Source organism: Rugamonas rubra, from assembly GCF_900114705.1.
Lineage (GTDB): Bacteria > Pseudomonadota > Gammaproteobacteria > Burkholderiales > Burkholderiaceae_D > Rugamonas > Rugamonas rubra.
This window is the reverse complement of the sequence record NZ_FOTW01000015.1, coordinates 114,825-172,495: the sequence shown is the minus strand read 5'-3', so window position 1 is coordinate 172,495 and position 57,671 is coordinate 114,825. Positions and strand designations below refer to the sequence as shown.

General features: G+C 68.0%; 48 protein-coding genes (2 of these 48 cut by a window edge). 26 read left to right on the top strand and 22 right to left on the bottom strand.

Annotated elements, in window-relative coordinates; genetic code table 11:
* The 8 genes from glpK to glpD form a co-directional block, all read right to left on the bottom strand.
* Positions 1-828, bottom strand: the 5' portion of a protein-coding gene (glpK, locus tag BM252_RS16790) for a glycerol kinase GlpK (RefSeq protein ID WP_093388816.1). Its footprint begins 678 nt before the window's first position; only the first 828 of its 1,506 coding nucleotides appear in the window; the start codon lies at positions 826-828; the stop codon falls past the left edge of the window.
* 221 nt (positions 829-1,049) lie between these two features.
* Positions 1,050-2,777 (bottom strand): ABC transporter substrate-binding protein, encoded by a 1,728-nt coding sequence (locus BM252_RS16785; protein WP_093388815.1) that lies wholly within the window; start codon positions 2,775-2,777, stop codon positions 1,050-1,052.
* 108 nt (positions 2,778-2,885) lie between these two features.
* On the bottom strand, positions 2,886-3,161 hold the full coding sequence (locus tag BM252_RS16780) for a DUF2160 domain-containing protein (RefSeq protein ID WP_217429923.1): 276 nt from the start codon (positions 3,159-3,161) through the stop codon (positions 2,886-2,888).
* Between the two features lie 36 nt (positions 3,162-3,197).
* Positions 3,198-4,004, bottom strand: coding sequence for a carbohydrate ABC transporter permease (locus BM252_RS16775; protein ID WP_093388813.1), 807 nt, complete (start codon positions 4,002-4,004; stop codon positions 3,198-3,200).
* A complete protein-coding gene (locus BM252_RS16770; RefSeq protein WP_093388812.1) occupies positions 4,001-4,870 on the bottom strand; it encodes a carbohydrate ABC transporter permease in 870 nt (289 codons plus the stop codon). The genes BM252_RS16775 and BM252_RS16770 overlap by 4 nt, the downstream gene beginning before the upstream one ends.
* Positions 4,870-5,955, bottom strand: a complete 1,086-nt coding sequence (locus BM252_RS16765; RefSeq protein WP_093388811.1) for an ABC transporter ATP-binding protein — start codon at positions 5,953-5,955, stop codon at positions 4,870-4,872. Before BM252_RS16765 ends, BM252_RS16770 begins: the two co-directional genes overlap by 1 nt.
* A gap of 2 nt (positions 5,956-5,957) precedes the next feature.
* Positions 5,958-7,058 (bottom strand): ABC transporter ATP-binding protein, encoded by a 1,101-nt coding sequence (locus BM252_RS16760; protein WP_093388810.1) that lies wholly within the window; start codon positions 7,056-7,058, stop codon positions 5,958-5,960.
* 99 nt (positions 7,059-7,157) lie between these two features.
* Positions 7,158-8,705 (bottom strand): glycerol-3-phosphate dehydrogenase, encoded by a 1,548-nt coding sequence (gene glpD, locus BM252_RS16755; RefSeq protein WP_093388809.1) that lies wholly within the window; start codon positions 8,703-8,705, stop codon positions 7,158-7,160.
* 184 nt (positions 8,706-8,889) lie between these two features.
* On the opposite strand from glpD, the gene BM252_RS16750 reads away from it, so the two are divergent.
* Both BM252_RS16750 and BM252_RS16745 read left to right on the top strand, forming a co-directional pair.
* Complete coding sequence (locus tag BM252_RS16750) at positions 8,890-9,654, top strand: DeoR/GlpR family DNA-binding transcription regulator (RefSeq protein WP_174900560.1); 765 nt, start codon at positions 8,890-8,892, stop codon at positions 9,652-9,654.
* Positions 9,655-9,717: 63 nt separating this feature from the next.
* Entirely contained in the window at positions 9,718-12,021 is a 2,304-nt protein-coding gene (locus tag BM252_RS16745; RefSeq protein WP_093388808.1) for a penicillin-binding protein 1A, read from the top strand.
* Positions 12,022-12,187: 166 nt separating this feature from the next.
* Here BM252_RS16745 and BM252_RS16740 read toward each other — a convergent pair whose 3' ends face one another.
* From BM252_RS16740 to BM252_RS16730, 3 genes are all read right to left on the bottom strand, one after another.
* Positions 12,188-12,562, bottom strand: a complete 375-nt coding sequence (locus BM252_RS16740; RefSeq protein WP_093388807.1) for a DUF5615 family PIN-like protein — start codon at positions 12,560-12,562, stop codon at positions 12,188-12,190.
* Positions 12,559-12,789: a DUF433 domain-containing protein gene (locus BM252_RS16735; RefSeq protein WP_093388841.1), complete on the bottom strand. Its 231-nt coding sequence runs from the start codon at positions 12,787-12,789 to the stop codon at positions 12,559-12,561. The genes BM252_RS16740 and BM252_RS16735 overlap by 4 nt, the downstream gene beginning before the upstream one ends.
* Positions 12,790-12,915: 126 nt before the next feature.
* Positions 12,916-13,605, bottom strand: a complete 690-nt coding sequence (locus BM252_RS16730) for a TetR/AcrR family transcriptional regulator (protein WP_245774301.1) — start codon at positions 13,603-13,605, stop codon at positions 12,916-12,918.
* A gap of 246 nt (positions 13,606-13,851) precedes the next feature.
* On the opposite strand from BM252_RS16730, the gene BM252_RS16725 reads away from it, so the two are divergent.
* A complete protein-coding gene (locus tag BM252_RS16725; RefSeq protein ID WP_093388806.1) occupies positions 13,852-14,766 on the top strand; it encodes a lipase family alpha/beta hydrolase in 915 nt (304 codons plus the stop codon).
* A 10-nt stretch (positions 14,767-14,776) separates the two neighbouring features.
* A complete protein-coding gene (locus BM252_RS16720) occupies positions 14,777-15,721 on the top strand; it encodes a lipase secretion chaperone (RefSeq protein ID WP_093388805.1) in 945 nt (314 codons plus the stop codon).
* A gap of 26 nt (positions 15,722-15,747) precedes the next feature.
* Here BM252_RS16720 and BM252_RS16715 read toward each other — a convergent pair whose 3' ends face one another.
* The 6 genes from BM252_RS16715 to BM252_RS16690 form a co-directional block, all read right to left on the bottom strand.
* Positions 15,748-16,158, bottom strand: a complete 411-nt coding sequence (locus BM252_RS16715) for a hypothetical protein (RefSeq protein ID WP_093388804.1) — start codon at positions 16,156-16,158, stop codon at positions 15,748-15,750.
* A 41-nt stretch (positions 16,159-16,199) separates the two neighbouring features.
* Positions 16,200-16,484: a hypothetical protein gene (locus BM252_RS31075; protein ID WP_093388803.1), complete on the bottom strand. Its 285-nt coding sequence runs from the start codon at positions 16,482-16,484 to the stop codon at positions 16,200-16,202.
* 90 nt (positions 16,485-16,574) lie between these two features.
* Positions 16,575-18,311, bottom strand: coding sequence for a methyl-accepting chemotaxis protein (locus tag BM252_RS16705; RefSeq protein WP_093388802.1), 1,737 nt, complete (start codon positions 18,309-18,311; stop codon positions 16,575-16,577).
* A gap of 186 nt (positions 18,312-18,497) precedes the next feature.
* The gene (locus tag BM252_RS16700) at positions 18,498-18,887 is read right to left on the bottom strand and encodes a DUF4280 domain-containing protein (protein ID WP_093388801.1); all 390 of its coding nucleotides are present in this window, start codon (positions 18,885-18,887) and stop codon (positions 18,498-18,500) included.
* 90 nt (positions 18,888-18,977) lie between these two features.
* A complete protein-coding gene (locus tag BM252_RS16695) occupies positions 18,978-20,111 on the bottom strand; it encodes a GGDEF domain-containing protein (RefSeq protein WP_245774300.1) in 1,134 nt (377 codons plus the stop codon).
* Between the two features lie 146 nt (positions 20,112-20,257).
* Positions 20,258-21,160 carry a choice-of-anchor A family protein gene (locus BM252_RS16690; protein ID WP_245774299.1) on the bottom strand — a complete coding sequence of 301 codons (903 nt, stop codon included), beginning with the start codon at positions 21,158-21,160 and terminating at the stop codon, positions 20,258-20,260.
* Positions 21,161-21,575: 415 nt separating this feature from the next.
* Here BM252_RS16690 and BM252_RS16685 point away from each other — a divergent pair, with 415 nt between their 5' ends.
* A complete protein-coding gene (locus tag BM252_RS16685; RefSeq protein WP_093388798.1) occupies positions 21,576-22,565 on the top strand; it encodes a 5'-nucleotidase in 990 nt (329 codons plus the stop codon).
* 29 nt (positions 22,566-22,594) lie between these two features.
* On the opposite strand, the gene BM252_RS16680 is transcribed toward BM252_RS16685, so the two are convergent.
* Positions 22,595-23,689: a branched-chain amino acid aminotransferase gene (locus tag BM252_RS16680; RefSeq protein ID WP_093388797.1), complete on the bottom strand. Its 1,095-nt coding sequence runs from the start codon at positions 23,687-23,689 to the stop codon at positions 22,595-22,597.
* Between the two features lie 169 nt (positions 23,690-23,858).
* On the opposite strand from BM252_RS16680, the gene mfd reads away from it, so the two are divergent.
* The 9 genes from mfd (at position 23,859) to BM252_RS16635 (ending at position 34,607) form a co-directional block, all read left to right on the top strand.
* Entirely contained in the window at positions 23,859-27,302 is a 3,444-nt protein-coding gene (gene mfd / locus BM252_RS16675) for a transcription-repair coupling factor (protein WP_093388796.1), read from the top strand.
* A 42-nt stretch (positions 27,303-27,344) separates the two neighbouring features.
* A complete protein-coding gene (gene serB / locus BM252_RS16670; RefSeq protein WP_093388839.1) occupies positions 27,345-28,187 on the top strand; it encodes a phosphoserine phosphatase SerB in 843 nt (280 codons plus the stop codon).
* Positions 28,188-28,270: 83 nt separating this feature from the next.
* Positions 28,271-28,633: a DUF4870 family protein gene (locus BM252_RS16665; RefSeq protein ID WP_093388795.1), complete on the top strand. Its 363-nt coding sequence runs from the start codon at positions 28,271-28,273 to the stop codon at positions 28,631-28,633.
* A 78-nt stretch (positions 28,634-28,711) separates the two neighbouring features.
* Positions 28,712-29,767, top strand: coding sequence for a serine hydrolase domain-containing protein (locus BM252_RS16660; protein ID WP_093388794.1), 1,056 nt, complete (start codon positions 28,712-28,714; stop codon positions 29,765-29,767).
* A gap of 200 nt (positions 29,768-29,967) precedes the next feature.
* Entirely contained in the window at positions 29,968-30,519 is a 552-nt protein-coding gene (locus BM252_RS16655) for a cysteine hydrolase family protein (RefSeq protein WP_093388793.1), read from the top strand.
* Between the two features lie 92 nt (positions 30,520-30,611).
* On the top strand, positions 30,612-31,532 hold the full coding sequence (locus BM252_RS16650) for a pyridoxal-phosphate dependent enzyme (protein WP_093388792.1): 921 nt from the start codon (positions 30,612-30,614) through the stop codon (positions 31,530-31,532).
* 157 nt (positions 31,533-31,689) lie between these two features.
* Positions 31,690-33,939: a hypothetical protein gene (locus BM252_RS16645; protein ID WP_139236545.1), complete on the top strand. Its 2,250-nt coding sequence runs from the start codon at positions 31,690-31,692 to the stop codon at positions 33,937-33,939.
* A 4-nt stretch (positions 33,940-33,943) separates the two neighbouring features.
* Entirely contained in the window at positions 33,944-34,327 is a 384-nt protein-coding gene (locus BM252_RS16640) for a DUF1360 domain-containing protein (protein WP_093388790.1), read from the top strand.
* 34 nt (positions 34,328-34,361) lie between these two features.
* Positions 34,362-34,607, top strand: a complete 246-nt coding sequence (locus BM252_RS16635) for a hypothetical protein (RefSeq protein ID WP_093388789.1) — start codon at positions 34,362-34,364, stop codon at positions 34,605-34,607.
* 72 nt (positions 34,608-34,679) lie between these two features.
* Here BM252_RS16635 and BM252_RS16630 read toward each other — a convergent pair whose 3' ends face one another.
* Positions 34,680-35,147, bottom strand: a complete 468-nt coding sequence (locus BM252_RS16630; RefSeq protein ID WP_093388788.1) for a cache domain-containing protein — start codon at positions 35,145-35,147, stop codon at positions 34,680-34,682.
* A gap of 268 nt (positions 35,148-35,415) precedes the next feature.
* Here BM252_RS16630 and BM252_RS16625 point away from each other — a divergent pair, with 268 nt between their 5' ends.
* Complete coding sequence (locus BM252_RS16625) at positions 35,416-37,392, top strand: hypothetical protein (RefSeq protein WP_139236543.1); 1,977 nt, start codon at positions 35,416-35,418, stop codon at positions 37,390-37,392.
* 19 nt (positions 37,393-37,411) lie between these two features.
* On the opposite strand, the gene BM252_RS16620 is transcribed toward BM252_RS16625, so the two are convergent.
* The 3 genes from BM252_RS16620 to BM252_RS16610 all read right to left on the bottom strand — a co-directional run bounded on the left by BM252_RS16620 (position 37,412) and on the right by BM252_RS16610 (position 43,260).
* On the bottom strand, positions 37,412-41,050 hold the full coding sequence (locus tag BM252_RS16620; protein ID WP_093388786.1) for a hydantoinase B/oxoprolinase family protein: 3,639 nt from the start codon (positions 41,048-41,050) through the stop codon (positions 37,412-37,414).
* Between the two features lie 85 nt (positions 41,051-41,135).
* Positions 41,136-42,422, bottom strand: coding sequence for an MFS transporter (locus BM252_RS16615; protein WP_093388785.1), 1,287 nt, complete (start codon positions 42,420-42,422; stop codon positions 41,136-41,138).
* 64 nt (positions 42,423-42,486) lie between these two features.
* Positions 42,487-43,260, bottom strand: coding sequence for a putative hydro-lyase (locus tag BM252_RS16610; RefSeq protein WP_093388784.1), 774 nt, complete (start codon positions 43,258-43,260; stop codon positions 42,487-42,489).
* A gap of 179 nt (positions 43,261-43,439) precedes the next feature.
* Here BM252_RS16610 and BM252_RS16605 point away from each other — a divergent pair, with 179 nt between their 5' ends.
* From BM252_RS16605 to BM252_RS16555, 11 genes are all read left to right on the top strand, one after another.
* A complete protein-coding gene (locus tag BM252_RS16605) occupies positions 43,440-44,375 on the top strand; it encodes a LysR family transcriptional regulator (RefSeq protein WP_093388783.1) in 936 nt (311 codons plus the stop codon).
* 449 nt (positions 44,376-44,824) lie between these two features.
* A complete protein-coding gene (locus BM252_RS16600; RefSeq protein WP_174900559.1) occupies positions 44,825-46,342 on the top strand; it encodes a TolC family protein in 1,518 nt (505 codons plus the stop codon).
* 19 nt (positions 46,343-46,361) lie between these two features.
* Positions 46,362-47,627 carry an NHLP bacteriocin system secretion protein gene (locus tag BM252_RS16595; RefSeq protein WP_093388781.1) on the top strand — a complete coding sequence of 422 codons (1,266 nt, stop codon included), beginning with the start codon at positions 46,362-46,364 and terminating at the stop codon, positions 47,625-47,627.
* 1 nt (position 47,628) lies between these two features.
* The gene (locus BM252_RS16590; RefSeq protein ID WP_093388780.1) at positions 47,629-49,803 is read left to right on the top strand and encodes an NHLP family bacteriocin export ABC transporter peptidase/permease/ATPase subunit; all 2,175 of its coding nucleotides are present in this window, start codon (positions 47,629-47,631) and stop codon (positions 49,801-49,803) included.
* Between the two features lie 10 nt (positions 49,804-49,813).
* Positions 49,814-52,504 carry an NHLP bacteriocin export ABC transporter permease/ATPase subunit gene (locus BM252_RS16585; protein WP_093388779.1) on the top strand — a complete coding sequence of 897 codons (2,691 nt, stop codon included), beginning with the start codon at positions 49,814-49,816 and terminating at the stop codon, positions 52,502-52,504.
* A 19-nt stretch (positions 52,505-52,523) separates the two neighbouring features.
* Positions 52,524-53,681, top strand: coding sequence for an ABC transporter substrate-binding protein (locus BM252_RS16580; protein ID WP_174900558.1), 1,158 nt, complete (start codon positions 52,524-52,526; stop codon positions 53,679-53,681).
* The gene (locus tag BM252_RS16575; protein ID WP_093388777.1) at positions 53,678-54,247 is read left to right on the top strand and encodes an RNA polymerase sigma factor; all 570 of its coding nucleotides are present in this window, start codon (positions 53,678-53,680) and stop codon (positions 54,245-54,247) included. The genes BM252_RS16580 and BM252_RS16575 overlap by 4 nt, the downstream gene beginning before the upstream one ends.
* Positions 54,248-54,299: 52 nt before the next feature.
* A complete protein-coding gene (locus BM252_RS16570) occupies positions 54,300-54,512 on the top strand; it encodes a hypothetical protein (RefSeq protein WP_093388776.1) in 213 nt (70 codons plus the stop codon).
* Positions 54,513-54,577: 65 nt separating this feature from the next.
* Positions 54,578-54,973, top strand: a complete 396-nt coding sequence (locus tag BM252_RS16565; protein ID WP_093388775.1) for a Nif11 family protein — start codon at positions 54,578-54,580, stop codon at positions 54,971-54,973.
* Between the two features lie 113 nt (positions 54,974-55,086).
* Entirely contained in the window at positions 55,087-55,428 is a 342-nt protein-coding gene (locus BM252_RS16560) for a hypothetical protein (RefSeq protein WP_093388774.1), read from the top strand.
* A 105-nt stretch (positions 55,429-55,533) separates the two neighbouring features.
* Positions 55,534-57,671: the start of a type I polyketide synthase gene (locus BM252_RS16555; protein WP_093388773.1), read on the top strand. The gene runs 4,141 nt beyond the window's last position; the window shows 2,138 of its 6,279 coding nt (coding positions 1-2,138); it begins with the start codon at positions 55,534-55,536; its stop codon lies beyond the right edge, outside the window.

The window sequence follows — 57,671 nt, the reverse complement described above, 5'->3', positions numbered from 1 at the left end:
GACCGGCTTGCGGCCGACGTTCATCAGCATGAAGCAACCGGTGCCGTAGGTGTTCTTGGCCATGCCGGGGCGCAGGCAGGCCTGGCCGAAGGTGGCGGCCTGCTGGTCGCCGGCGATGCCGGCGATGGGCAGCGGCGCGCCCAGCAGCTCGGCGTGGGTGTGCGCCGCCACGCCGCTGCTCGGCACGACGCGCGGCAGCAGCGAGGCGGGAATGCCGAGCAGCTCGAGCAGTTCCTCGTCCCACGCCAGCGTGTGGATGTTGAACAGCATGGTGCGGGCGGCGTTGCTGGTGTCGGTGATGTGGGCGCCGCTCATCTTGTAGATCAACCAGCTGTCGATGGTGCCGAAGGCCAGTTCGCCGCGCAGCGCCTTGTCGCGCGCGCCGGGCACATGGTCGAGCAGCCATGTCAGCTTGGTGGCGGAGAAGTAGGCGTCCAGCACCAGCCCGGTCTTCTGCTGGAATAGCGCGGCCTTGCCCTGCTCGCGCAGGCGGTCGCACAACGCGGCGTTGCGCCGGTCCTGCCAGACGATGGCGTTGGCGACCGGCTCGCCGCTGGCGCGGTCCCACAGCACGGTGGTCTCGCGCTGGTTGGTCACGCCGATGGCGGCGATGTCGGCCGCCGTCACATTATTCTCGCGCATCAGCTTGCGCATCACCTCCAGTTGCGACTGCCAGATCTCGTTGGCGTCGTGCTCGACCCAGCCCGGCTGCGGGAAGATCTGCGTGAACTCCTGCTGCTCGATCGCGTGCGGATGGCCCGCGTGGTCGAACAGAATGGCGCGCGAACTGGTCGTGCCCTGGTCGAGGGCGAGTATGTATTTGCTCATGGGCTCAGCTAAAAAATTGGTACTGCACGGTGTGGCGGGATGCCGGGGAAACCCAAGGGCAAAAATCGAGGGTCAGACCCTAGGGTCTGACCCTGGCTCCACACCGGTGGGTTTGCCGGCATCCCCGGCGCCTTGAAGTCCCGCCAAAAAAAATGCGGCATGCGCGCTGGCGCATGCCGCAGCAAGCTGGGAGCTCGGTACGGCTGCGGGCTAAGTTGGGCTTAGCGCACGCGGCCTTCCTTCCAGGCTTGCAGCAGCTTGTCGTAAGGGATAGTCTCGCCCTTCGGCTTCTCGTTGCCCAGCTTCTTCCACGGCGCGGCGCTGTCCGACAGGTACTTGTTCGGATCGCCCTTCGGATTCAGCTTGGGCGGGCAGTTCTTCATGCCGGCGCGCTCGAGACGCGACATCACGGTGTCCATTTCCTCGGCCAGCGTGTCCATCGCCACTTGCGGGGTCTTCTCGCCGGTGACGGCGGTGGCCACGTTCTTCCACCACAGCTGCGCCATCTTCGGATAGTCGGGCACGTTGTTGCCGGTCGGCGTCCACGCCACCCGGGCCGGGCTGCGGTAGAACTCGATCAGGCCGCCGTACTGGTCGGCGTGCTTGGTGAAGTAGTCGTGCTTGATGTCCGATTCGCGGATGAAGGTCAGGCCGGTGATCGATTTTTTCAGCGACACGGTCTTCGACGTCACGAACTGGGCGTACAGCCAGGCGGCGGCCTTGCGGTCGTCCGGGGTCGACTTGAAGAAGGTCCAGGAACCGACGTCCTGGTAGCCGTTCTGCATGCCGGGCTTCCAGTACGGGCCGTGCGGCGACGGCGCCATGCGCCACTTCGGTTTGCCGTCCTTGTCCACCACCGGCAGGCCCGGCTTGATCATGCCGGCGGTGAAGGCGGTGTACCAGAAGATCTGCTGCGCCACCTCGCCCTGGGCAGGCACCGGGCCGGCTTCGGAGAAGGTCATGCCGTTGGCGGCGGGCGGAGCGTACTTCTTCATCCAGTCGACGTACTTGGTCAGCGCGTAGACGGCGGCCGGCGAGTTGGTGGCGCCACCGCGCGCAACCGATGCGCCCACCGGCGTGCACTTGTCGGCGGCGACGCGGATGCCCCACTCGTCGACCGGTAGGCCGTTCGGGATGCCCTTGTCGGCGGCGCCGGCCATCGACAGCCAGGCGTCGGTGAAGCGCCAGCCCAGCGATGGATCTTTTTTGCCGTAGTCCATGTGGCCGAACACCTTCTTGCCGTCGATGTCCTTGATGTCGTTGGTGAAGAACTCGGCGATGTCCTCGTAGGCCGACCAGTTTTGTGGCACACCCAGGTCGTAGCCGTACTTGGCCTTGAATTTGGTTTGCAGGTCCTTGCGGGCGAACCAGTCGGCGCGGAACCAGTACAGGTTGGCGAACTGCTGGTCGGGCAGCTGGTACAGCTTGCCGTCCGGCGCGGTGGTGAAGCTGGTGCCGATGAAGTCCTTCAGGTCCAGGCCCGGATTGGTGTAGTCCTTGCCGTTGCCCTTCATGTAGTCGGACAGCGGCTCGATGGCGCCGTAGCGGAAGTGGGTGCCGATCAAATCGGAGTCGGAGATCCAGCCGTCGTAGATGCTTTTACCGGACTGCATGGAGGTTTGCAGCTTCTCGACGACGTCGCCTTCCTGGATGATGTCGTGCTTGACTTTGATGCCGGTGATTTCCTCGAAGGCCTTGGCCAGCGTTTTCGACTCGTAGACGTGGGTGTCGATGGTCTCGGAGACGACGCTGATTTCCTTGATGCCCTTCTTCTTCAGCTTCTCGGCGGCGTCGATGAACCACTTCATCTCTTCAAGCTGCTGCTTTTTGCTCAGGCTCGAAGGCTGGAACTCCTTGTCGACCCACGTCTCGGCCGATTTCATATCAGCCCAGGAAGCATTCGATACCAACATTGCCGCAGCCGCCAGGGCCGTCAATCTTAATTTCATCACTTATCTCCTTTTTATGACCTTCCGGGACCTGCTCGCCGGATAGAGGAAGGTTCCATCCCAGCTAAAACAACAACCTTAATTCATTTTTAATTTAGCGCTACCATATCATCCCCAGCGCATCACGATCAACAGCACAATGAAGCTGATGCCGGCGCCTATCATCTGCGTCACGTCGGTCAAGCCGGCCCAGGCCAGGTTGACGTAGGCGGCGCTCAGCAGGCCGATGAACAGGCGGTCGCCGCGCGTGGTCGGCATCGGCAAAAAGCCGCGCCGCTCAATGCTCGGCGAGCGCACCTGCCACAGCGACATGCCGACCAACATCAGCAGGATCGCCACGAAGAAGATCGCCACTTCCGGGGTCCACGCCATCCAGGCGAACAGGCTTTCGGTATTCGATTCCATAGTCTTTTCCCTTGTTTAAACGCGGCCCATGGCGAAGCCCTTGGCGATGTAGTGGCGCACGAACCAGATCACCAGCGCGCCCGGCACGATGGTCAGCACGCCGGCGGCGGCCAGCACGCCCCAGTCCATGCCGGCGGCCGAGACGGTGCGCGTCATGGTGGCGGCGATCGGCTTGGCGTTCACCGAGGTCAGGGTGCGCGCCAGCAGCAGCTCGACCCAGCTGAACATGAAGCAGAAGAAGGCCGTCACGCCGATGCCCGACTTGATCATCGGCAGGAAGATCCGCACGAAGAAGCGCGGGAAGCTGTAGCCGTCGATGTAGGCCGTCTCGTCGATCTCCTTCGGAATGCCGGACATGAAGCCCTCCAGAATCCACACCGCCAGCGGTACGTTGAACACCATGTGCGCCAACGCCACGGCCAGGTGGGTGTCCATCAGGCCGACGGTCGAGTAGAGCTGGAAGAACGGCAGCAGGAACACGGCCGGCGGCGTCATGCGGTTGGTCAGCAACCAGAAGAACAGGTGCTTGTCGCCCAAAAAATGGTAGCGCGAGAAGGCGTAGGCCGCCGGCAGCGCCACCGAGACCGAGAACACCATGTTCATGGCGACGTAGATCATCGAGTTGATGTAGCCGCTGTACCAGGCCGGGTCGGTGAAGATGACCTTGAAGTTGGCGAAGGTCAGGTTCTGCGGCCACAGGCCGAACACCCCGACGATCTCCTCGTTGGTCTTGAGCGACATGTTGAGCATCCAGTAGATCGGCAGCATCGACAGCAGCAGGAACAACACCAGCACCGGCGTTGTGATTCGTTTGTCCATCATTTGGCATCTCCCGTGCCGACACGCTGCATCCAGGTGTAGAGCACAAAACAGAACAGCAGGATGATCAGGAAGTAGATCAGCGAGAACGCCGAGGCCGGGCCGAGGTCGAAGGCGCCGACGGCTTTCTGCGTCAGGTACTGCGACAGGAAGGTGGTGGCGTTACCCGGTCCGCCGCCGGTCAGCACGAAGGGCTCGGTGTAGATCATGAAGCTGTCCATGAAGCGCAGCAGCACGGCGATCATCAACACGTTGCGCATCTTCGGCAGCTGGATGTAGCGGAACACGGCGAAGCGCGAGGCGCCGTCGATGCGGGCGGCCTGGTAGTAGGCGTCGGGAATGGCGCGCAGGCCGGCGTAGCAGAGCAGCACCACAAGCGGCGTCCAGTGCCAGATGTCCATCACCATCACGGTGAGCCAGGCGTCGGTCGAGTTGCCGTTGTAGTTGTAGTTGATGCCCAGGCTGTTGAGGGTGTAGCCCATCAAGCCGATGTCGCCCCGGCCGAAGATCTGCCAGATGGTGCCGACCACGTTGAACGGGATCAGCAGCGGCAGCGCGATCAGCACCAGCGCCAGCGAGGCGCGCCAGCCGTCGGCCGGCATGCACAGCGCGATCAAGATGCCGAGCGGGATCTGCACCGCCAGCACGGACAGCGAGAACACCAGTTGGCGCAGCAGCGCGCCGTGCAGGTCGGAGTCGCGCATCACGGTGCGGAACCATTCGGTGCCGACGAAGACCTTCTGCGTCGGGCTGAGGATGTCCTGCACCGAGTAGTTCACCACCGTCATCAGGGGCAGGATCGCCGAGAAGGCGACGCACAGGAGCACCGGCAGGATCAGCCACCAGGCGCGGTTGTTATACGATTTCATTAAGCCACCCGTTTATCGTTGACGTAGTAGAGAGTGCGCTCCTGCGGGAAGCGCAGCCAGGCTTGGGCGCCGACCACCGCGTCGCAGACGCGCAGCTTGGCGGCGACGCTGTTGGCGCCAACCCGGAACTCGGCCAGGTAGTGGGTGCCCATATTGCGCACCGCGACCACCGTGGCGGCCACCGTGTCCGGCTGCTGACCGGCGGCCAGCTCGACGAACTCGGGACGGATGCCCAGTGTGATCTTTCCAGTTACACCGGCCAGCGCGGCCTTGGCGGCGGCCGACAGCGGCACGTCGTTGGCGTCGATGCGGGCCAGGCCGTCGTGCACCGTGCAGTCGAGCAGGTTCATGCCGGGGTTGCCGATGAAGTAGCCGACGAAGGTGTGCTCGGGTTCCTCGAACAGCGCCTGCGCGCTGCCGGTTTGCACCACCTCGCCCTGGGTCATCACCACCACCTGGTCGGCGAAGGTCAGCGCCTCCACCTGGTCGTGGGTGACGTAGATCAGCGACAGCTTGAGCTCGTGGTGAATCTCTTTCAGTTTGCGGCGCAGCAGCCACTTCAGGTGCGGGTCGATGACGGTCAGCGGCTCGTCGAACAGCACGGCGGCGACGTCGGGACGCACCAGGCCACGGCCCAGCGAAATCTTCTGCTTGGCGTCGACCGACAGGCCGGAGGCGCGCATCTTCAAGTCGTGCGACAGCTCCAGCATCTCGGCCACCTGCTCGACGCGCTTGCGCGTCTCCTGCTCCTTCCAGCCACGGTTACGCAGCGGGAAAGCCAGGTTGTCGTACACCGTCATGGTGTCGTAGATGACCGGGAACTGGAACACCTGGGCGATGTTGCGCGCCTCGGTGGGAAGTTGCGTGACGTCGCGGCCGTCGAACAGCACGCGACCGTGCGAGGGCTTGACCAGGCCGGAGATGATGTTGAGCAGCGTGGTCTTGCCGCAGCCGGACGGGCCCAGCAGCGCGTAGGCGCCGCCGTCGTCCCAGGTCTTGGTCATAGGCCGCAGCGCGTAGTCGGTCGGTGCCGACGGATTCGGTTTGTAGGCATGCGCCAGATCGATCAGTTCAATGCGGGCCATGCTTATGCTCCGAAGGATGGTTGCGTCGGCGCGAACAGCAAGGCGCCGGCGGCACTAAAGACAAACAGCGACTCGGGCTGGCAATACATATTGCAGACCATGCCCAGTTCCAGGTTGTGCACGCCGGTCAGCTGGGCCACCAGGTTGATGGTGCCGCGACGGGCGTGGACATAGGTTTCCGAACCGCTGATCTCGGCCAGGTCGACCTGCGCCTCGATGGCGAAGTCGGCCGCCGAGTGGGCGTGCATAAACAGGCTGTGGGCGCGCAAGCCCAGCACCACCTCGCCGTGGCCGGCGGCCGCTTGCAGCTGGGCGGCGCTGAGCGGAATGGTCAGGCCGGCGCCCAGCTGGGCGCGGCCTTCGGCGTCTATGCGCGCCGGCATCAGGTTGATCGGCGGGTCGCTGAAGGTGCGCGCGGTCTGGATCGAGTTGGGCGCGTTGAACACGTCCAGCGTCGGGCCTTGTTGCAGCAGGCGTCCCTCGTGCAGCACCACGGTGTGGCCGCCCAGTTGCAGCGCCTCGAGCGGCTCGGTGGTGGCGTACACCACCGTCGTGCGGCCGTCCGAGAACAGCTCGGTCAGTTCGCGGCGCAGTTCCTCGCGCAGCTTGTAGTCCAGGTTGACCAACGGCTCGTCGAGCAGCAGCAGGTCGGCCTGCTTGATCAGCGCGCGGGCCAGCGCGGTGCGCTGTTGCTGGCCGCCGGAAAGCTCGGCCGGGGTGCGCTGCAAATACGGCGTGATGTGCAGGCGCTCGGCCAGGTCGAGCACGCGGACGCGGATCTCGGCCTCCGGCACCTTGCGCAGGCGCAGCGGCGAGGCGATGTTGTCGAACACCGTGAAGGCCGGGTAGTTGATGAACTGCTGATACACCATCGCTAGGTTGCGCTTGCTGACCGACACGCCGGTCACGTCGCGCCCATCCACCAGCACATGGCCGGAAGTCGGTTTGTCCAGTCCGGCCATGACCCGCATCAGCGAGGTCTTGCCGGCCTTGGTGGTCCCGAGCAGCACGTTGATGGTGCCGGGCACCAGCTCCAGCGACATCGGGTATAGGTGGTCTTCAGCGCCATACTTCTTGCTGATCTTATCCAGTACAAGTTGCACTCTTGTCTCCTCAATTTACTACTGTTTTTTGCTGCTGTTTTATTTACCGCGTGCGCCCGCGCCGCCATGTGCCAGCATGGCCGCGCGGACGTTTGAAAATTAGTTCGGGTGCGCCGCCAGCCACTCGCCCAGGCGCTGTTCCGCGCCGGCGCCCAGATGCAGGCCCAGTTTCGAGCGCCGCCACAGGATGTCCTTGGCGCCGCGCGCCCATTCGTGCTTGCGCAGGTAGTCCACCTCGGCCTGGTACAGATTGTCGAGGATCTGCTCGCCCATGTCGGACAGCATATTGCGCCCGTCCAGCAGCGTGTGGATGCGGGTGCCGTAGGCGCGCGCGTAGCGCCTCACCAGTTTCGGCGGCAGCCAGTGGTAGCGCGTTTGCAGGCCGTTCACCCAGCCGTCAAACTCCAGCACGGCGCGGTTCTGCGGCTCGGCGCCGAACAAATCGCCGCCGGGCAGGCAGGCTTGCTCAGTCCAGGCGCCGCTTTTCGTGTTCAAGTCCTTGGCGATCAGGTCGACGGCCTCCTCGGCCAGCTTGCGGAAGGTGGTGATCTTGCCGCCGAAGACACTGAGCAGCGGCGCGCCGCCCTGGTCCACCTCGAAGCGGTAGTCGCGCGTGACGGCCTTGGCGTCGGCCGCCTCGTCCTCCACCAACGGCCGCACGCCGGAATAGGTCCACACCACGTCGGCCGGCTTGATTGGATTGGTGAAGTAGTAGCTGGCCAGCTCGCACAGGTAGTCGATCTCCGTCTGGTCGATGGCCACCTTGTTGGTGTCGCCCTTGTAGTCAAGGTCGGTGGTGCCGATCAGCGTGAAGTCCTGCTCGTAGGGGATGGCGAAGACGATGCGGCCGTCCGGATTTTGGAAGATGTAGGCGTTGTCGTGCTCGAAGATGCGCTTGACGACGATGTGGCTGCCCTTGATCAGGCGCAGCTGCTTGCCGCCGCCCTGCGGCAGCGCACCGTTCAGGAAGTCGGCCGTCCACGGGCCGGCGGCGTTGACCAGATAGCGCGCGTTGACCTGGATCTGCTGGCCGTCCGGCGCGCCGGCGGATGGCGCCTGGCGCAGCGTGGCCTGCCAACTATCCGCCAGGCGGTTGACCGAGGTGCAGGCGGTCTGGGTCAGGATGGTGGCGCCCTTCTCGGCCGCGTCCATCGCGTTGAGCACCACCAGGCGGGCGTCGTCGACCCAGCCGTCGGAGTAGATGAAGCCGCGCGTGAAGCCGTGCTTGAGCGGCTTGCCGGCGACGTGGCTGCGCATGTCGATGCTCGACGAGCCGGGCAGGATCTCGCGCTTGGCCAGGAAGTCGTAGAGGAACAGGCCGGCGCGGATCAGCAGCGCCGGGCGCTGGCCCTTATCGTGCGGCATGATGAAGCGCAGCGGCCACATGATGTGCGGCGCCGAGCGCAGCAGCACCTCGCGCTCGATCAGCGCCTTGCGCACCAGGTTGAATTCGTAGTATTCCAGATAGCGCAGGCCGCCGTGGATCAGCTTGGTCGAAGCCGACGAGGTGTGCGCCGCCAGATCGTCCTTCTCGCACAGCACCACGGACAGGCCGCGTCCCGCCGCGTCGCGCGCGATGCCGGCGCCGTTGATGCCGCCACCCACCACCAAGACATCGCAGTCGATTTTTTGTTGCGCCTGTGCCATCGCTTCTCCGCTTCAAGCCGTGAAATTTGCCCAGCGCGTGCATAGGGGCTATGCATGGCGCGCTACTCTGGTTAAGATACAGACAATAAGATACGACAAAATACGAATCTGTAGCAACAAATTTCTATAACAATTTGTTCGTTTGTTTTCGTTTCACGGCACTTCCAACAAAATCGATCAGAAAATGATACTCAATCCACGTCAGCGAAGATTACTCGAAGCAGTCAGGCAGAAGGTCACCATGTCGGTGGAAGAGCTGGCCCAGCAGTTGGGCGTGACCCCGCAGACGGTGCGCCGCGACGTCAAGCACATGGAGGAGGAGAAGCTGTTGGCGCGCTACCACGGCGGCGTCGGCCTGCCCTCCTCGGTCGAGAACATCGACTACAGCCAGCGCCAGACCCTCAACAGCGACGCCAAGCGCGCCATCGCCAAGGCGGTGGCCGAGCATGTGCCGCACGGCTGCTCGCTGCTCATCAACATCGGCACCACCACCGAGGAAGTGGCGCGCGCGCTGGCCTACCACAAGGGCCTGCACGTGGTGACCAACAACCTGAACGTGGCCGCCATCCTGGCCGACAACAACGAGTGCGAGGTGATCGTCGCCGGCGGCGTGGTGCGCGGACGCGACCGCGGCATCGTCGGCGAGGCCACCATCGACTTCATCCGCCAGTTCAAGGTGGACATCGGCATCATCGGCATCTCCAGCATCGACGAGGACGGCAGCCTGCGCGACTTCGACGCGCGCGAGGTCAAGGTGGCGCAGACCATCATCGAGCAGTCGCGCGAGGTATGGCTGGTGGCCGACCAGGACAAGTTCTTCCGCAAGGCGCTGGTGCGCCTGGCCCACCTGTCGCAGATCGACATCCTGTTCACCGACGCGCCGCCGCCGGCCGCGCTGGCCAGCCTGCTGCGCGAGGCCAAAGTCAAGGTGGTAGTGGGCAAGCTCTAGACGGGCGGCACGGTTTTTTGCTTGGTCTATAATTCGCCCACCTAGCCACCGTGAGAGTTCTCTTTGACCGCTTCCTCCAACTTGTTCAGCCGCCGCAATGTCGTGCGCGGCGTGATTGTGGCCGCCGCCGGCGCGGCGATCGTCGGTGCCGGCCTGCTCGGCTACCTGCTGTTGTATGTGGCGCCCAAGCTGCCCGCGCTCGACGCCGTCACCGACTACCGCCCCAAGATCCCGCTGCGCATCTACACCGCCGACAAGGTCTTGATCGGCGAATTCGGCGAGGAGCACCGCGACTTCGTGCCCATCAAGGACATGCCGGACATGATGAAGAAGGCCCTGCTGGCCATCGAGGACACGCGCTTCTACGAGCACGGCGGCATCGACTGGATCCGCGCCATGGGCGCCGCCAAGTCCAACCTGGCCGGCGGCTTCCGCCAGGGCGGCTCGACCATCACCATGCAGGTGGCGCGCAACTTCTTCCTGACCCGCGAGAAGGTCATCGGCCGCAAGCTCAACGAGGTCATGCTGGCCTATAAGATCGAGGCGGCGCTGAGCAAGGACCAGATCCTCGAGCTGTACATGAACCAGATCTACCTGGGCCAGCGCTCGTTCGGCTTCGGCAGCGCGGCGCAGACCTACTTCGGCAAGTCGATCAAGGACTTGAGCATCGCCGAAACGGCCATGCTGGCCGGCCTGCCGCAGAACCCGGCGCGGCACAACCCGGCGGTCAACCCGAAGCGGGCGCGCGAGCGCCAGCACACGGTGCTCAAGCGCCTGCATGAGCTCAACTACATCAGCGACGCCCAGTACGAACAGGCGCTGCACGAGCCGCTGCGCGTCAACAACCGTGGCCAGGAGTTCGACACCCACGCCGAATACGTCGCCGAGCTGGCGCGCCAGGTGGTGTTCGCCCAGTTCAAGGAGGACAGCTACACCAAGGGCATCAGCGTCTACACCACCATCCTCAAGGCCGACCAGGACGCCGCCTACGAGTCGGTGCGGCGCAACGTGCTGGCCTACGACCAGCGCCACGGCTATCGCGGCCCCGAGGCCTTCATCACCCTGCCGGCCGACGCCGCGCTGCGCGACGACGCCATCGAGGAGGCGCTGCAGAAGCGTCCCGGCAGCGACCGTTTGATTCCGGCCGTGGTGCTGGAGGCCGGCACGCGCGCCGTGCGCGTCGAAACACTGGCCGGCGAGGAGATCGAGATCAGCGGCGAGGGCCTGCGCCTGGCCGCGCCGGCGCTGTCGGCCAACGCCAAGGACGCCATCCGCCTGCGTCCCGGCGCGATCATCCGCGTCACGCGCGGCGAGAAGAGTATGTGGGCCATCAGCCAGGTGCCGCAGGTGGCGGCCGCCTTCGTCTCGATCGACGCCAACACCGGCGCCTACCACGCGCTGGTCGGCGGCTTCGACTACAACCAGCAAAAATTCAACCACGTGACCCAGGCCTGGCGCCAACCGGGTTCCTCGATGAAACCGTTCATCTACTCGTCGGCGCTGGAGAAGGGCTTCTCGCCCGGCACCCTGATCAACGACGTGCCGCTCGAACTGACCGGCGCCGACACCGGCAACGAAGCCTGGAAGCCGCAGAACGATGACGGCGTGTACGACGGCCCGATCAGCATGCGCACGGCGCTGGCCAAGTCGAAGAACGTCGCCTCGGTGCGCATCCTGCGTTCGGTCGGCGTGCCGTTCGCCCACAACTACCTGGGCAAGTTCGGCTTCGACCCGGCCAAGCAGCCGAAGAACCTGACGCTGACCCTGGGCACCGGCGCGGTGACGCCGCTGCAATTGGCCGGCGCCTACGCGGTGTTCGCCAACGGCGGCTACCAGGTCGAGCCCTACCTGATCGCCCGCATCGTCGACGGCAACGGCGCCGTCATCTCCGAGGCCAAGCCGGCGGCGGCGCTGGCCGAGAGCGCCCGCGTCATCGACCCGCGCAACGCCTTCGTCACCGACAGCATGCTGCGCGAGGTGGTCCGCAGCGGCACCGGCGCGGCGGCGTCCAAGCTGGGCCGCAGCGACCTCGCCGGCAAGACCGGCACCACCAACGACGCCGTCGACGGCTGGTTCTCCGGCTACGGCGGCGGCATCGTCGCCGTGTCGTGGATGGGCTACGACGATCCGAAGTCGCTCGGCGGGCGCGAGTTCGGCGCCACCGTGGCCATGCCGATCTGGATCGACTACATGCGCGTGGCGCTGCAGAAGCGTCCGGCGCAGGAACGGCCGGTGCCGGACGGCCTGGTGCAGGTCAACGGCGAGTGGCTGTACGAGGAGTTCACCGGCGACGCGGCGGTGCATTCGCTCGACATGGGCGACGCGGCGCCGCTGCCGCCCGCAGCCGCCGAGCCGGTGACCAACTAGGCCGGCGTTATAGCCACCCTACCCCGCAATGCGGCCGAGAGGGGTCAGACCCCGCATGGGGTCTGACCCCAGCGTCCTGGCTTGGGGGTAACACTCAATCAGGCCCGCACGCCGTGCTGCTGTTAGCCGCGCACGAAGCGCACCGTGCTGTCGGTGAAATCGCCGATCATTTCGACCATTGCAAAGGCAGCAGCCGCAACCTGGTGCGTTTGACATCCACGGTGAGCAACGCGCCCTCTTCCAGTTCTTCCGCCATCTGCCGCAAGGCAGCTATGACCTGTACGCCAATCAGGTTCGGGCTGACATCGTCAGCGCGAATTTGCACTACGCTTGGCTTCTTACCCTGTGTGGCGGCCAGAATCGTGCCGAAGTCCAGATCGTGAGTGAGAACCACGTAATTGTTTGTGTTGGCGTAAGCCATGATTTCCGAGTCTGGCGAGTTGCTAGCACCCAGCGATGACCAATGTGCGGCCACAATTCCCGCATCGTTCAACACGCCGATCCAGCGTGGAGACAGATTCATATCGACCAGCAGTTTCATGCAATGGTCGGCATGACCTCACGTTCTTCGGCTCGCCATGCGGCGTAGCGAAGCGCCTGCATGATGTCCTCGCGCTCCAGATAAGGATAGTCGGCAAGAACTTCGTCGATGCTACGGCCGGCACCGATCTGGCCGACTACCATACCGACCGTCACGCGCATCCCACGGATGCACGCTTTGCCGCCCATCACTTCGGCCTGCTGGGTGATGCGATCCAGTTGTTCCATGTCGGACCCCTTATCGAAACTCACTTCAACAGTAGTGGATTGAGAATGGAATTTCAAGAACCATTTGTGAAAACGCACGAGCCATGAATTGACGTGTCCCACTTGCGCGAGGACGACGGAGCCAGCTCAGGCGGCGGAGTGGCCCAGATAGCCGCGCACGAAGCGCACCGTGCTGTCGGCAAAGTCGTCGGGGCTGATTTTGGCGGCGCGGTACTTCCAGCGCTTGACGTACCAGTCCTGGAACAGGGCCAGGCAATGCGCCGCCAGCAGCGTGGCGTCGCCGGCCGGGCGCGGCGCGATCTGTTCGATGGTGGCGGCGACCACCGTTTGCACGTACAGCTCGGACTCCTTGGCCACCTGGCGCTGCTCGGCCGCCAGCACGCGAGAATCCATGTAGACGAAGTAGAACCACGGCTGCAGGATCTCCGACAGGTAGATCGAGGCCCGTATCATCCCCTCCAGCCGGTCCAGCGCGCTGTCGACCCCGGCGAACATGCGCGGGATTTCGGTGGTGGCGTGGCGCACCACCTGCTCGATCATCTCGGCCAGCTGGTCCTTGCCGTCGATATAGCCATACAAGCCACCCATCGAGATGCCCGTCTCGCGGCTCAGGTCGCGCAGCGTCATGGCGCGGAAACCGACGTCGTTGGCCAGGCGGAAGGTGGCGTTGAAGATTTTCTCGAGGTTTTCCAGCGCCGGCTTGCGGCGCTTGACGCCGATGCGCTCGGCATAGCGGTCGAGTAGATAGGCCCAGATGTTGGCGCCGTCGAGCGGCGTCATCTGTTGGAAGCGTTGGAAGTCGAATTGGGCCGGCAAGGTCATCCCGAAGATTGAATTTCGGAACAATTATATCTCAGGAAAACAACTGATTCGGGCCGAATGCAAATTCCGCCCGCGCTTTGCCACGTGCGCCATGTGCGGCGGGAAAAGCGGTGCTACATTTCGAAAACCGAGCAGTTGCTCGTTTTACTTCCGGCACAGACCGGGAGGAAACAGGCGTTGCCGGCACGGACTATTCGTCCATTTTCAGCTATCTCATTTCAATACCCATTGGAGACAAAAATGAAGAAACGCTTCTGGAAACTGCTGTCCCTGCTATTGATCGCCGCCTGCGCCCTGCCCGCGCCGTCCTGGGCCGCCGGCTACACGCAAACCAAGTATCCGATCGTGCTGGTGCATGGCCTGTTCGGCTTCGACAACATCGGCCCCGTCGACTACTTCTACGGCATCGCCTCCGGCCTGCGCGACGGCGGCGCCAAGGTCTATGTCACCCAGGTGTCGGCCGCCAACAGCACCGAGGTGCGCGGCGAGCAACTGCTGACCCAGGTCAAGCAGATCCTGGCCGCAACCGGCGCCGCCAAAGTCAACCTGGTCGGCCACAGCCACGGCGGCCCGACCGCCCGCTACGTCGCCTCGGTGCGGCCCGACCTGGTGGCCTCGGTCAGCAGCGTGGGCGGCGTCAACAAGGGCTCCAAGGTGGCCGACGTGCTGATCGGCGCCGTGCCGGGCGCCAGCTACAGCCTGGTCAACGCCGTCTCCGGCTTCATCAGCTTCCTGTCGGGCAGCCCGACGCTGCCGCAGAACTCGCGCGCCGCCGCCGTCTCGCTGAGCACGGCCGGCACCGCCGCCTTCAACGCCGCCCACCCCGAGGGCCTGCCAACCACCGCCTGCGGCGAGGGCGCCCACCAGGCGCGCGGCGTGTACTACTTCTCCTGGAGCGGCGCCAAGCCCTACACCAACGTGCTCGACGTCAGCGACCCGGTGCTGGCCCTGACCGCCATCGCCTTCAACGGCGCCAAGAACGACGGCCTGGTGGCCAGCTGCTCGAGCCACCTGGGCCGGGTGATCCGCGACGACTACGCGCTCAACCACCTCGACGAGGTCAACCAGCTGGTCGGCATCACCAACCTGTTCGAGACCAATCCGGTGACCATCTTCCGCCAGCAGGCCAACCGCCTGCAGGGCCTGGGACTGTAAGGAGAGGCGCATGAACACGAACGCGACACTGCTGCGGCTGGGCGCGCTGGCGATACTGCTGGCGGCGCTGTACTTCGCCTTCTTCAAACCGGAGGCGGCGGCGCCGGTCAAAGAGCGCGCCGATCCCAACTATTTCGCGTTCGTGCGCTCGATGGAGGGCACCCGGCCCGACGGCGAGCTGCGCCAGGACGGCGCCGACCAGCTGGTGGTCGACGCCGAACTGGGCCGTCTGTTCGACTACTATCTGGCCGGCTTGGGCGAGAAGGACCTGAACGCCATCAAGGCCGAGATCGAGCGCGAGCTGGAGCGCCGCCTCAAGCCGGCCGCTGCGGCGACGGCCAAGCGCCTGCTCGACAACTACCTCAAATACAAGGGCGCGCTGGCGGTGCTGGAGCGCGGCCTGCCGGCCACCAACGATCTGGCCAAGGGCGCGCGGCAGCGCCTGGCCGCCATGCAGCAGTTGCGCCACAGTTATTTCAGCGCGCAGGAGATCGACGGCCTGTTCGGCGCCAGCGACGCCTACGACAACGACGCCATCGCCCGCCTGGAAATCAACAGCGACGCCACGCTGACGGCCGAGCAACGCAAGGCCAGGCTGGACGCGCTGGACGCGCGCATGCCGGCGGCGCTGCGCGCCGAGCGCGACGCGCCCAGCCAGGTGCTGCGCTTGGAGGACTCGGTGCGCCAATTGCGCGCCCAGGGCGGTGGCGACAACGAGGTGTACCGCCTACGCGCGGCGGCTTTCTCGCCAGAGGCGGCGGCGCGCCTGGCCGAGGTCGACCGCGAGGAGGCAGACTGGCAGCGCCGCATCGGCGCCTACCAGGCGCAGCGCAAGGACGTGCTGGGCGGGGGCGGCACCGGCGCACCGAACGAGCGGACCGAGGCGCAATTGCAGCAGCTGCGCGACGCCAACTTCAGTGCCGAGGAGCAGCGCCGGCTGGGCGCCTATGAGTGAACACGACTGGCTCGTCGTTATGCGGGCTAGGATGAATGACGCGCAATAAAGAACATCGCGCCGACCAAGGAGCCGGTCATCACCATCATCATGCCCATGATGCGCAAGGTGAGCTTCATCATCGCTTCCTGCAGATCTGCCTTGGTAGCGTAGTTGTCACGGATGTAGGCGATGTCGTGCCTGAGCATTTCCATATCGGCCTGCGTTTTGATATCGCTGAGTTCAAGCCTGCGCGTGGTTTCCTGTAGCACATGTACATCCCTCTGCAGCCTATCGAAACCTGCATTCATGTCGGAGCGCAACGTGCTCAAGTTCGCCTCGAAGAGATTGAGCCTGGATTCCATGTATTTATAATAGGCCCGCTTATCCAGGTCCGCAATCGGTGGTTCGTCGTCGGGTTGGCTGCTGGGGACTGGATTTTCGATACTGCTCGGCATACCGTACTCCGGCGCTTGGCTGGCGCGGCTGCTGTGAGCCGCTAGTGGACGTAGCGGGCGATGAAGTAGACGGCGCCGGTTACGGCAACAATAACGCCCGTCATGAATTGAATGATTTTCCACGTCTGTTCATTGATCGCCTTGTGGAACTCCGTCCTGAGTTCCGCAAGGTTTTCTTTGGTCGCGTAGTTTGAACGAATGACGGCCACGTCCGCTTCAATGGCAGTGAGCCGTCCTTCCAATCTGTCGAGGCGAGCTTCCATCTTTCCAGCATAGTCGGCGCGCGTCTGGTTCGCAATGCTCGATTCACCATTGTCCGTCAGCATGATCGCTCCTTGGCTTCCGCCTGGAGAATCAGGTTAACACGCCGGCGCGCGCACTGTTTGACGACGCCCAAACGCCACCGTCGAAACAGTTTAGAACGTTTCCCACTCCGCCGTGGCGGCCGCCGCCTTCGACGTGGCGGCCAGACGCAAGGTCGGCTTGATCGACTTGGCGGGCTTGGCGGGCGAGCCCAGCGGCCGGCGCGCGGCGGCGACGATCGGTGCCGCCGGCCGTGCCGCCGCCGCGCTGTCGATGCGGAACACGCTGACCACCTCGGCCAGTCCGCCGGCCTGCTCCTGCAGCGAGGCCGCAGCGGCGGCGGCCTGCTCGACCAGCGCGGCGTTCTGCTGCGTCACGTTGTCCATCTGGCTGACCGCCGTGTTGATCTGGTCGATGCCGGCGCTCTGCTCCTGGGTCGCCATGCTGATGTCGCCCATGATGTCGGTGACGCGCTTGACGCTGGCGACGATCTCGTCCATCGTCGCGCCGGCCTCGGCCACCAGCTTGCTGCCGGCGTCGACCTGGCCGACCGAGTCGCCGATCAACACCTTGATCTCCTTGGCCGCCGTGGCCGAGCGCTGTGCCAGGTTGCGCACCTCGCTGGCGACGACGGCGAAACCGCGCCCCTGCTCGCCGGCGCGCGCCGCCTCGACGGCCGCGTTGAGCGCCAGGATGTTCGTCTGGAAGGCGATGCCGTCAATCACGCTGATGATGTCGACGATCTTGTTGGACGACTGGTTGATCGCCTCCATCGTGGCGACCACGCGGCCGACCATCTGGCCGCCGCGCAGCGCCACGCCGGAGGCGGAGGCGGCCAGCGCGCTGGCCTGGCGCACGTTGTCGGCGTTGGCGCGCACGGTCGAGGTCAGCTCCTCCATCGACGAGGCGGTCTCCTCCAGCGAACTGGCCTGTTCCTCGGTGCGCGAGGACAGGTCGAGGTTGCCGCTGGCGATCTGGGTCGACGCCGTGGCGATGGTGTCGGTGCCCGAGCGCACCTGGCCGACGATGCGCACCAGGCTGTCGTTCATCTCCTTCAAGGCGCCGAGCAGCTGGCCGGTCTCCTCGGTGGTGTGCACTTCGATGCGGCTGCTCAGGTCGCCCGAGGCCACCGTGCGCGCCACCTTGACCGCTTCGTTGAGCGGCCGCGTGATGGTGCCGGTGATGTAGACGGCGCAGCCGATGGCCACCAGCATGGCCAACAACGCCGAGCCGACCATCATGCGCTTGGCCTGCACCAGCGCGTCGCCGCCCTCCTGCACGCTGGCCTTGGCGATGGCGTCGTTCAAATCCTGGATCTTCATCAACGTTGTCTCGGCCTTCAGGAACAGCGGCCGCGACAGTTCGTAATGGCGGTAGAACTCGACGAACATGTCCTTCTGTTTCTGCTCGTCCTGGTTACCCGCCAGCGTGTTCATCAAGCCGACGATCTTGCCGTCGACCGCCTTCCAAGCCTCGAACTCGGCAACGAACTGCTTCCACAGCACGGCCTCCTCCTCGGTCTGCGGCAAGGGCTCGTACTTCTTCCAGCCGGCGTCGATGTGCTTCCAGGCCTGCTGGTGCAGCTTGATCGCCGCGGCGAACTTGTCCTGCGAATGGTAGTCGTTTTCGTAGATCGCCGTGGTCAGCGTGGCCGCCGCCACCGCCGTCTGGCCCTCGCTCATGATCAGCAGGCCCTGGATCGAGGGCAGGCGCACCACGCCGATCTCGTTGACGGCGCCGCCGACGGTGGCGATGCCCTTGTAACCGCTGCCGCCGATGACGGCCAGCGCCAGCATCATGATGGCGACCAGGCTGGCGAGTTTCCATTTGATCAATAAATTATTAAACATCGCTCACTCCCGCTATGCCGCTGCCCGAGGACCGGTCGCCTGGCTAGGCCGCCGGATAGAATTGGAGAGAATCTCCCGCAACTCGAATATGGGCGCTCCCTTGGCCTAGGTCAACAGTTGTCCGCCGGACTGTAGTTTATTTCCAACGGGCAAATAAGCGGCGGGCGGCGGGCCGTCGGACGGGCGCTACGGAATCATCGTGGTGGTGGTGGCAGGGCTGTTGACGGCGACCACGCCGCCCCAGTTGCACATGCACTTGCAGTTGTTGTCGAGCGCTGGGAAACTGGCGATCAGCACGGTCGGCGCGCCCGGCACCCAGGGCGCGGCTGTGGCGGGGATGCAGGGCATCGGCGTGAGCACGCCGAGGGCGGCGGCGGTGGCGGCGATCACCATCGGATTGGCAGGCGAGTTGCACATGCCGAAGGGCATGATGTTGAGCATCGGAACGTGGTCCATGATGGTCGCGGCCGGCGGCCCGTCGGCCAGCACGCAGTTGGTCGGCAGTACCACCAGCGACGACGGCGCCGCGCCGAAACTGCAACTGAGCATCGCGCCCATGGCAACCTGGTTGGCCATCGCATCTCTCCTGTTGGTGGTCGACGAATTCGCGGCAGCCCCATTATGGCCGACAACGGGGCCGCCGCGCCAGCGCCGTCGCGCCGCCGTTCACAGGCAGACCACGCGGTTGCGGCCGGCCCGCTTGGCGGCGTACATGGCGGCGTCGCCGACGGCGATCAGGCGCAGCAGGTCGTAGCCGTGCTCGTCCGAGCAGGCCGCGCCGACGCTGACGGTGTAGTGCACGGCCTGGCCGTCGACCGCCACCGGCGCCCGCTCGACCTTGTCGCGCAGGCGCTCGGCGACGCCGGCCGCGCCGGCCAGGTCGATGCCGTCGAGCACCAGCACGAACTCCTCGCCGCCGTAGCGGGCCAGCAGGTCGAGCGGGCGCAACTCCTGGCGCAGCAGGCGGGTCAGATGGCGCAGCACCTCGTCGCCGACCGGATGGCCGTGGCTGTCGTTGACCTGCTTGAAATGGTCGGCGTCGAGCATCAGCACCGACAGGCTGCGCCCGCCGTGCAGGGTGCGCTGGGCGACGCGGCCGCCCTGCTGCTCGAGCGCGGCGCGGTTCAGCGCGCCGGTCAGCGGGTCGAGCGTGGACAGCCGGCGCAGCTGCTCGGCGTAGCGCCGCGTCACCATCATCACCATGCCGAAGGCGACGCAGACCTGGGCCAGCGCCGTCGCCAGCAGGCTGAGGTCCAACGGCAGCGCGCCGCGGCCGGCCGGCGGCAGCGGATACAGGACCAGGTAGACGCCGCGCGCGCCCAGCGCCAGCCCCAGCGCGGTGAAGCCGAGCACGCTGATGGCGACGCTGCGCCAGTCGGCGTGGCGCAGCAGGGTGGCGGCGCACAGCCAACACAGGGCGCCGAAATAGAAGCCGCTCAGGCTGAGCCGTACGCGCAGGCTGGGCTCGACCACGCTGAAATAGCCGGCCAGCGCCAGCGGCACCGCGACGATCAGGGCCACCCGGCTCCACGCCAACGGCTCCGCGCAGAACAGGCACACGCCGCGCAGGATCAGGCCCATGCCGAGCGCCATGACGCCGTAGCTGAGCACGCCGTGGACCAGCTGCGGCAGGCCGTCCATCGCCGAGACGGCCAGGCCGGCGCAGGCCGTCACATTGCCCAGCGCCCACAGGCGCTGCTCTTCTACGGAATCGGTGTAGAAGGCGGCGGCCAGCAAGAGCGCCGTGGTCAGCAGCGTGATGCACACTTCGACCAGCAAGAGGGTCTCTGGATTGAGCACGGCGTTTCCCTGGGGCGCGATGCCCCAATGTAGCGCAGCGGCGGCGGCAAGGCAATCGCCGCCGGCGTGGTGTTGCCAAACAGCAAAAAGGGCTCCCACGGGAGCCCTTCCTTAGCCGGCGGTAGCCGGCGGCGACACGCTGTGTCTTAGGCGGCCTTGCGGCGGCGCGCCATGAAGCCCACCAGACCCAGGCCAGCCAGCAGCATGGCGTAGGTTTCCGGCTCAGGCACCGGCGAAGTTGGCAGGTAAGGCTTGTACGGCTCGAAACCGATCTCGACCTTGGTGGTCATCGCCTTGGCGATGATGTTGCCTTCCAGGTGGCCGGAGCCGGCACTCAGCACGGCGTTGTTGGCCAACACGGTGCCGTAGGCGTAGGTCGACATGCTGATGTCGGTGGCGTTGACCAGGTTGTAGATCAGGCGATCGCGCATCGATACCATCTGGCCGGTTTGACCGCCGGTGAAGCTGACCATGCCGCCGCCAGTGACGTTAATAACGACGTTGGCGGTGGACTTGACGTTCTCCAACACCAGGTTGCCCAGCTCGCTGGAATTGACGTTGAACACCTGCAGGTCGGAGCTGTTGTCGCCGGTCAGGTAGATGCCGCCCCATTTCAGTTCGACGGTGCCGTTGGCGGCCGTGTTGTTCAGATCGGCCGACAGCTTGGTCAGCTGGGTCTTGGCGGCGGCGAAGTCGATCACGCCGGTTTGCTGGCGCAGGTCGTGGTAGTCGCTGGAGCCGACCTTGGTGCCGCCGTACACGCCGTAGCCGGTTTCCTTCTTGTATTCGGTGATCGGGCCTTCGCTGGCGTTGGTGTTCACCTTGGTGGCCGGGCCGGTGAAGATGTCGCCGCTGGTCAGGTGCACATTGCCGCCTACCACCAAGCTAGGACCGGTGACGCCGTATGGCGTGCGGTAGCCGACCGACAGGCCGCTGGTGTACAGGTCGCCGCCGACGGCCAGGCGGCCCTCGACATCGACCACGGTGGTGACGTTGTTATAGAAAAAACCGCTGTAACCGGCGGCCGCGCCCAGATCGATGGAGGACACGGCGGCTTGGGCGGAACACAGGACGGAGGTGCCCAGCAGTACGGGCAGGAGACGGGCAACGAATGTGGTTGGAGTCATGGTATCTAATTGGTACTGTTGCTGGTTTTTGGGAAGAAACACGCTGAACACGCTGCTTGCTGCGTTTGACAGGACGAATTATAGCTCAAAGACAATATGTATTTTCACAAAAACAAGAAATATTTTTAGAGGACAATACCAATACAGTACCGAATATTGCCATTTCCCCTATGAAAACAAGCTGTATAGTCGAGTGACAGAAACACAACCATCATACCACTGCGGCAATACATTCGCCGATTCCGCGATGGTCGGCCCGGCACCACGAGCAGCTGAGGGCCGCGACGCGGCCGAAGTTCTGCCGTACACTTACTCTTTAGCAAAGATTGAGCGCCCCATGGCCTACCCGATAGAAAACAAGCTGGTCATCGGCATCGCCTCGAGCGCGCTGTTCGATTTGACCGAGTCGCACCGCGTCTACCTCGAGCAAGGCGCCGAGGCCTACCGCAAATACCAGGAGCAGCACCACGACAGCGTGCTGGGCAAGGGCGTCGCCTTCCCCTTCATCCGCCGCTTCCTCGGCATCAACCAGCATTTCGCCCGCCAGGCGCCGGTCGAGGTGGTGCTGCTGTCGCGCAATTCGCCCGAGACTGGACTGCGGGTGATGCGCTCGATCGCCCATTATGGGCTGGACATCTCGCGCGCCTGCTTCGTCACCGGCCAGTCGCCCTACACCTACCTGCCCGCCTTCAACGCCGCGCTGTTCCTCAGCGCCAACGAGGAAGACGTGCGCATGGCGCTGGAGGCGGGCCTGCCGGCCGGCCTGGTGCTGCCCTCGCGCACCGCCGACGAGGAGCCGGACGGCGGCGACGGCGCCGAGCTGCGCGTCGCCTTCGACTTCGACGGTGTGATCGCCGACGACGAGTCGGAGACCGTCTTCAAGCGCAACAACGACGTCGCCGAGTTCCACGCCCACGAGCGGACCCATGTCGCCGTGCCGCACCAGCCGGGGCCGCTGGCCGATCTGTTCCAGAAGCTGGCGCGCATGCAGCGCCTGGAGGAGCGGGCGCTGCGGCGCGATCCGGCCTACCGCAAAATTTTGCGCATCGCCATCATCACGGCGCGCAACGCCCCCTCGCACGAGCGCGTCGTGACGACCTTGAAAAGTTGGGGGGTGTCGGCCAACGAGACCTTCTTCCTGGGCGGCATGGACAAGGCGCGCGTGCTGCGCATCTTCAAGCCGCACATCTTCTTCGACGACCAGCTCAGCCACCTGAAATCGGCCGGCGGCACGATCCCGATGGTGCACGTGCCGTTCGGCGTGGCCAACCGGCGGGCGCCGGCCAAACCCAAAGGCGCAGAACCAGGGTCAGACCCTAGGGTCTGACCCTAAATAATCGCCGCCGGGGATGACGCTCAGACCTGGTGCATCCAGTGGTGGCGGTCCTCGACGGTGCCGTGCTGGATCGCCAGCAGGGCCTCGCGCAGGGCCATCGTCACCGGGCCGTTCTGGCCGTTGTTGATGCTCAGCTCGAAGCCGTTGGCCTTGGCCTTGCCGACCGGCGTGATGACGGCGGCCGTGCCGCAGGCGAACACCTCGGTCAGGCGGCCGGCGGCGACGTCGTCGCGCCACTGCTGCACGGTGAGCTTGCGCTCGCTCGACTCGTAGCCCAGGTCGCGCGCCAGCTCCAGCAGGCTGCGCCGGGTGATGCCGGGCAGCAGGGTGCCGGTCAGCTCGGGCGTGACGATGACGCTCTTGCCCTCTTCCTGGTAGACGAAGAACAGGTTCATGCCACCCATCTCCTCGATGTAGCGGCGCTCGACGGCGTCCAGCCAGACCACCTGGTCGCAACCCTTTTCCTGCGCTTGGGCCTGGGCCACCAGGCTGGCGGCGTAGTTGCCGGCGCACTTGGCCTCGCCCGTGCCGCCCGGCGCGGCGCGCACGTAGTCCTCGCTGATCCACACCGTGACCGGCTTGACGCCCTGCGGGAAGTAGGCGCCGGCCGGCGAGGCGAACAGCACGAACAGGTATTCGTTGGACGGCCGCACGCCAAGGAAGGCGTCGGTGGCGATCATCAGCGGACGCAGGTACAGGCTCTCGCCGACGTTCTTCGGCACCCAGGCGGCGTCCAGATTGATCAGCAGGTCGGCCGCCTCCATGAACAGGTCGACCGGCAGGTCCGGCATGGCCAGGCGGCGCGCGCTGCGGTTGAAACGCTCGGCGTTGGCCTCGGGACGGAAGGTCTTGATGCTGCCGTCCGGCTGCGAGAAGGCCTTGAAGCCCTCGAAGATGGCCTGGCCGTAGTGCAGCGCCGAGGCCGACGGGTCCAGCATCAGCGGGCCGTAGGCCTTCACCTCGCCCTGCTGCCAGGCGCCGTCGCGGTAGGGGATCACCACCATGTGGTCGGTGAAGGTGCGGCCGAAGCTGAGCACGCGCAGTTGCTCGGCACGCTCGGCGTCGCTCAGCGGGTGGGTCGATGGGGTGACTACAAAGCGGGGAGTGGTGGTCATGGCGGGGTTCCGATAGTTCAGTATCGGCCATGATACCAAGTTTTGTCGTTTCCGTAGCGGCCGGCCGCATCGCCGCCCCACGTGGCGCGGAGGCTTCGTCTATAATGTGCGCAGCGGCATTGCCACTCTGGGCGGTGCGCTTAACCGTTCAATCTGTGTCAGCGCCTGCATGTCCTTCGACTTAAAAAAATCCCTCCCCAAACCCGGTAACCGCTACGCCCTGCCCGCCCTGTACGGCTCGGCGGACGCCTACGCGCTGGCGCTGTCGGCGCTCGAACTCAAATCGCAGGGCCGCATGCTGGCCGTGGTGGTGGCCAACGCCAGCGACGGCCAGCGCCTGCTCGACGAAATCCCTTGGTTCGCCGCCGGCCAGCTGCGCTGCCACCTGCTGCCGGACTGGGAGACGCTGCCCTACGACGCCTTCTCGCCGCACCAGGACCTGGTGTCCGAGCGCCTGGCCACGCTGCACGAGATCCAGAACGGCCAGTGCGACGTGATGATCGTGCCGGCCACCACGGCGCTGGTGCGCATGGCGCCGCCGTCCTTCCTGGCCGCCTACACCTTCTTCTTCAAGCAGGGCGAAAAGCTCGACGAAGTCCGTCTGAAAACCCAATTGACCCTGGCCGGCTACACCCACGTCTCGCAGGTGATGTCGCCCGGCGAGTACTCGGTGCGCGGCGGCCTGCTCGACCTGTTCCCGATGGGTTCCGCCCTGCCCTACCGGCTCGACCTGTTCGGCGACACCATCGAGACCATCCGCACCTTCGACGCCGACACCCAGCGCTCGCTGTACCCGGTGCGCGAGGTGCGCCTGCTGCCGGGCCGCGAATTCCCGATGGACGAGCCGGCCCGCACCACCTTCCGCAACCGCTGGCGCGAGCAGTTCGAGGGCGACCCGTCGCGCTCGGTGGTCTACAAGGACATCAGCAGCGGCATCGCCTCGGCCGGCATCGAGTACTACCTGCCGCTGTTCTTCGAGCAGACCGCGACGCTGTTCGACTACCTGCCCGAGGGCGCCGCGCTGGCCCTGGTGGGCGGCATCGACGGCGCCATCCAGCGCTTCTGGGCCGACACAGGCTCGCGCTACCGCTTCCTCAAGGCCGACCGCGAGCGCCCCATCCTGGCGCCGGAGGCGCTGTTCCTCAGCGAGGAGCAGTTCTTCACCCTGGCCAAGCCCTACTCCCGCCTGGTGCTGACCCGCGACGCCGAGGCCGGCGCCTCCGAGCTGTCGGCGCCGGTGCCCAACATCGCCGTCAACCGCCACAGCGAGGACCCGCTGACCAATCTGCGCGCCTACCTGCTGCAGAGCGGCCGCCGGGTGATGGTCTGCGCCGAGTCGAACGGCCGGCGCGAAACGCTGCAGCAGTACTTCACCGAGTTCGACCTGGCGTTGACGCCGGTCGAGGGCTATGACGGCTTCCTCGCCAGCGACGCCAAGCTGACCCTTGGCGTGGCGCCGCTGCACGCCGGCTTCGAGCTGTCGGTCGACGGCCAGCAGCTGATCTTCATCACCGAGACCGAGCTGTACGCCGGTTCCGGCCGCCGCGTCGGCAAGAAGAAACAGGAAGGCGTGACCCAGGTCGAGTCGATGGTGCGCGACCTGTCGGAGCTGAAGATCGGCGACCCGGTGGTGCACATCAACCACGGCATCGGCCGCTACATGGGCCTGACCAGCATGGACCTGGGCGAGGGCGAGACCGAGTTCCTGCACCTGGAGTACGCCAAGGACAGCAAGCTGTACGTGCCGGTGTCGCAGTTGCACGTGATCTCGCGCTACTCCGGCGCCTCGCCGGAGGACGCGCCGCTGCACACGCTCGGCTCGGGCCAGTGGGAAAAGGCCAAGAAGAAGGCCGCCGAGCAGGTGCGCGACACCGCCGCCGAACTGCTCAACCTGTACGCCCGCCGCGCCCTGCGCCAGGGCCACAGCTTCGAGTACTCGGCGCACGACTACGAGCGCTTCGCCGACAGCTTCGGCTTCGACGAGACGCCCGACCAGGCCGAGGCGATCCGCAACGTCCTGAAGGACATGACCTCGGGCAAACCGATGGACCGCCTGGTGTGCGGCGACGTCGGCTTCGGCAAGACCGAGGTGGCGCTGCGCGCCGCCTTCATCGCCGTCATGGGCGGCAAGCAGGTGGCCATCCTGGCGCCCACCACCCTGCTCGCCGAGCAGCACGCGCAGACCTTCGCCGACCGCTTCGCCGACTGGCCGGTGCGCATCGCCGAGCTGTCGCGCTTCCGCACCGGCAAGGAGATCACCCAGGCCATCAAGGGCATGAGCGACGGCACGCTCGACATCGTCATCGGCACCCACAAGCTGCTGTCGGGCGACGTCAAGTTCACCCGCCTCGGCCTGGTCATCATCGACGAGGAGCACCGCTTCGGCGTGCGCCAGAAGGAGGCGCTGAAGGCCTTGCGCGCCGAGGTCGACGTGCTGACCCTGACCGCCACGCCGATCCCGCGCACGCTGGGCATGGCGCTCGAAGGGCTGCGCGACTTCTCCATCATCGCCACCGCGCCGCAGAAGCGCCTGGCGATCAAGACCTTCGTGCGCGGCGAGAGCGAGGCGATCATCCGCGAGGCCTGCCTGCGCGAGCTCAAACGCGGCGGCCAGGTGTACTTCCTGCACAACGAGGTCGAGACCATCCAGAACCGCATGGCCATGCTGACCGAGCTGCTGCCGGAGGCGCGCATCGCCGTGGCCCACGGCCAGATGCACGAGCGCGATCTGGAGAAGGTGATGCGCGACTTCGTCGCCCAGCGCTACAACATCCTGCTGTGCACCACCATCATCGAGACCGGCATCGACGTGCCGACGGCGAACACCATCATCATGCACCGCGCCGACAAGTTCGGCCTGGCCCAGCTGCACCAGTTGCGCGGCCGGGTCGGCCGCTCGCACCACCAGGCCTACGCCTACCTGCTGGTGCACGACGTGCAGACGCTGACCAAGCAGGCGCAGCGCCGGCTCGACGCGATCCAACAGATGGAAGAGCTGGGCAGCGGCTTCTACCTGGCCATGCACGACCTGGAGATCCGCGGCGCCGGCGAGGTGTTGGGCGACAACCAGTCCGGCGAGATGCACGAGATCGGCTTCCAGCTGTACTCGGACATGCTCAACGAGGCGGTGCGCGCGCTGAAGAACGGCACCGAGCCGGACCTGGCGGCGCCGCTGGCCTCCACCACCGAGATCAACCTGCACGTGCCGGCGCTGCTGCCGGCCGACTTCTGCGGCGACGTCCACGAGCGCCTGTCGATCTACAAGCGCCTCGCCAACTGCGCCGAGCAGCACAAGATCGACGACATGCAGGAGGAGCTGATCGACCGCTTCGGCAAGCTGCCCGACCCGGTGCGCGCGCTGGTCGAAACGCACCGCCTGCGCATCGCCGCCAAGACCGTCGGCATCATCAAGATCGACGCCCACGGCGAGGCGGCCACGCTGCAGTTCATGGCCAAGCCGCCGATCGACCCGATGCGCATCATCGAGCTGATCCAAAAGAACCGCCAGATCAAGCTGAACGGCCAGGACAAGTTGAAGATCACCGTCGCCATGCCCGACCTGGCGGCACGCGTCAGCCAGATTAAAACCGCGATCAAACAGTTGACCGCCTAAACATTAGAACAAGCAGCCATGAACACAGCAAAGAACACCACCATGAACCTGGTCCTGCAAGGCCTGGACGACTGCAAACCGCGCCTGGAGCGCATCGCCGCGCTGGCCGCGCCGGTCCGCCTGACCTGGCTGAGCGAGCGCGCCGTGCGCTGCGAGGACATCAGCTACTCGTCCGGCCTGCGCCAGACCATCGAGGTGGCGGCCCACGCCGCCCAGCTCGACGCCACCTACATGATGGGCCGGCACCGGCTGGACCAATTCAAGCTGGTGGCGATGGACATGGACTCGACCCTGATCACCATCGAGTGCATCGACGAAATCGCCGACATGCAGGGCCTGAAGGCGCAGGTGTCCGAGATCACCGAGGCGGCCATGCGCGGCGAGCTGGACTTCGCGGCCAGCCTGGCGCGCCGCGTCGCCCTGCTCGAGGGCCTGGACGCCGGTGCCCTCGAGCGCGTCTACGAGGAGCGCCTGCGCCTGTCGCTCGGCGCGGAAAACATGCTGGCGGCGGTGCAGGCGGCCGGTTTGAAGACGCTGCTGGTGTCGGGCGGCTTCACCTTCTTCACCCAACGGCTGAAGGCGCGCCTGGGGCTGGACTACACGCATGCCAACGAACTGGAGATCGTCGACGGCAAGCTGACCGGCCGCGTCATCGGCACCGTGGTCGACGCCGAGGAGAAGAAGCGCACCGTCGAGCGCGTCTGCGCCCAGCTGGGCATCCGCCCGGAGCAGGCCATCGTCATGGGCGACGGCGCCAACGACCTGAAGATGATGGGTATCGCCGGCCTGTCGGTGGCCTTCCGCGCCAAGCCGGTGGTGCGCGAGCAGGCCAGCGTAGCGCTCAACTTCGTCGGCCTGGACGGCATCCTGCCGCTGCTCAGCTAGCGTAGCTTCCCTGCGGCGCGCGCACAGGCTTGCCAACATTGCTATACTGGTAAGCCTGACCGCCCGCACCGAGGAGCACGACCATGTCCCAAGAGATTGTTTTCGACACCCGCCTGGATTCCGCCAAGAACCTGGCCTGGTGGCTCTACCTGATCCACGCCGTCAGCTTCCTGTTCTCGCTGGGCGCCTTCTCCTTCATTCCGCTGATCATCAACTACGTCAAGCGCGGCGAGACGGCCGGCACCTTCGTCTACAGCCACCACAGCTGGCAGATCCGCTCGTTCTGGTGGTACGTGGTGTGGATGTTCGTCGGCTTCGTGCTGTTCATGACCATCATCGGCATCCCGCTGGCCTGGCTGGTCTGGATCGGCGCCTGGCTGTGGAAGGCCTACCGCCTGATCAAGGGCATCTCCGACCTGAACCGCAACGAAGCTATACCTGGCTGAGACGCCATCCGCCGCAGTGCCATCGCCTGGGCGCCGCCGCGCCCATGTACTACCTCGACCATAGCCAATCCCACACTGATGAATTTTCTGACCGAGCATTTCCTTACCGTCCAATCCAAGGTTCCCGCCAGCGATCCCGGCTTCAGCGCCCTCGTCGTGCGCCACGGCGCCCCCCTGTTCGAGCTGCACCACGGCGTCGCCTGCATGGAGCTGGGCGTGCCACTGAGCGGTCGCTCGCGCTACTACATGGGTTCCGAGTCCAAACAGTTCACCGCCGCCTGCATCCTCGACCTGGTGCGCCAGGGCCGCCTGTCGCTGGACGAGGACGTCCGCGCCCGCCTGCCGGTCATGCACCGCATCGACACGCCGGTGCCGCTGCGCAACCTGCTCAACCACAGCAGCGGCATCCCCGACTACCTGCCCTATCTGGACCTGCAGCTGGGCCGGCACGAGAGCAACTACTTCGACAACCCGCTGGTGCTGCAACTGATCGAGAAGTTCGACGAGCTCGACTTCGCGCCCGGCACCCGCCACGACTACAGCAACAGCAACTACCAGTTGCTGGCCCAGTTGATCGAGGTGGTCGGCGGCACGCCGCTGGCGGCCTACGCGCGCCGGCTGGTGTTCGAACCGCTGGCGATGGCGGCGACCGACTTCGACGTCGACCGCCAGGCCGTCCTGCCCGACCGGGTGCGCAGCTACAGCCCGGACCCGCTGCGCCCGCGCGGCTACAAGCAGCACCTGGGCAACGCCAACACGGTGGGCGACGGCGGCCTGTACTCCTGCACCGACGACCTGCTGCTGTTGGAGCGCGACTGGCACCGCCAGTACGCCGCGCCGGACAGCCTGCTGCACGCGCTGCTGCAGGAGTCGCACGACAACGACGGCGCCTTGTTCTCCTACCGCTACGGCTTGGAGTGCCTGAACCACGAGGGCATGGACTACGTGTTCCACAGCGGCTGCCTGTGGGGCTTCAACACGCTGATCCTACGCGTGCCGAGCGCCGGCCTGTCGGTCATCCAGCTGAGCAACAACGACCTGCTGGAACCGGACCAGCCGGCGCTGCTGCGCGCCATCGCCGCCGACCTGGCGGCCGAGGCCGAGACCGAGACCGAGACCGGCGTCGAGGCTTGACGCGCCCCCGGCTAGCCGATATATTGAGCCCATGAACTTCCTCGTGCTCAACACCACTACCACCACCACGACCGCCACCGGCGGGCCGTGAGGAGAGTGCGCGTCAGCGAGAAGTGATTCCCCCCAAGGCCCCGCCAGCGATGGACGGGGCCTTGTCATTTCCCTCGTCCCTGCCGGCTCACACAGACAGGAACAACACCATGCAAGCAGCACCATCGTCCCCCTCCTCCGCCCTGCTGATCGTCGACATGCAGCAAGGCTTGTTCAACGGCGCCGAACGGCCCCACGAGGCCGAGCGCCTGCTGGCCAACGTCCAGCTGCTGATCGGCAAGGCGCGCGCGGCCGGCGCGCCCATCTTCGCCGCCCGCCACACCGGACCGGACGGTTCGCCCATCGCCGCCGGCAGCGCGGCCTGGCAGCTGCTCGCCGCGCTCGACCTCGACCCGGCGCGCGACAAGGTCTTCGACAAGCGCCGCCCCAGCTGCTTCCACGGCACCGAGCTGGCGCGCCGGCTGGCCGAGGCCGGCGTCGGCGAGCTGCACGTCGCCGGCCTGAAGACGCAGTACTGCATCGACACCACCTGCCGCGCCGCCGCCGACCTGGGCCTGAAGGTGGTGCTGGTGGCCGACGCCCACAGCTGCATGGACACGCCGGCACTGCCGGCCGGCGCCATCATCGCCCACCACAACGCCACCCTCGACGGCCCCTTCGCCACGCTGCGCGCGGCGGCCGACTGCGACTTCTCAAGCTAGGCTGCAAAGCGGCGCGCCAGGTGATATGCTCACCCGGCGTTGCAACAATTCAATTTCACTACCGAAATCCGAGAACCAGGAGCCCTGCCGACATGACCCCATTGCACATTCCCACTCCCCTGCTGGAACACCGCGCCCTGTCGGCGGCGCTGGACAAGCGCGTGCTGCTGAAGATGGAGAACAGCCAGCCGTCCGGCTCGTTCAAGCTGCGCGGCATCGGCCTGCTGTGCCAGCGCGCCGTGGCCGCCGGCGCCGACCACCTGGTCTGCCCGTCGGGCGGCAACGCCGGTTTCGCGGCGGCGGTGGCCGGCGTGGCGCTGGGCGTGCGCACCACCATCCTGGTGCCGCAGACCACCTCGGCGGCGGTGCGGCAAAAGATCGCCGACATCGGCGCGACGGTGATCGTGCACGGCGCCGTGTGGGACGAGACCAACCTCGAGGCGCAGCGCCTGGCCGGCGCGCCCGGCGCCGTCTACGTGCCGCCGTTCGACCATCCGGACATTTGGGAAGGCAACGCCAGCATGATCGACGAGGCCGTCGCGCAGAGCCGCGCCATGGACGCCGAGTTCGACGTGGTGGTGTGCTCGGTCGGCGGCGGCGGGCTGATGTCCGGCGTGCTGCAGGGCCTGCACCGCCACGGTTTGGCCAAGGTGCCTTTGATCGCCGTCGAGACCGAGGGCGCGGCCTCGCTGCGCGCCTCGATGCGCGCCGGCGCCCTGGTCAGCCTGCCGGCCATCACCTCGCTCGCCACCACGCTGGGCGCCAAGCGGGTCGCCGCCGAGGCCTACGCCTGGACCGGCCGCCATAGCGTGCTCAGCGTGGTGGTCAGCGACGCCCAGGCGGTGGCCGCCGCGCGCCGCTTCGCCGACGATATGCGCGTGCTGGTCGAGCCGGCCTGCGGCGCGGCGCTGGCGGCCGGCTACGAGCGGGTGGACGAGCTGGCGCGCTTCCGCCGGCCGCTGTTCATCGTCTGCGGCGGCATCGGCGTCGACCTGGCCGCGCTGGCGGCCTAGGGCCATCTTTGGCTGGGCCTGCTTGTTCCACATCAAACCCGACGCTATCGCGCATTACTAGAATGGTTCCCACGCCACCGTGATTTCCCTGGCGCGAGTTCACTCGTCCGTATGTATTCCGGGCATTTCTAAATGCACATCTTGAAGGGGAACAAAAATGGCAACTTCCCACCCTGAAGCGAGCGATCCGTCGAGCCCGGAATTCCAGATCGTGTTGAAGGCCCTGGTGGATATCTACCGCCCGATCCTCGAAGAAGACCTCAAGCGGGCCGGCGACCTGGACGCGCTCGGCGAAGAAGCCCGCCAAGCCCCGCCCGACTGCGAAGCGGAGTTGGCAGCGGCCCAGCGGCTGCTGGGCGGCTTCCCCGACGACGAGGTGGTGTTCGCCCTCTTGCCGGCCCAGGCGCGCGAACTGCTTGGACCTATCGAGCGCTGGCGTTGGCTGCTGCTGCACATCCGCTGCTGCATGATCTTCGGCTGGCTGGTGTGCCGCCGGCCGCGCACCTTCCGCCTGTCGGCGTATTACCTGTACCGCTACTGGCTGTGCGTGCGCCAGGCGGTCGGCACGCCGGTCACGCCCGGCCACCTGACCGAGCTCGAGCGCCGCGACCTCGACATCCTGGTCGCCGCCCTGGCCAAGGCCTACCGTCCCTTCGTCAGCGACCAGCTCGCCAGCATCGATTTCACCGCCGGCCTGGCCGACGCCGTGGCCGACGGCCAGATCGACTGCGACGAGGGCGAAGAGGAGGCGGCCGCCGTGTTCGAACGCCTGATGACGGTCGACACCACCCGCGCCTTGCTGGGCGAAAAGGCGTTCGACGCGCACTGCAGGGAGCCCTGGTTCTGGTTCTACCAGTGCTGGTGCATGTGCGCCACCCGTTTCGGCTGCTGCCTGGCGCGCGCCAAGAACCTGATCGACGTGTATCGCTGCCTGGTGAGGTACTGGTTCTGCCTGCGCGACTGTTTTCGTCCGCTGACGTGCGAACTCAGCGGCCCGCAGGGATGCATCGCCGAAGTCGTCAACCCGGCGATTCCCGCGCTGGTCGTGCCGATCCACGGCACCGCCGCCGGCCTCGGCTTCGTGCGCTATGTGCTCGAATGGTCGACCGACAATATCGTTTGGCACGCCGCCAATTTCGTGTATCCGCCTGTCCCGCCGGGCAACACGGTGCAGGGCAACAGCCCGGTCACGGGCGGGCTGCTGGCCTACCTGGACAGCACTTTGCTGAACGCCGGCACCTACTTCGTGCGCCTGACCGTCTACGGCGCCAACCAGACCCTGCCGCCCTGCGGACCGATCATCTTCGGCGTCTTCAAGAAGGACGTGCGGATACTCGGCGTGGACGGCAACTTCACGCTCGACAGCACGCCCTTCGATCCCGCCGCCCGCTTCATCGACCACGTGCCGGCCCTGTGCACGCGCGCGGCGGGCGACTTCGAAGCCTCGTTCGGCACCTGCCTGCAAATCTGGGGCGCGGCCTTCGTCGGCGGCTGCGACGACAGCCAGAAGATCAAACGCTACACGCTCGACTACAAGCCGGGTTACGAGACCGACTGCGCGACCGCAGGCTGGAGCAACTTCTGGACCGTCGAGTTCAGCACGGCGGCCCAGTACCGCGACATCAATATGCGCACCGACACCTCGGTCCTGACCGCCAACTGGGTGCCGGATTGTCTGGTGCAAGTGCCCTTCCCGCCGTATTGCCTGCTCAGCGACCCGAAGGCGCTGCTGTCGCCCTCGTCGTGGAGCAGCAACGTGGGCGGCTGCCAGTTGAGCGGGCTGTACACCTTGCGGCTGGTGCTCGAGGACACGCTCGGCAACAGCTACTGCGACACCCAGCGCGTGTGGATCGACAACAAACCGATCACCGCCCTGGTCCAGATCAACGCCGTGCCCAAATGCGCCGACCTGTTCGTCAGCCAGTTCGCCTTGCCGCCGGATTGCAGTGTGCCGTGGCCGCTGCCGGTCTCGGGCATCGCCTACGACGAATACATCGACGACACCCTCCTGCCGCTGACCCGGCCCAACGACAACTTCGACTACTACGTCGTTTCCGTGGAAAAACAAGGCGGGCCGACGATCCCGATCCCGATCAGCATCCCGCTTTCCGGCCCTCCGTGTTTCCATGGCACCTCGCGGGTGGGCGATCCCGGCACGCGCTGCGGCGTGCCGACCGTACCCACCGTCATCGGCACGCTCACCCAGTTCGACCTGCGCGCGGTCGACCCGACCTGCAGGACGTCCCTGCCCTACCCTGTGCCGCCCGGCTTCGCGCTGGAACGGGGCGAGTGCTGCGTCTACATTTTCCACCTGACCGTGTACGACCGCACCGCGCGCCCCTGCGGCGTCAGTCACGCCACGGCGGACTGGCCGGTAAAGATCTGCAACGACCTGCCGCCGGTTTGAGCGGATGGACGCGCCATGGTTCGGCTTTATGCTGGGCGTTTTCGCTAGCTGGCGCCTGGCCCATCTGCTAGCGTTCGAGGACGGGCCATGGGATCTGCTGGCGCGCTCGCGGGCGGCGCTGGGCAATAGCGTGCTGGGCCGGCTGATGGATTGTTTTTACTGCGTCAGTCTGTGGGTGGCGGCGCCGTTCGGGCTGCTGCTCGGGCGCACCGCGCAGGAATGCGCGCTAGCCTGGCTGGCCCTGTCCGGCGCGGCCTGCCTACTCGAACGGATGGGGCGCGACCCTTTGATGATTCAGCCCTTGGCAACGGAAGGAGAGCATGATGAGTTGTTGCGGCGGGAAGCGGACGGAACTGCGGAACAGTCTCCGAACGAGTTCCAACCCTAAGCAGGCGTCGGCGACGCCGGCTGCGCTGCCGGACATGGCTGCGCACACAACGGCCGCCGGCAAACCCGCTCCGCCGGCCGGCGCTACGGCGCCGCGCGCCACCGTGCAGGCGCAGGCGGGCGCGGTGACGCTGCGCTATCTGGCCGGGGCGCCGATCCAGGTCGTCGGGCCGGCAAGCCATGCCACGTATCGATTTTCGCGCGAGGCGCCGCTGCAACGGATCGCGCGGGCGGACGCCGAGCCACTGCTGGCGAGTGGGTACTTTCGGATGGAAATCTAACTTGAGCGCAGCCCGCCCGGGCCGACCTGGGCCGAGCGGGCTTGCTTGGGCTTGCTTGGGCTTAGCCGGATCCTATTTGTAAATGCCGCAGCCGATCAGCACATCGTCGACCCGCTCAACGTAGGTGCGCTTGCCGTCGATTTTGCCGGTGGCCGGGTTCGGCCACTTGTAGTCGACCCAGCCCTTGCCTTCCTTGCTCATGCCGACGGCCAGGATGTCCTTGATCAGGAACTTGCCGTCGGCGTCCTTCATCTCCGACACGTTCTTGCCCACCAGCTTGGGGTTGGCGCCGTTGGCCTGCTCGATGCCGTCACCGTTGGCCAGGAAGGTGAAGATGTACAGGTCGCCCTTGATGAACTGGCCGTTGGGGTTGTTGAACTCGGCGAAGGCTTTCTCCTTGCCGTTCTTCTTGAGGAACTCGCCGGCCTTTTTGACCATCGCCACGGCCTCGTCGGCCGTGCCCTTGTCGGCCGCGTTCGCCGTCAGGCTGAACGAGAGCAGGCACAGCGCCGCCATGAAACCTTTGAAAAATTTGCTCATCTATCGTCTCCCAGGGATTGTGTAACATACCGGGCTTTCTGGCGGCCCGGCGGTGGTGTGCTTGCACTCGGGCAATCGAACCCAGACTAGCAAAGGCCGGCCCGGCGCGCAAGCGGATACGTCGAACTGTTGCGGCGGGGCGAATTGGCGCCACCGCGGCGGACAAAAATAGTCCAGCCCGATCGCGACTTTTACATTATGATTATCTCCTTATGGAAACATTGACATACTGATAGCACCCGTGTCCGTTCAAGGCCGCCACCCGCACATGCAAACCTACTCAGCACCACAGCTTTCCGTTTCACCCTCCGGCACCCTGCATAGACTGAAATCGCTGGCCTGGCCTGGCCTGCTCATGCTGCTGTTGTCGATCTACATACTCCTGCACACCCGCATCAGCGGCGACGGCGGCGAGTACGTGCTGATGTCGCACGCCCTGTTCAAGCACGGCTCGGCCATTCTCCGCCCGGACGATGTCAAGGCCTACCTGGGGCTGCCGCTGGCCGAGGTGATGCGGGTGGGGGTGCCCGACCATGTCTTCCAGCTGCTGCTGCAACAGATGCAGTCGAGCAAACCCGACATCGTGGCCGGCTTCTTCCCCGACGCCGGCGGCCGCTTCATGGCCATCCATTTCTGGATGTACTCGCTGCTGGCCGTGCCCTACTACGCCCTGTTGAGCATGCTGGGCGTCTCGCCGGTGCTGGCCTTCGGCATGCTCAACCTGAGCTTCGCCGGCGGCGCCCTGTACTACCTGTGCCGCGCCATGCCGCGCCACGCCGGCCTGGCCGGCACCGCCTTCCTGCTCACCGGCAGCAGCTTCTACCTGAGCGCCACCGGCCCCGAGGTGATGGCCGCCAGCTGCGTGCTGATCGCCTGCATCGCCATGCTGCGCGGCGAGCTCGGCCTGGCCTGCCTGATGGCCGGCCTGGGCGCCAGCCAGAATCCGCCGCTGCTGCTGCTGCTGCCGGCGGCGCTGGCCGTGCGCCTGCTGTTGGCCAAGCGTCCCGACTTGGCCTGGCCGGACTGCCGCTTGCGGCCGTGGAACGCCTACGACCTGGCCGGCATGGCGGCCGGCGCCGCGCTGGCGCTGCTGCCCTTCGCCTTCTTCCAGGCCGAGTTCGGCGTGCCCAGCCTGATCGCCAAGTACTTCACCTCGCCCGACCTGATCACCCCGAACCGCCTGTTCTCGCTGCTGTTCGACCTGAACCAGGGCATGGTCGTCGGCATGCCGGCGCTGCTGGCGGCCCTGCTGCTGCCGCCCTTCCTGCTCGACGCCGACCGCCGCGGCCGCTGGCTGCCGGCCGCCGGCCTGCTGTGCGCCGTTGTGCTCGGCATGGCGCTGCCCTCGCTCAGCGCCACCAACTGGAACTCCGGCAGCGTCGTCACCAGCCGCTACGCCTACTGGCTGGGCATGCCGCTGCTGGTGCTGGCCTGCCTCGCCGCCCTGCAACTGCCGGCGGCCAGGGCGCGCTGGCTGTTCGGCCTGATGCTGGCGCTACAGGCGCTGGTGCTGGCCGCCAACGGCGAGCTGGGCGAGCGCTACAGCTACCTGAACCACACGCCGCTGGCGCGCCTGGCGCTGAACCACACGCCGAGCTGGTACAACCCTGACGCCGAGGTGTTCTTCGAGCGCGGCGTCGAGAACGAGCAGAGCATGTCGGCCACGCTGACCCACGTCTACCGCCGCGGCGGCGCGCCGCTCAAGCTGCTGCGCCACGAATCGAACACCGACGACCCGGCCGGCCTGTGCCCCGCCGGCCAGCTGTTGCAGGGCAGCCGCATCCGCCGCGTCGACGGCGGCTGGCAGTATGTGCACGCGCCGTTCACCTGCCACCCGGCGCAGGACAACATCAACGCCGGCGTCTGGCGCGTCCGTCCGGACATGCCGAACCTGTCCACCCTGCTGGCCGGCGGCTGGTCGCAGCCCGAGGCGCGCGGCGTCTGGAGCGAGGGTGCCGAGTCGACGCTGCTGCTGCCGCTGCCGGCCGGTCGCCAGGTCCGGCACCTGCGCATCAACGGCCTCTACTACAACGGCATGCGCACCAGCTCGGTCAGCCTGAACGGCAAGGACATCGGCCAGATCGCCCTGGACAACGCCTTGATCGACCTGCCGGCCGACGCGCGCCCGGCGACGGTGCTGTCGATCGGCCTGCGCCATCCGCAGGCGACCTCGCCCAAGGCACTCGGCCAGTCCGACGACGGCCGCGTGCTCGCCTTCCAGCTGCAGGGCATCACGCTCGAGTAGCGCGGCCCGCCGGGCCGGCCTAGCCGCCGGCCGGGCCGAAGCCGCCGCCGCCCGGTGTTTCGATGACGAAGACGTCGCCGCTGGCCATGTCGGCCGTGTGGGTGGCGCCGAAGCGCTCCACCGAGCCGTCGCTCCGCTCGATCCAGTTGCGCCCCAGCGCGCCGGGTGCGCCGCCGTCCAGGCCGAACGGCGCGATGCGGCGGTGGCCGGCCAAAATATTCGCCGTCATGGCGCGCAGGAAGCGGATGCGCCGCAACGCGCCGTCGCCACCGCGATGCTTGCCCGCGCCGCCGCTGCCGCGCAGGATGGCGTGGGTTTCGACCAGCACCGGGAAGCGCCACTCCAGCACCTCCGGATCGGTCATGCGCGAGTTGGTCATGTGGGTTTGCACCGCCGAGCAGCCGTCGAAGCCGGGGCCGGCGCCGGCGCCGCCGGCGATGGTCTCGTAGTACTGGTGCTCGTCGTCGCCGAAGGTGAAGTTGTTCATCGTGCCCTGCGAGGCGGCCAGCACGCCGAGCGCGCCGTACAGCGCGTCGGTGACGTACTGCGACACCTCGACATTGCCGGCCACCACCGCCGCCGGATAGCGCGGGTTCAGCATCGAGCCTTCGGGAATAATCAGCGTCAGCGGTTTCAGCACGCCCTCGTTCATTGGAATGTCGCTGTCGAGCAGGGTGCGGAACACGTACAGCACGGCCGCCTTGCACACCGACAGCGGCGCGTTGAAGTTGCTCGGCCGCTGCTCGCTGGTGCCGGTAAAGTCGACCGTGGCGCCGCCGTTGGCGTGGTCGATGGTCAGGGCGACCTTGAGCACGGCGCCGTCGTCCATCTCGTAGGCGAAGCTGGCGTCGCGCAGGCCGCGGATGGCGACGCGCACGGCCGCCTCGGCGTTGTCCTGCACGTGGCCCATGTAGGCCAGCACGACGTCCTCGCCGTGGCTTGCGACGGCCTTGAGCAACTCGTTGGCGCCGGTCTCGCAGGCGCCCAGCTGGGCGATCAGGTCGGCGATGTTCTGGTCGATGTTGCGGCTCGGCCAAGGCCCGGCGGCGAACAGGCTGCGCACCAGCGGCTCCAGGAAGACGCCCTGGTCGACGATCTTGATGTTATCGAGCAGCACGCCCTCCTCCAAAATCGAGGTGCTGTTGGGCGGCATGGAGCCGGGCGTGATGCCGCCGACGTCGCCATGGTGGCCGCGCGCCGCCACATAGAACAGCGGCGCGGCACGCTCGGCACCGCGCTCGGCACCATATACCGGGCAGACCACGGTGATGTCCGGCAGGTGGGTGCCGCCGTTGTAGGGCACGTTGAGCACGTAGGCGTCGCCCGGCGCCATGGTCGCGGCGTGCTGGCGGATCACGCACAGCACGCTGTCGCTCATCGAGCCAAGGTGGACCGGGATGTGCGGCGCGTTGGCGATCAAGTTGCCGTGGCGGTCGAACACGGCGCAGGAGAAGTCCAGCCGCTCCTTCATGTTGACCGAGTAGGCGGTGTTTTCCAGCGTGGTGCCCATCTGCTTGGCGATCGCCATGAACAGGTTGTTGAAGATCTCCAGGTGGATCGGATGGACGGCGGTGGTCATCTTGTGCGCGCTGCCGACCGGCACCGTGCGTTCCAGCAGCAGCGTGTGGTCGGGCAGCACCTTGGCGGACCAGCCGGCGTCCACCACGGTGGTGGCGATCTCCTCGCGGATCAGCGCCGGGCCGGCGACCCGGCTGCCGACCGGCAGCGCGGCGCGCACGTGCAGCGCGATCGGGCCGCGTTCGCCGTCGACATAACCCTGCACCTCGCTGTGCTCCGCCTCGGCGTGGCCGGCCACGTTCGGCACCTCGATCTGGAAGGCGGCGCCGTCGCCGGCGCCGATGGCCTCGGCCGAAATCGACTCGATCACCAGCGGCTGGCCGGCCATGACGAAGCCGAAGCGGCTGCGGTACTGGGCGGCGAAGGCCTCGGCCATGGCCGCCTCGTCGCCGAGGGCGATGACGAAGGCGGCGTCGCTGTCCTGGTACTTCAAACGGGCGCACAGCTCGACCACGATGTCGGCCGGCGCCACCTGCTGCGCCAACAGCTCGTCGCTGGCCTGCCGCGCCAGCGCCGCCAGTTGCGGTTGCAACTCCTCCAGCGCGGCGGCCGACAGCGGCTGCTCGACGGCGCCCTCGCGCATGGCGCGGATGTCGGCCAGGCCCATGCCGAAGGCCGACAGCACGCCGGCGAACGGATGAATGACGATCTGGCTCATGCCCAGCACGTCGGCGACGCGGCAGGCGTGCTGGCCGCCGGCGCCGCCGAAGCAGCACATGGCGTAGCGGCTGACATCGTAGCCGCGCTCGACCGAGATCGACTTGATGGCCTGCGCCATATTGTCCACCGCGACGGTGAGGAAGCCCTCGGCCACGGCGGCCGGCGACAAGCGGGTGCCGGTCTCGCTGGCGATCTGCTCGGCCAGCGCGGCGAAGGCGGTTTCGACCACGTCGCGGTCGAGCGGCAGGTCGCCGTTGGGGCCGAACACGCGGGGGAAGTGGGCCGGCTGGATACGGCCGAGCATGACGTTGCAGTCGGTGACGGTCAGCGGGCCGCCCTTGCGGTAGCTGGCCGGGCCGGGATTGGCGCCGGCCGACTCGGGGCCGACCTTGAAGCGGCCGTGCTCGAAGCTACAAATGGAGCCGCCGCCGGCGGCCACGGTGTGGATGTGCATCATCGGCGCGCGCACCCGCACGCCGGCCACCACGGTCTCGAAGACGCGCTCGTAGGCGCCGTCGTAGTGGGCCACGTCGGTCGAGGTGCCGCCCATGTCGAAGCCGATCACCTGGCGCAGGCCGATCGCCTCGCAGCTCTTCACCGCGCCGACGATGCCGCCGGCCGGGCCGGACAAGATCGCGTCCTTGCCCTGGAAGCGGGCGGCGTCGGTCAAGCCGCCGTTGGACTGCATGAACATCAGCCGCACGTCGCCGGTCTCCGAGGCGACGCGGGCCACGTAGTCGCGCAGCACCGGCGACAGGTAGGCGTCGACCACGGTGGTGTCGCCCCGGCCGACGATCTTCATCAGCGGGCTGACTTGGTGGCTCACCGAGATCTGGCCGAAGCCGGCCTGCTCGGCCAGCGCGCGCAGGCGCAGCTCGTGCTGCGGAAAGCGGTAGGCGTGCATCAGCACGATGGCGATGGAGCCTATGCCCTTGGCGCGCAGCGCGCGGAACTGCGCCAGCACCAACGCCTCGTCCGGCGCGGCGAGCACCTCGCCGTGGGCGCCGATGCGCTCGTCGATCTCGATCACCTCCTCGTAGATCAGCTCGGGCAGTTGGATGTTGGTGGCGAAGATGTCCGGCCGGTCCTGGTAGCCGATGCGCAGCTGGTCGGCGAAGCCGCGCGTGATGGCCAGCGCGGTGCGCGCGCCCTTGCGCTCCAACAGCGCGTTGGTGGCCACGGTGGTGCCCATCTTGATCACCTCGATCTGCTCGACCGGCAGCGGCTCGCCGGCGCGCAGGCCCAGCATGTCGCGCATGCCCTGGGTCACCGCGTCGTCGTAGCGCTCGGGATACTCGGACAGCAGCTTGTGGGTGACCAGCTTGCCGTCCGGGCGGCGGGCGACGATGTCGGTGAAGGTGCCGCCACGGTCGACCCAGAATTGCCAGCGCAAGGGAGTGGTTGGAAGTTGGTTTTTCATGATGGTGCTCTCTGGTGTGTTCGTGTAGAGGCGTTGCGGCAGGCGCCGCAACGCCGTAGTGCGATGCGAAGAGTCGATCCGTGACTCAGGATTCGAGCTGCTTGCCGCGCGTTTCGGGCAGGGTCAGCGCGGCCAGGATCATCACGCCGTAGGCGGTGGCGGCGAAGATGCCGATCGCCTCGCCCAGCGCCATCTTCTGGCTGGCCAGGCCGATCAGCAGCGGGAACAGCGAACCGACGGCGCGGCCCATGTTGTAGCTGAAGCCCTGGCCGGAGCCACGGATGCGGGTCGGGAACAGCTCGGTGAGGAAGGCGCCCATGCCGCTGAACACGCCGGAGACGAAGAAGCCGAGCGGGAAGCCGAGGAACAGCATGACGTTGTCGGTCACCGGCAACCGGGTGTAGGCCAGGGCGATGCACAGCGAGCCGGTGGCGAACAAGATGAAGTTCTTCTTGCGGCCGAGGTAGTCGGTGAGGAAGGCGCTGACGATGTAGCCGACATACGAGCCGACGATGACCATCGCCAGGTAGCCGCCGGTGCCCAGCACGGTCAGGTGGCGCTCGGTCTTGAGGAAGGTCGGCAGCCAGGTGGTGATGGCGTAGTAGCCGCCTTGGGCGCCGGTGGTCAGCAGGACGGCGCGCAGCGTGGTGCTGAGCATTTTAGGCGAGAAGATCTCGGTGAACTTGGCGCGCTCGGCGCCCTCCGCCTCCTGCTGCTTCTGCTGCTTCTGCTGGGCGACGAAAACTTCCGGCTCGTCGACGAAGCGGCGGATGAAGATGACGAACAAGGCCGGCAAGATCCCCAGCAGGAACAGCGAGCGCCAAGCCCATTCGGCCGGCAGCAGCGAGAACATCAGCGCGTACAGCAGGGCCGACACGCCCCAGCCGATGGCCCAGCCGGCCTGCACCATGCCGACCGCCTTGCCGCGGTCCTTGGCGCGGATCACCTCGCCGATCAGGATGGCGCCGGCGGTCCACTCGCCGCCCATGCCGAAGCCCATCAGGCCGCGCGCCAGCAGCAGCTGGTTGAAGTTCTGCGCCAGGCCGCACAGCACGGTGAAGAAGGCGAACCAGAGGATGGTCAATTGCAGCGTCTTGACGCGGCCGATGCGGTCCGACAGGATGCCGGCGATCCAGCCGCCGGCCGCCGAGGTCAACAAGGTGACGGTGCCGATCAGGCCGGCGTCGCCCTTGGACAGGCCCCAGGTGGCGATCAGCGTCGGGATGACGAAGCTGAGGAACTGGGTGTCCATGGCGTCGAGCGCGTAGCCGATCTTGCAGCTCCAGAAGGTGCGGCGTTCCTTGCCCGTTAGCGCGTGGAACCAGGAAAAGAAACCGTCGGACTGCACGGTGGGTATGGCGGTGGTGTTCATCTTTGCTCTCCTCGTGTTTTTGTAATATTGTTTTTATGTGTGGTGAAACGGCGAAACGGATGCGTCAAAAAGCGGCCAACGAGGCGTTGGGAATGTCGGTCACCAGCATGTAGCCGGGCTGGTGGGTGATGACCAGGGGCAGCGCGGCGCCGCGCAGGGCCTCCTGCGGCGTGACGCCGCAGGCCCAGAAGACCGGCAGCTCGTCGGCGGCCACCGCGACGGCGTCGCCGTAGTCGGGCTGGTCCAGGTCGGCGATGCCGATCAGGGCCGGGTCGCCCAGGTGCACCGGGGCGCCGTGCACGGCCGGGAAGCGGCTGGTGATCTGGATGGCGCGGATGGCGTCGCGCGCCTTCATCGGCCGCATCGAGACCACCATGTTGCCGCCGAAGGGGCCGGCGGCGATATTCGGGATGTTGCTGCGGTACATGGCGACGTTCTTGCACTGCTCGACGTGGCGCAGCGCAATGCCGGCGTCCATCAGCATCTGTTCGAAGGAGAAGGAGCAGCCGATGGCGAACACCACCAGGTCGTCGCGCCAGATCTCATGCAAGGTCAGCGGCTGCGCGCTCAGCTGACCGGCGCGGTAGACGTTGTAGCCCGGCACGTCGCTGCGCAGGTCCATGTCGGCGCCCAGCGCGGCCAGGTTCCACTGGCCCGGCTCGCCGACCGCCAACAAGGGGCAGGCGCGCGGGTTGCGCTGGCAAAAGCGCAGGAAGTCGTCGGCCTGGGCCTGCGGCAGGATCACCAGGTTGGCCTGGGCGTAGGCGCCGCAATAGCCCGAGGTGGGCTGGCGGAACTGGCCGCTGCGGACTTGGTGACGCAATTCAAGTGGTGTCATGGTCGGGCTCGCTGAGAAGGTGGGAACTGTGTTGGCGTAAGTAAAATGACATGCGATGGAGTAAGAATAGTCGTGAACTTTGCATGCAGCTATCTAGTTTTATTTGCTGTTGTTGTAAAGTTTTTCTTAACGCGAATCGCTAGGCGCGGGACTAGGGTTAAGGTATTCTTGCCCCACACATGAATACCCGCTTCCTCGAAACCTTTGTCATCCTGGCCCAGTTGCGCAGCTTTCGCGCCACTGCGCAGGCGCTGCACGCCACGCCGGCGGCCATTTCGCTGCGCATCAAGAGTCTGGAAGAGGAGTTGCAAACCGAGCTGATCGACCGCTCGGCCAAGGAATTCCGCCTCACCGCCAACGCCGAATACCTGCTCGGCCACGCCAAGGCCGTGGTCGACGCCACGCGCCGCCTGCAAAGCGCCGCCCGCAAGGACAGCGCCATCCGTGGCCGCCTGCGCCTGGGCGTGATCGAGTCGGTGGTGCACAGCTGGCTGGCGCAGTACATCCGCGAGATGAACGGCCATTATCCGGAGCTGGAGATCGACCTGGCGGTGGACACCAGCAACGCGCTGGAGCGGCGCCTGCGCGCGCGCGAGCTCGACCTGGTGATCCAGGTCGAGGGCATCGACAGCAGCGACATCGTCTCCGAGGCGCTGGCCATCTACCCGCTGCACTGGATCGCCCGCAAGGGCCTGCTGGACACGCGCAAGGAGGGGCTCAACCAGCGCCTGCTGCAACTACCCATCCTCACCTTCGGCCGCGGCACGGCGCCGCAGCGGGCGTTGGAGGAGATCGTCAGCAAGATGGCCAACCTGGCGGCGGTGCCGCTGGAGCAGACGCGCATCACCTGCTCGCCGTCGGTGGCGGCGATCGTCCAGCTGGTCAAGGACGGCTACGGCGTGGCGGCGATTCCCAGCCTGTTCGTCAGCGCCTTCCTCGACAGCGGCGAATTCATCGAACTGCCGGTGCATCCCGAGCCGCCGGCCATCATCGTCTCGATGTGCCTGCACGCCAACGCCGAGATGCTGGTGCACGCCGCCGCCAACGCGGCCCGCGCCGCCTGCGCCAGCTATTGCGCCCAGGTCGACGCCCGTTATATCGAGGCTTTGTGCTGAGCGCAGCCTCCTGCTGAGCACGGCGTTCCGCCCAGCCCGGCATGGCGCCGTTCGGCGCCACCACCACCCTCTCCTCCTCCTCGCCCGGCGGCACGGCCAGCGCCAGCGCCGTGATCGGGCGGCCCGGCGCGGCGTTGCCGTCGGCTCCTTGTCGCCAGTTCTGGGGACAGACGGAAAACTTGCCATTAGTTAAACTTGATGGTTACTAAGCAAGTTGTAGGCGCGAGCTCCGCTCGCCCTCACGGCGGGCACCACTACATCAACCAGGAGTCCGTCATGCCGCCAAAGTCCAGCAAGGTAGCCGTGCGTCCGCGCCGCGCATTCGCCGCGCACGATCCGGCCGCAACGCCGGCGGCGGCGCACAACGGCAGCACGCCCGCCGCGCCGCGATGAAGCGGCACCACCACAATGCAGCGGCGCCGCGCGCGTCGCGCTGGCCGCTGGCCGCCATGTTTTTACTCGCGCTGGGCCGCTACGACGCCGCGCTGGCCGGCGCACCGGTCGGTCTGCTCGACGCCGTGCGCCTCAGCCTGGCCAACAACGTCGACGTGCTGCTCCAGCGCCAGCAGGTCGACAGCAGCGCCGGCGCGCTGCAGCAGGCCGGCGCACCGTTCGACTCCACCTTGCGCCTGCAGACCGGCCGCAACGTCGAACACGCGCCGCTCAACCAGCGCAGCCGCGACGCCTACGCCAGCCAGGGCTTCCCCCTGAGCCAGCTGCGCAGCGACAGCACCAACTACAGCGTGGCGCTGGAGCGCCTGCTGCCGAACGGCGTGGTGCTCAGCCCGAGCGCCAGCGTGACGCGCGCCGCCGGCAGCGTCAACGACATCAACCAGCTGGCGCCGCAGAACAACGCCAGCGTCGACTTCAGCCTGCGCATCCAGCTGCAGAAAAACAGCGGCCGGCTGGCCGGCGCCGGCGCCAGCGCGGCCGAGCGCGAACTGGCCGCCGCCGAGCAGGACTTGCGCTTCGCGCTGGCGCAGACCGTGCTGCGCACCGTGCAGTCGTACTGGGGCCTGCTGGCCGCCGGCAAAAGCCTGCAGATCGCGCGCGAGTCCGAGGCCAGCGTCGCCCGCCTGGTCGAGGAGACGGCCAAGCTGATCGCCGCCGACGAGCTGCCGGCCGCCGACCTGCACATCCTCAGAGCCAAGCTGTTCGACCGTGGCGCCGCCCGGCTGGCCGCCGAGCAGGCCCTGCTCGACGCGCGCCAGCGCCTCGGCGTGGCGATGGGGCTGGCGCCGCGCGACGTCGCCACGCTCAGCGCCGACGACGACTTCCCTGCCGGCGCGGTCGACCCGGCGGCGCTGCCGGGCCGGCTGGCGGCGCTGCAGCAGCAGGCGCTGCGCCGCCGCGCCGACCTGAAGGCGGCGCAGCTGCGCCGCGACGCCGCCGCCACGCTGAGCGGCGCGGCGCGCGAGGAGCTCAAGCCGCAGCTCGACCTGACGCTGCGCCTCGGCTACGCCGGCCTGGCCGAGGGCAGCGGCGCGGCGCGCGCGCTGAGCCAGAACCGTGGCGCGCCCAACGTCGGCGTCAGCCTGTCGTACCAATGGCCGCTGGCCAACAACGGCGCCGAGGGGCGCTACCGCCAGCAGCTGGCCGGCTACCAACAGCACCTGGCGCAGCTGGACGGCGTCGAACGCGCCGTCGCCCTCGGCGTCGAGGCCGGCGTGGCCGGCCTGGTGCGCGGCGCGGCGCAACTACGCCAGTCCGAGCAGGCGGCCGAACTGTACCGCCTGGCCGGCGAGAACGAGCGCACCCGCTACCGGCTGGGCAGCTCGACCATGATCAACGTGCTCACCACCAGCGACAGCCTGCTCAACGCCCGGCTGGGCAACGTGGCGCAGCGCCTCAACTACCTCAACGCGCTGGTCCAGCTGAACTTCCAGACCGGCGCCCTGATCGTCGACGGCGAGGCGGGCCAGTCGGTCGGCCTCGGCCAACTGCTCGACCTCCCCCCGCCCGACTAAGCCCCCACAGAAAGCAGCCATGGCAGAGCAAAATCACATTTTCCGCAAGGTCTCGCTGGAGCGGCTGTCTTCGCCCGAACAGCTCGACGTGCTGATGCGGGTCACCTCGGCCAAGGGCTGGGTGGCCCTGCTGGCACTGTGCGCCCTGTTGGCCGCCGCGCTTGCCTGGGGCGTGTTCGGCAGCATCCCGACCAAGATCAACGGCAGCTGCATCCTGATCCGCCCGGGCGGCGTCAGCGAGCTGGCCGCGCCCGGCGCCGGCCGCGTCGCCGACATCTCGGTCGAGGTCGGCGACACGGTGCGCGAGGGCCAGGTGGTGGCGCGCATCGAGCGCTACGACGCGCTCGACCAGATCAAGGGCAGCGCCGCCCGGCTGGCCGAGCTGCGCGCGCAGCAGGCCAAGCTGGACAGCGACAGCCTGCGCGAGGCGCGCAGCCAGGAGGCCTACCTGCGCTCGTCGGAGCAGAGTCTCGACAAGCGCATCGGCAGCGGCCAGCAGACCGTCAAGGCGCTGGCGGCCAAGATCGAGGTGCAGAGCCGCCTGCTCGAGCAGGGCCTGATCACCCAGCAGACCCTGCTCGGCACCCGGCTCGACTACGCCAACGCCCAGCGCGAGGTCGAGGGCAACCGCAGCGACATCCTGAAGATCGGCGTGAGCCGGCTCGACGCCGACAAGCAGCGCCAGGCCGAGCGGCGCGCGCTGGCCGCGCAGATCGGCGAGGCCGAGCGCGGCCTGGCCAGCCAGATGCGCGCCGCCAACGAGGTGTCGCGGGTGCTCAGCCCGTACAACGGCCGGGTGCTGGAGATCCGCCTGTCGGAGAACGCGATGGCCGGCGCCGGCACGCCGATCCTGACCATCGAGCAGACCGGCGCCAGCGTCAACGACCTCGAGGCGCGCATCTACCTGGCCCCGCTCGACGGCAAGAAGGTGAGGAACAACATGGACGTGCAGATCTCGCCGTCGACCGCCAAGCGCGAGGAGTTCGGCGTCATGCTCGGCAAGGTGCGCAGCGTGGCCGCCTTCCCGGCCAGCGCCGAGGGCATGATGCGCAGCCTGAAGAACGACAAGCTGGTGCAGCAGCTGGCCGCCGGCGCCGCGCCGATCGAGGTGCAGTCCGACCTGATCCCCAGCGCCACCACGGCGAGCGGCTACAAGTGGTCGTCGCCGCAGGGGCCGCAGGGCCGCATCGAAAGCGGCACGATGTGCGACGCCAGCATCACGGTGCGGCGGCAGCGTCCGATCAGCCTGGTGATCCCGCTGCTGCGCGCCGAGCTGGGGGTCTGAGATGGCGGCGACCAAGACAGCGGCGCGCGGCTGGCGCGCCAAGACGCCGACGGTGCTGCAGATGGAGGCGATGGAGTGCGGCGCGGCGGCGCTGGCCATCGTCATGGGCTACCACGGCAAGGTGGTCACGCTGGAGGAGCTGCGCGAGGCCTGCGGCGTGTCGCGCGACGGCAGCAAGGCCAGCAACGTGGTCAAGGCGGCGCGCCGCTACGGCTTCAGCGCCAAGGGCTACCGCAAGGAGCCGGCCGAGCTGAAGGCGATGCGCCTGCCGCTGATCGTGTTCTGGAACTTCAACCACTTTCTGGTGGTCGAGGGCTTCCGCCGCGGCCTGGTCTACCTGAACGACCCGGCCAGCGGCCCGCGCACGGTCAGCGAGGAGGAGTTCGACCAGTCCTTCACCGGCGTGGTGCTGGCGATCGAGCCGGGGCCGGAGTTCGTCGCCGGCGGCCGGGCGCGCGGCCTGCTGGCGGCGCTGCGCGCCCGCATGCCGCTGGGCGAGCCGGCGCTGGCCTACCTGGTGCTGGCCGGCCTGGCGCTGGTGCTGCCCGGCCTGGTGCTGCCGGTGTTCAGCAAGGTCTTCATCGACGAGGTGCTGGTCGGCCACATGGACGGCTGGGTCCGGCCGCTGCTGCTGGGCATGGGCGCGACCATGCTGCTGGGCGGCGCGCTGACCTGGCTGCAGCAATACTACCTGGCGCGCTTCCACACCAAGCTGGCGCTGGCCGCCTCGAGCCGCTTCCTGTGGCACGTGCTGCGCCTGCCGGTCGGCTTCTACGCGCAGCGCTCGGCCGGCGACATCAGCGCCCGCGTCGGCATCAACAACCAGGTGGCGGCGCTGTTGACGGGCGACCTGGCGGCGACCGTGCTGAACCTGGTGATGGTGCTGTTCTACGCCGCCCTGATGCTGTTCTACGACGTCACGCTGACGCTGGCCGGGATCGCCGTCGCCGCCCTCAACGTGCTGTTGCTGCGCCTGGTGGCGCGGCGCCGCAAGGACGCCAACCAGAAGCTGGCCAACGACGGCGGCCGGCTGATGGGCGTCTCGATGAGCGGCCTGCAGATGATGGAGACGCTGAAGGCGTCGGGCATGGAGGGCGACTTCTTCGGCAAGTGGTCGGGCCACCAGGCCAAGGTGATGAACGGCCAGCAGGCCATCGGCGCCAGCGGCGTGCTGCTGGGCGGCGTGCCGGCCATGCTGAGCGCGGTCAACGGCATCCTGATCCTGGCGCTGGGCGGCCTGCGGGTGATGGACGGCCACCTGACGATGGGCATGCTGGTGGCGTTCCAAAGCCTGATGGCCGGCTTCATCGGGCCGATCAACCAACTGGTCGGCATGGGCGCGCGGGTGCAGGAGATGCAGGGCGACATGAACCGCCTCGACGACGTGCTCAACTACCCGACCGACCCGCAGGTCGCGCCGCCGGCGGCGCGCCGCGACGGCGCCGCGGCGCCCCTGCTGGAGGGCCACATCGAGCTGCGCAACGTCAGCTTCGGCTACAGCCGGCTCGAGCCGGCGCTGATCGAGGACTTCAACCTGAGCATCCGGCCGGGCGAGCGGGTGGCGCTGGTGGGCAGCTCGGGCTGCGGCAAGTCGACCATCGCCAAGCTGGTGATGGGCCTGGCCGAGCCCTGGTCGGGCCAGATCCTGTTCGACGGCCGGCCGCGCGCCGAGCTGGCGCGCGACAGCCTGGTCAACTCGCTGGCCATGGTCAGCCAGGAGGTCGCCCTGTTCGAGGGCAGCCTGAGCGACAACCTGACCATGTGGGACGACAGCATCGCCGAGGCGCAGTTCGTCCAGGCCGCCAAGGACGCCCGCATCCACGAGGCGATCGCGGCGCGCCCGGGCGGCCACGAGAGCCGCCTGCAGGAGGGCGGCGGCAACTTCAGCGGCGGCCAGAAGCAGCGCATCGAGATCGCCCGCGCGCTGGCCATCAATCCACGCATCCTGGTGCTCGACGAGGCCACCAGCGCGCTCGACCCGATCACCGAGCGCCAGGTCGACGACAACCTGCGCCGGCGCGGCTGCACCTGCCTGATCGTCGCCCACCGCCTCAGCACCATCCGCGACTGCGACCAGATCCTGGTGCTCGAGCGGGGCCGCGTGGTGCAACGCGGCACCCACGAACAGCTGCGCGACGCCGGCGGCCTGTACTCCACCCTGATGCATTCCCTATGAAACCGACGCCATGAGCCAGACCAGCCTTGCCACATTGTTCGAGCAGCACGGCGACGCCTGCGCGGCCCGCTCGGGGGCGCCGCTGGCGCTGCACGGGGCGGCCGTCTGGCGGGTCGGCGCGGTGCCGGTCGACGTCTTCCTGGCCCGCCTCGACGACGCCGGCCGGCCCAGCCGCGCGCTGCGCGCGCTGTTCCGCGCCGAAGCCGGCGCGCTGCTGTGCGGCCAGCCGACGGCGGCGGCCGGCTGGCAGCTGGTGGCCATCGGCCTGCCCGGCGCCACCCTGCTGCGCCTGGCGCGCGAGCGGCTCGGCGCGGCGCCGGCCGAGACGGCGGCGGCGCTCGGCCACTGGCTGGCGCAGACGGCGGCGGCGCCGGCCTGGCGCGGCGGCCGGCCGGCGGCGACGGCGGCACCGGCCGCGCCGGCGCCGGCCGGCGCGCCGGACTGGGACGCGCTGGACCACTACCACCGGGCGCTGCTGGCCCATCTGCTGGTCGAGCTCGAGCACGAGGAGGACGGCGAGCAGCGCCGCCTGGCGCGCAAGAACGCGCGCCAGGACGAGGGCATGCGCGCCGCGCTGGGCCGGCTGGCGGCGATCCTGCGGCCGGCCGGCGACGGCGCCGGGCAGGCGGCCGACGGGCCGGGCCTGCTGGCCGCCTGCCGCCTGGTCGGCGGCGCCGCCGGCATCGAGTTCAGCGCCCCGGCCGACGCCGGCGAAGCGGCCCAGGCCGGACGCGACGCGCTCGGCGAGATCGTCGAGGCGAGCCGGGTGCGGCGCCGCCGCGTGGCGTTGAAGGGCGCCTGGTGGCGCGCCGACCACGGCCACCTGCTCGGCTTCCTGGCCGACGGCCAGAGCCCGGTGGCGCTGCTGCGCGGCGCCGGCGGCTACACGCTGCAGCAGCCGGGCGGCGCGGCGCGGCCGCTGACGGCCGAGCTGGCGGCCGGCCTGGCGCCGTTCGCCTTCCTGTTCTACCGCGGCTTCGGCGCCGCCGCCGTCGAGCTGCGCGACATGCTGCGCTTCGGCGCCGCCGGCCAGCTGCGCGAACTGCTGCTGGTGGCGGCGACCGGCGTGGCCGGCGGCCTGCTCGGCATGCTCACGCCGCTGGCCACCGGCATGCTGTTCGACAGCGTCATCCCCGGCGCCGAGCGCGGCCAGCTGCTGCAGCTGACGCTGATGCTGCTGGCGGCCGCCTTCGGCGCGGCGATGTTCGCGCTGACCCAGGGCTTCGCCATGCTGCGCGTCGAGGGGCGCATGGACTCGGCGGTGCAGTCGGCCGTCTGGGACCGCCTGCTGCGCCTGCCCACCGGCTTCTTTCGCGACTACACGGCGGGCGACCTGGCGGCGCGCGCCGGCGGCATCAACAGCATGCGCCAGATCCTCTCCGGCCACACGCTGCACACGCTGCTGTCGGCGGTGTTCGCGTTGTTCAACCTGGTGCTGCTGTTCTACTACAACAGCAAACTGGCCCTGCTGGCCGTCGCCCTGGTGGCCGTCGCGCTGGTCTTCAGCGTCGGCGCCGCCCGCCTGCGCCTGCGCCACGCCCGCGCCTTGGCCGCCGTCGAGGGGCGCATCGCCGGCCTGGTGTTCCAGCTGCTCGGCGGCATCGCCAAGCTGCGCACCACCGGCGCCGAGGGCCGCGCCTTCGCCAACTGGGCGCGGCTGTACGCCCAGCAGCAGGAGCACCAGTTCAAGGCGGCCATGCTCAACAGCGCCGTGGCGGTGTTCAACAGCGTGTTTCCGACCCTGTCGAGCATGGCGATCTTCTTCACCATCGCCGCCCTGCTGGCGGCCGAGCAAGGCTTCAGCACCGGCAGCTTCCTGGCCTTCAACGCCGCCTTCGGCGGCTTCCTCGGCGCCATGCTCGGCGCCAGCGCGGCGCTGGCCAGCGTGCTCGGCGTGGTGCCGCTGTACGAGCGGGCCAAGCCGATCCTGCGCGGCGCCACCGAGGTCGGCCAGGGCCGCGCCCAGCCCGGCCGGCTGCAGGGCCGCATCGAACTGAACCAGGTGTGCTTCAGCTACGCCGCCGACGGCCCGCGCATCCTCGACGAGGTCACGCTGCGCATCGAGGCCGGCGAGTTCGTCGCCCTGGTGGGCGCCTCCGGCTCGGGCAAGTCGACCCTGCTGCGCCTGCTGCTCGGCTTCGAGGCGCCGGCCAGCGGCGCCGTCTACTACGACGACCGCGACCTGGCCGGCCTCGACCTGGGCGCCGTCCGGCGCCAGCTCGGCGTGGTGCTGCAGAACGGCCAGTTGCTGGCCGGCGACATCTTCACCAACATCATCGGCGCGGCCAGCGCGCTGACGCTGGACGACGCCTGGCTGGCGGCCGCCCAGGCCGGCATCGCCGACGACATCCGCGCCATGCCGATGGGCATGCACACGATGGTCAACGACGGCGGCGGCACCCTGTCGGGCGGCCAGCGCCAGCGCCTGCTGATCGCCCGCGCCATCGTCAACCGGCCGCGCATCCTGTTGTTCGACGAGGCCACCAGCGCCCTCGACAACCGCGCCCAGCAGATGGTCAGCGACAGCCTGGACGGGCTCAGCGCCACCCGCGTGGTGGTGGCCCACCGCCTCAGCACCGTCGTCAACGCCGACCGCATCCTGGTCATGGAGCGCGGCCGCGTGGTCGAAAGCGGCAGCTACACGGCACTGCTCGCGCTGGGCGGGCGCTTCAGCGCCCTGGCCCAGCGGCAGATCGTTTGAGTATCCTTTGGAGAGCATAGTGAAATTCTGCACCATCATCATTCCCGCCGCCCTGGCACTGCTGCTGGGCGCCTGCGGCGACTGGGACGCGCCGGCGGCGGCGCGCGCCCGCCGCGCCGCCGAGGGCGGCGACATCGTCATCGGCGCCGCCTGGCCGTTCAGCGGCGGCAAGGGCGAGCTGTGGCAGGGCATCGAGCTGGCCAGCGGCGAGCTGAACGCCGCCGGCGGCGTGCTCGGCCGCAAACTGCGCATCGTCAAGGCCGACGACGAGTCCTCGCTGGCCAAGGGCCGCCTGGTGGCGCAACAGTTCGCCGAGGACCGCGACATGGTGGCCGTGATCGGCCACCTCAACTCCTACATCGCGCTGCCCGCCTCCAGCATCTACCAGGGCGCCGGCCTGGTCTACCTGACGCCGGGCGCGTCGAGCTACCGCATCAACGACCAGGGCTTCGCGCTGTGTTTCCGCAGCACGCCGAGCAACCGCAGCATCGGCCGCCGCATGGCCGAGGACGTGGCGGCGCAGGGCCACAAGCGGGTGGCGGTGTACTACGTCAAGGACACCAACAGCCAGAACATGGCCAACTATTTCGAGCAGCGCGCCCAGGAGCTGGGCCTGAGCATCGTCGACCGCCGCGCCTACCTGCACGGCAGCCGCGACTTCAGCGAGGTGATCGGGAACTGGCGCGACCTGTACCAGTTCGACGCCCTGTTCCTGGCCGCCTCGATGCCCGAATCCGGCCACATCATCGCCCAGGCGCGCAAGCTGGGCCTGCGCCAGCCGATCTTCGGCAGCGAGGGCATCGACGACAACTGGTTGATGCAGGTGGCCGGCGCCGCCGCCGAGGGCGTGCGCCTGCCCGAGTTCGTCGTGCGCGACGAGGCCAACGACGAGTACCGCCGCTTCAGCGCGCTGTACCAGCGGCGCTACGGCGCGGCGCCGAGCGCCATCGCGGCGCAGGGCTACGACAGCCTGCGCCTGCTGGCCCAGGCGATCGGCAAGGCCGGCAGCAGCGCGCCCGAGCGCATCGCCGCGGCGCTGCACGCCACCCGCGGCTGGCGCGGCGCGACCGGCGAATACAGCTTCGAGGCCAACGGCGACATCCCGCACAAGCACATCGCCATCAAGATGGTGCGCAACGGCCGCTTCGCCACCCAGGCCGAGGCGGCGGCGCGATGAACCAGGTGCTCGACCTACCCGCCGCGGCGCGCCTGGCGCGCGCCCGCGACGGCGACCAGCGCGCCTTCGGCCAGCTGGTCGAGCTGCACCACCCGCGCGTCTGGCGCTTCCTGCTGCGCCGGGTCGGCAACCGCCACGACGCCGACGAGCTGACCCAGGAGACCTTCCTGGCGGCCTGGCAGCGCCTGCCCGGCTTCCGCGGCGAGGCGCAGTTCACCACCTGGTTGCTGGGCATCGCGCTGAACCTGGCGCGCAACCACCACAACCGGCGCCAGGCGCAGCGGCGCGAGGTCGAGCTGCCCGACGAGGCCGCGCTCGACGCCGCGCTGGGCGCCGCCGGCGACCCGCTCGGCCAGCTGCAGCTGCGCGGCACCCTGGCCGCGCTCGAGCGCGCCATCGCCGGCCTGCCCGAGGAGATGCGCGAGGCGCTGCGCCTGGTGCGCTTCGACGGCCTGTCGCTGGAGCAGGCCGGCGTGGTGCTGGGCACGCCGGTGGGCACCATCAAGAGCCGCCTGGCGCGCGGCAGGGACAGGCTGAGCGACGAAATGAGGGAATATTTATCATGAACGACGGAACCTTTTTCCGCGCCGTGTTGCTCATGTGTCAGGGAGGCCGGCGATGAGCGGACCGAACGGCGACAAGCTGGACGCCTGCCTGGACCGCTTGGCCCAATGGTACGAGCAACAGCGCCCGGCACCGGACCTGGCGGCGCGCATCGCCGCCCGCGTGGCGGCCTGCGACGGCGAGCTCAGCGACGAACAGCTGGACTGGCTGTCGGCCGCCGGCGACGGCTTCGCACCGCCCGCGCCGGCCAAACCCGACACACCGTAGCTACGGCGACGAACCTGGGGCAGCGCCATTCAGCTGCACAGCAAGCTTCTACAAAGGGAATCAACATGTCGACGGAAAATATCGAGAAGTTCTACGCGCTGGCCTACCAGAACCCGGCGCTGGTCGAGGGCCTCAAGGCGGTGACCGAGCGGGAGGTCTACACCAAGCTGGCGATCGAACTGGGCGCGGCCAACGGCTGCGACTTCAACGCCGCCGAGGTCGCGGCCTGGACCGAGGCGAAGGCCGCCACCATCGCGGCCGGCGAGCTCGACGACCAGCAACTGGAGGCGGTGGCCGGCGGCAAGGGCGATCCGTTTGTCGCCATCGGCAGTGTCGCCAGCACCGCCTTCAACAGCTACTCCTACTTCACCAATCCCAGCTCGATGACCTACGGCGCCGACAACGGCAACGGCGGCAAATCGGTGCAGGCGATCATGCAGATCGCCAAGATGCTGCCGTAGCGCGGCGCGCACGAAAAAACGGGGCGCCACCGGCCCCGGCGCCAACCGGCGCCAACCGGCCGCCGCCCCGCCCTGGGCGGCGGCCCCATCCACCAACTGAAAAGAGCAAACACATGTCCATAGAAAATATCGAGAAGCTGTACGCGATGGCCCACGCCAACCCGGCACTGGTCGCCGGCCTGCCCAGCGACGGCGACGCCGCCGCCTACGCCGCCGCCGCCGTGCTGCTCGGCGCCGCCCACGGCTGCGCCTTCAGCGAGCAGGAGGCGGCCGGCTGGATCGCCGCCAAGGCGGCGGCGACGCGCAACGGCGAGCTCGACGACCTGCAGCTCGAGACAGTGGCCGGCGGCAAGGCCGGCCCGGGCATATCGAGCGGACAGCACAGCCACGGCCCGCTCTTCCCGCCGCGGTTCGTCGTGCCGGGCGGCGTCATCATGGACGGACCCAAAGGCTAAGCGCCCCGGCGCGCCCCGGCCCCGGCCCCACTCGGGTCGGGGCGCGCCGCCATCCCCATTCCCATCGCCCCCCCCCGCCCGCCGCAACCTGAAGACGCACCAACCATGACCACCGCCCCCTCCCCGCACGACCACGCCGGCGCCGCCGCCCCGATCGCCATCATCGGCATGGCCTGCCGCTTCCCCGGCGGGGCCGACGACACCGAGCGCTTCTGGCAGCTGCTGGCCGACGGCGCCGACGCCATGGGCCCGGTGCCGGCCGAGCGCTGGGACCTGCGCCGCTTCTACGACGCCGAGCCCGGCAGCGCCGGCAAGACGCAGGCGCGCGAGGCCGGCTTCCTGCGCCAGCCGATCGAGCTGTTCGACCCGCTGCCGTTCGGCATCTCGCCGCGCGAGGCCGAGGGACTCGACCCGCAGCAGCGCGTGCTGCTCGAGCTGGCCTGGGAAGCCCTCGAGGACGCCGGCCAGGACTTCGCCCGGCTGCGCGGCTCGGCCACCGGGGTGTTCATGGGCGGCTTCTGCCTGGACGCCATGCTCGTCCGGCTCAGCCCACTCAACCGCGAGCAGATCGACCAGCACACGGCGGCGGCGGCGACCATGACGATGCTGGCCAACCGGCTGTCCTACATCTTCGACCTGCGCGGCCCCAGCTTCAGCGTCGACACCGCCTGCTCGTCGTCGCTGGTGGCGGTGCACAACGCCTGCCAGAGCCTGTGGAGCGGCGCCTGCGAGCTGGCCCTGGCCGGCGGCGTCAACATCATGCAGGTGCCGGAGTACTTCGTCGCGCTGAGCCACGCCCGCATGCTCTCGCCGCTGGGCCGCTGCACCAGCTTCGACGAGCGCGCCGCCGGCTACGCCCGCGGCGAGGGCGGCGGCGTGGTGGTGCTCAAGCCGCTGGCGCGCGCGCTGGCCGACGGCGACCCGGTGCTGGCGGTGATCCGCGCCAGCGGCATCAACCACGACGGCCGCACCCAGGGCATCACCCTGCCCAATCCGGCGGCGCAGATGGCGCTGATGCGCGACGTCTACCGGCGCGCCGGCGTCGCCCCCGGCCAGGTCGCCTATGTCGAGGCGCACGGCACCGGCACGCGGGCCGGCGACAAGGCCGAGCTGGAGGCGCTCGGCAGCGTGATGGCCGAGGGCCGTCTGGCCGGCCAGCCCTGCCTGGTGGGCGCCGTCAAGTCGAACATCGGCCACCTCGAGGCGGCCTCCGGCATGGCCGGCCTGATCAAGGCCGTGCTGGCCCTGCAGCACCGCGCGCTGCCGCCCAACCTGCACCTGCGGGTGGCCAATCCGGACATCGACTGGGCCGGCCTGTGCCTGCGCCTGCCGGCGGCGATGCTGCCGCTGGCCGCCGCCGGCGCCGACCCGGCGGCGCCGCCCTACGCCGCCGTCAACTCCTTCGGCTACGGCGGCACCAACGCCCACCTGCTGCTGCAGGCGGCGCCGGCGGCGCCGGCGGCGGCCGGCGGCGGCGACGGCGCCGGCCCCTGGCTGCTGCCGCTGTCGGCCTGCGACGAGGCGGCCCTGCGCGCCCAGGCCGGCGCCTACGCCGCCCTGCTGCGCGACGGGCCGGCGCCGCTGGCCGACCTGCTGCGCAGCGCGGCGACGCGGCGCAGCCACCTGCCGCTGCGCCTGGCGGCGGGCGGCGAAGACCGCGCCGCGCTGGCCGCCGCGCTGGCCGGCTTCGCCGCCGGCGCCGGCGCCGGCCCGGCCCTGTTCTTGGGCGAGGCGCAGGCGCACGAGAGCGGCGCCCTGTTCGTCTACAGCGGCATGGGGCCGCAGTGGTGGGGCATGGGGCGCGAACTGGCGCGCCGCGAGCCGGTGTTCCGCGCCGCGCTCGACGAGGTCGACGCGCTGGTGCGGGCCCAGGCCGGCTGGTCGCTGCTGGCCGCGCTGGGCGAGAACGAGGCCGACAGCCGGGTCGGCGAGACCGCCGTGGCGCAGCCGGCCAACCTGGCCCTGCAGGTCGCCCTGACGCGCCTGCTGGCGCACTGGGGCGTGCGGCCGTCGGCGGTGCTCGGCCACAGCATCGGCGAGGTGGCGGCGGCCTGGGCCTGCGGCGCGCTCAGCCTGGCCGACGCGGTCAGCGTGGCGCTGCGCCGCAGCGAGCAGCAGCAGAGCCTGGCCGGCAGCGGCGGCATGCTGGCCGTCGGCCTGAGCGCCGAGGGCGCCGCCGGCCTGCTGCGCGACTATCCGGCGGTCGACCTGGCCGCGCTCAACGCGCCGCGCGCGCTGACCCT

Coding starts and splice junctions, on each gene's coding strand:
- BM252_RS16785 (WP_093388815.1), bottom strand. CDS start 2,777: ATGAAATTAAGATTGACGGCCCTGGCGGCTGCGGCAATGTTGGTATCG.
- BM252_RS16775 (WP_093388813.1), bottom strand. CDS start 4,004: ATGATGGACAAACGAATCACAACGCCGGTGCTGGTGTTGTTCCTGCTG.
- BM252_RS16770 (WP_093388812.1), bottom strand. CDS start 4,870: ATGAAATCGTATAACAACCGCGCCTGGTGGCTGATCCTGCCGGTGCTC.
- BM252_RS16765 (WP_093388811.1), bottom strand. CDS start 5,955: ATGGCCCGCATTGAACTGATCGATCTGGCGCATGCCTACAAACCGAAT.
- glpD (WP_093388809.1), bottom strand. CDS start 8,705: ATGGCACAGGCGCAACAAAAAATCGACTGCGATGTCTTGGTGGTGGGT.
- BM252_RS16750 (WP_174900560.1), top strand. CDS start 8,890: ATGATACTCAATCCACGTCAGCGAAGATTACTCGAAGCAGTCAGGCAG.
- BM252_RS16740 (WP_093388807.1), bottom strand. CDS start 12,562: ATGAAACTGCTGGTCGATATGAATCTGTCTCCACGCTGGATCGGCGTG.
- BM252_RS16735 (WP_093388841.1), bottom strand. CDS start 12,789: ATGGAACAACTGGATCGCATCACCCAGCAGGCCGAAGTGATGGGCGGC.
- BM252_RS16725 (WP_093388806.1), top strand. CDS start 13,852: ATGAAGAAACGCTTCTGGAAACTGCTGTCCCTGCTATTGATCGCCGCC.
- BM252_RS16720 (WP_093388805.1), top strand. CDS start 14,777: ATGAACACGAACGCGACACTGCTGCGGCTGGGCGCGCTGGCGATACTG.
- BM252_RS16715 (WP_093388804.1), bottom strand. CDS start 16,158: ATGCCGAGCAGTATCGAAAATCCAGTCCCCAGCAGCCAACCCGACGAC.
- BM252_RS31075 (WP_093388803.1), bottom strand. CDS start 16,484: ATGCTGACGGACAATGGTGAATCGAGCATTGCGAACCAGACGCGCGCC.
- BM252_RS16705 (WP_093388802.1), bottom strand. CDS start 18,311: ATGTTTAATAATTTATTGATCAAATGGAAACTCGCCAGCCTGGTCGCC.
- BM252_RS16700 (WP_093388801.1), bottom strand. CDS start 18,887: ATGGCCAACCAGGTTGCCATGGGCGCGATGCTCAGTTGCAGTTTCGGC.
- BM252_RS16685 (WP_093388798.1), top strand. CDS start 21,576: ATGGCCTACCCGATAGAAAACAAGCTGGTCATCGGCATCGCCTCGAGC.
- BM252_RS16680 (WP_093388797.1), bottom strand. CDS start 23,689: ATGACCACCACTCCCCGCTTTGTAGTCACCCCATCGACCCACCCGCTG.
- mfd (WP_093388796.1), top strand. CDS start 23,859: ATGTCCTTCGACTTAAAAAAATCCCTCCCCAAACCCGGTAACCGCTAC.
- serB (WP_093388839.1), top strand. CDS start 27,345: ATGAACCTGGTCCTGCAAGGCCTGGACGACTGCAAACCGCGCCTGGAG.
- BM252_RS16665 (WP_093388795.1), top strand. CDS start 28,271: ATGTCCCAAGAGATTGTTTTCGACACCCGCCTGGATTCCGCCAAGAAC.
- BM252_RS16660 (WP_093388794.1), top strand. CDS start 28,712: ATGAATTTTCTGACCGAGCATTTCCTTACCGTCCAATCCAAGGTTCCC.
- BM252_RS16655 (WP_093388793.1), top strand. CDS start 29,968: ATGCAAGCAGCACCATCGTCCCCCTCCTCCGCCCTGCTGATCGTCGAC.
- BM252_RS16650 (WP_093388792.1), top strand. CDS start 30,612: ATGACCCCATTGCACATTCCCACTCCCCTGCTGGAACACCGCGCCCTG.
- BM252_RS16645 (WP_139236545.1), top strand. CDS start 31,690: ATGGCAACTTCCCACCCTGAAGCGAGCGATCCGTCGAGCCCGGAATTC.
- BM252_RS16640 (WP_093388790.1), top strand. CDS start 33,944: ATGGACGCGCCATGGTTCGGCTTTATGCTGGGCGTTTTCGCTAGCTGG.
- BM252_RS16635 (WP_093388789.1), top strand. CDS start 34,362: ATGGCTGCGCACACAACGGCCGCCGGCAAACCCGCTCCGCCGGCCGGC.
- BM252_RS16630 (WP_093388788.1), bottom strand. CDS start 35,147: ATGAGCAAATTTTTCAAAGGTTTCATGGCGGCGCTGTGCCTGCTCTCG.
- BM252_RS16625 (WP_139236543.1), top strand. CDS start 35,416: ATGCAAACCTACTCAGCACCACAGCTTTCCGTTTCACCCTCCGGCACC.
- BM252_RS16620 (WP_093388786.1), bottom strand. CDS start 41,050: ATGAAAAACCAACTTCCAACCACTCCCTTGCGCTGGCAATTCTGGGTC.
- BM252_RS16615 (WP_093388785.1), bottom strand. CDS start 42,422: ATGAACACCACCGCCATACCCACCGTGCAGTCCGACGGTTTCTTTTCC.
- BM252_RS16610 (WP_093388784.1), bottom strand. CDS start 43,260: ATGACACCACTTGAATTGCGTCACCAAGTCCGCAGCGGCCAGTTCCGC.
- BM252_RS16605 (WP_093388783.1), top strand. CDS start 43,440: ATGAATACCCGCTTCCTCGAAACCTTTGTCATCCTGGCCCAGTTGCGC.
- BM252_RS16600 (WP_174900559.1), top strand. CDS start 44,825: ATGTTTTTACTCGCGCTGGGCCGCTACGACGCCGCGCTGGCCGGCGCA.
- BM252_RS16595 (WP_093388781.1), top strand. CDS start 46,362: ATGGCAGAGCAAAATCACATTTTCCGCAAGGTCTCGCTGGAGCGGCTG.
- BM252_RS16590 (WP_093388780.1), top strand. CDS start 47,629: ATGGCGGCGACCAAGACAGCGGCGCGCGGCTGGCGCGCCAAGACGCCG.
- BM252_RS16585 (WP_093388779.1), top strand. CDS start 49,814: ATGAGCCAGACCAGCCTTGCCACATTGTTCGAGCAGCACGGCGACGCC.
- BM252_RS16575 (WP_093388777.1), top strand. CDS start 53,678: ATGAACCAGGTGCTCGACCTACCCGCCGCGGCGCGCCTGGCGCGCGCC.
- BM252_RS16570 (WP_093388776.1), top strand. CDS start 54,300: ATGAGCGGACCGAACGGCGACAAGCTGGACGCCTGCCTGGACCGCTTG.
- BM252_RS16565 (WP_093388775.1), top strand. CDS start 54,578: ATGTCGACGGAAAATATCGAGAAGTTCTACGCGCTGGCCTACCAGAAC.
- BM252_RS16560 (WP_093388774.1), top strand. CDS start 55,087: ATGTCCATAGAAAATATCGAGAAGCTGTACGCGATGGCCCACGCCAAC.